43 protein-coding genes (1 of these 43 running past the window's edge) are annotated in these 57,671 nt (G+C 62.8%); 8 read left to right on the top strand and 35 right to left on the bottom strand.

Going from position 1 to position 57,671, the window contains the following annotated elements:
• The 10 genes from ACWF6P_RS26695 to ACWF6P_RS26650 all read right to left on the bottom strand — a co-directional run.
• Positions 1-860, bottom strand: the 5' portion of a protein-coding gene (locus tag ACWF6P_RS26695; protein ID WP_452623090.1) for a glutamate synthase subunit beta. It extends 643 nt beyond the left edge of the window; only the first 860 of its 1,503 coding nucleotides appear in the window; its start codon is at positions 858-860; its stop codon lies off the left edge, out of view.
• A complete protein-coding gene (gene gltB / locus ACWF6P_RS26690; RefSeq protein ID WP_452623089.1) occupies positions 853-5,337 on the bottom strand; it encodes a glutamate synthase large subunit in 4,485 nt (1,494 codons plus the stop codon). Before gltB ends, ACWF6P_RS26695 begins: the two co-directional genes overlap by 8 nt.
• Positions 5,338-5,469: 132 nt before the next feature.
• Positions 5,470-6,318 (bottom strand): NINE protein, encoded by an 849-nt coding sequence (locus tag ACWF6P_RS26685; RefSeq protein WP_452623121.1) that lies wholly within the window; start codon positions 6,316-6,318, stop codon positions 5,470-5,472.
• Positions 6,319-6,445: 127 nt separating this feature from the next.
• The gene (locus ACWF6P_RS26680; protein ID WP_378548060.1) at positions 6,446-6,871 is read right to left on the bottom strand and encodes a TM2 domain-containing protein; all 426 of its coding nucleotides are present in this window, start codon (positions 6,869-6,871) and stop codon (positions 6,446-6,448) included.
• Positions 6,868-7,950 (bottom strand): prolipoprotein diacylglyceryl transferase, encoded by a 1,083-nt coding sequence (lgt, locus tag ACWF6P_RS26675; protein WP_452623088.1) that lies wholly within the window; start codon positions 7,948-7,950, stop codon positions 6,868-6,870. The genes ACWF6P_RS26680 and lgt overlap by 4 nt, the downstream gene beginning before the upstream one ends.
• Positions 7,947-8,750, bottom strand: coding sequence for a tryptophan synthase subunit alpha (gene trpA, locus ACWF6P_RS26670; RefSeq protein ID WP_058227003.1), 804 nt, complete (start codon positions 8,748-8,750; stop codon positions 7,947-7,949). Before trpA ends, lgt begins: the two co-directional genes overlap by 4 nt.
• Positions 8,747-10,126 carry a tryptophan synthase subunit beta gene (gene trpB, locus ACWF6P_RS26665; RefSeq protein ID WP_452623087.1) on the bottom strand — a complete coding sequence of 460 codons (1,380 nt, stop codon included), beginning with the start codon at positions 10,124-10,126 and terminating at the stop codon, positions 8,747-8,749. Before trpB ends, trpA begins: the two co-directional genes overlap by 4 nt.
• Before the next feature lie 74 nt (positions 10,127-10,200).
• Positions 10,201-11,010, bottom strand: coding sequence for an indole-3-glycerol phosphate synthase TrpC (trpC, locus tag ACWF6P_RS26660; RefSeq protein WP_003944016.1), 810 nt, complete (start codon positions 11,008-11,010; stop codon positions 10,201-10,203).
• Positions 11,011-11,136: 126 nt separating this feature from the next.
• The gene (locus ACWF6P_RS26655) at positions 11,137-11,844 is read right to left on the bottom strand and encodes a TIGR02234 family membrane protein (RefSeq protein WP_452623086.1); all 708 of its coding nucleotides are present in this window, start codon (positions 11,842-11,844) and stop codon (positions 11,137-11,139) included.
• Positions 11,841-13,427: an anthranilate synthase component I gene (locus ACWF6P_RS26650; RefSeq protein WP_378449776.1), complete on the bottom strand. Its 1,587-nt coding sequence runs from the start codon at positions 13,425-13,427 to the stop codon at positions 11,841-11,843. The genes ACWF6P_RS26655 and ACWF6P_RS26650 overlap by 4 nt, the downstream gene beginning before the upstream one ends.
• A gap of 57 nt (positions 13,428-13,484) precedes the next feature.
• Here ACWF6P_RS26650 and ACWF6P_RS26645 point away from each other — a divergent pair, with 57 nt between their 5' ends.
• Positions 13,485-13,943: a peroxiredoxin gene (locus ACWF6P_RS26645; RefSeq protein ID WP_452623085.1), complete on the top strand. Its 459-nt coding sequence runs from the start codon at positions 13,485-13,487 to the stop codon at positions 13,941-13,943.
• A 39-nt stretch (positions 13,944-13,982) separates the two neighbouring features.
• Here the strand turns inward: ACWF6P_RS26645 and ACWF6P_RS26640 are convergent, their stop codons facing one another.
• Positions 13,983-14,765, bottom strand: a complete 783-nt coding sequence (locus ACWF6P_RS26640; protein WP_452623084.1) for a dioxygenase family protein — start codon at positions 14,763-14,765, stop codon at positions 13,983-13,985.
• Positions 14,766-14,940: 175 nt separating this feature from the next.
• Here ACWF6P_RS26640 and ACWF6P_RS26635 point away from each other — a divergent pair, with 175 nt between their 5' ends.
• Positions 14,941-15,450: a MarR family winged helix-turn-helix transcriptional regulator gene (locus tag ACWF6P_RS26635; protein WP_347872870.1), complete on the top strand. Its 510-nt coding sequence runs from the start codon at positions 14,941-14,943 to the stop codon at positions 15,448-15,450.
• Between the two features lie 30 nt (positions 15,451-15,480).
• Here ACWF6P_RS26635 and ACWF6P_RS26630 read toward each other — a convergent pair whose 3' ends face one another.
• A complete protein-coding gene (locus ACWF6P_RS26630) occupies positions 15,481-17,019 on the bottom strand; it encodes an FAD-binding protein (RefSeq protein WP_452623083.1) in 1,539 nt (512 codons plus the stop codon).
• 220 nt (positions 17,020-17,239) lie between these two features.
• Here ACWF6P_RS26630 and ACWF6P_RS26625 point away from each other — a divergent pair, with 220 nt between their 5' ends.
• Positions 17,240-17,830, top strand: a complete 591-nt coding sequence (locus ACWF6P_RS26625; protein WP_003943994.1) for a TetR/AcrR family transcriptional regulator — start codon at positions 17,240-17,242, stop codon at positions 17,828-17,830.
• Here the strand turns inward: ACWF6P_RS26625 and ACWF6P_RS26620 are convergent.
• The 20 genes from ACWF6P_RS26620 to ACWF6P_RS26525 all read right to left on the bottom strand — a co-directional run bounded on the left by ACWF6P_RS26620 (position 17,827) and on the right by ACWF6P_RS26525 (position 37,375).
• Positions 17,827-18,285 carry a hypothetical protein gene (locus ACWF6P_RS26620; RefSeq protein ID WP_378449807.1) on the bottom strand — a complete coding sequence of 153 codons (459 nt, stop codon included), beginning with the start codon at positions 18,283-18,285 and terminating at the stop codon, positions 17,827-17,829. The two genes, ACWF6P_RS26625 and ACWF6P_RS26620, sit on opposite strands and share 4 nt — an antisense overlap.
• Before the next feature lie 5 nt (positions 18,286-18,290).
• Positions 18,291-18,827 (bottom strand): hypothetical protein, encoded by a 537-nt coding sequence (locus tag ACWF6P_RS26615; RefSeq protein ID WP_256519359.1) that lies wholly within the window; start codon positions 18,825-18,827, stop codon positions 18,291-18,293.
• Complete coding sequence (locus ACWF6P_RS26610) at positions 18,794-20,113, bottom strand: MCE family protein (protein WP_452623082.1); 1,320 nt, start codon at positions 20,111-20,113, stop codon at positions 18,794-18,796. Before ACWF6P_RS26610 ends, ACWF6P_RS26615 begins: the two co-directional genes overlap by 34 nt.
• Positions 20,110-21,267, bottom strand: a complete 1,158-nt coding sequence (locus tag ACWF6P_RS26605) for an MCE family protein (RefSeq protein ID WP_452623081.1) — start codon at positions 21,265-21,267, stop codon at positions 20,110-20,112. The genes ACWF6P_RS26610 and ACWF6P_RS26605 overlap by 4 nt, the downstream gene beginning before the upstream one ends.
• Positions 21,264-22,526 carry an MCE family protein gene (locus ACWF6P_RS26600; protein ID WP_452623080.1) on the bottom strand — a complete coding sequence of 421 codons (1,263 nt, stop codon included), beginning with the start codon at positions 22,524-22,526 and terminating at the stop codon, positions 21,264-21,266. Before ACWF6P_RS26600 ends, ACWF6P_RS26605 begins: the two co-directional genes overlap by 4 nt.
• The gene (locus ACWF6P_RS26595) at positions 22,526-23,548 is read right to left on the bottom strand and encodes an MCE family protein (protein WP_452623079.1); all 1,023 of its coding nucleotides are present in this window, start codon (positions 23,546-23,548) and stop codon (positions 22,526-22,528) included. The genes ACWF6P_RS26600 and ACWF6P_RS26595 overlap by 1 nt, the downstream gene beginning before the upstream one ends.
• Positions 23,545-24,567 carry an MCE family protein gene (locus ACWF6P_RS26590; protein WP_452623078.1) on the bottom strand — a complete coding sequence of 341 codons (1,023 nt, stop codon included), beginning with the start codon at positions 24,565-24,567 and terminating at the stop codon, positions 23,545-23,547. Before ACWF6P_RS26590 ends, ACWF6P_RS26595 begins: the two co-directional genes overlap by 4 nt.
• On the bottom strand, positions 24,564-25,733 hold the full coding sequence (locus ACWF6P_RS26585; protein WP_452623077.1) for an MCE family protein: 1,170 nt from the start codon (positions 25,731-25,733) through the stop codon (positions 24,564-24,566). The genes ACWF6P_RS26590 and ACWF6P_RS26585 overlap by 4 nt, the downstream gene beginning before the upstream one ends.
• A 9-nt stretch (positions 25,734-25,742) precedes the next feature.
• Entirely contained in the window at positions 25,743-26,615 is an 873-nt protein-coding gene (locus ACWF6P_RS26580) for an MlaE family ABC transporter permease (RefSeq protein WP_452623076.1), read from the bottom strand.
• A complete protein-coding gene (locus tag ACWF6P_RS26575) occupies positions 26,612-27,385 on the bottom strand; it encodes an MlaE family ABC transporter permease (protein WP_283306798.1) in 774 nt (257 codons plus the stop codon). The genes ACWF6P_RS26580 and ACWF6P_RS26575 overlap by 4 nt, the downstream gene beginning before the upstream one ends.
• Before the next feature lies 1 nt (position 27,386).
• A complete protein-coding gene (locus ACWF6P_RS26570) occupies positions 27,387-28,640 on the bottom strand; it encodes a cytochrome P450 (RefSeq protein WP_452623075.1) in 1,254 nt (417 codons plus the stop codon).
• A gap of 54 nt (positions 28,641-28,694) precedes the next feature.
• On the bottom strand, positions 28,695-30,332 hold the full coding sequence (locus ACWF6P_RS26565) for an acyl-CoA synthetase (protein WP_452623074.1): 1,638 nt from the start codon (positions 30,330-30,332) through the stop codon (positions 28,695-28,697).
• Positions 30,333-30,358: 26 nt separating this feature from the next.
• On the bottom strand, positions 30,359-31,606 hold the full coding sequence (locus ACWF6P_RS26560) for a hypothetical protein (protein ID WP_452623073.1): 1,248 nt from the start codon (positions 31,604-31,606) through the stop codon (positions 30,359-30,361).
• A 5-nt stretch (positions 31,607-31,611) separates the two neighbouring features.
• The gene (locus ACWF6P_RS26555) at positions 31,612-32,163 is read right to left on the bottom strand and encodes a nuclear transport factor 2 family protein (protein WP_452623072.1); all 552 of its coding nucleotides are present in this window, start codon (positions 32,161-32,163) and stop codon (positions 31,612-31,614) included.
• Positions 32,164-32,221: 58 nt separating this feature from the next.
• Positions 32,222-32,413 carry a ferredoxin gene (locus tag ACWF6P_RS26550; RefSeq protein ID WP_020907945.1) on the bottom strand — a complete coding sequence of 64 codons (192 nt, stop codon included), beginning with the start codon at positions 32,411-32,413 and terminating at the stop codon, positions 32,222-32,224.
• A 2-nt stretch (positions 32,414-32,415) separates the two neighbouring features.
• Positions 32,416-33,810 (bottom strand): cytochrome P450, encoded by a 1,395-nt coding sequence (locus ACWF6P_RS26545; protein ID WP_452623071.1) that lies wholly within the window; start codon positions 33,808-33,810, stop codon positions 32,416-32,418.
• Positions 33,807-34,613: an SDR family oxidoreductase gene (locus tag ACWF6P_RS26540; protein ID WP_452623070.1), complete on the bottom strand. Its 807-nt coding sequence runs from the start codon at positions 34,611-34,613 to the stop codon at positions 33,807-33,809. The genes ACWF6P_RS26545 and ACWF6P_RS26540 overlap by 4 nt, the downstream gene beginning before the upstream one ends.
• Positions 34,613-35,818: a cytochrome P450 gene (locus tag ACWF6P_RS26535; RefSeq protein WP_452623069.1), complete on the bottom strand. Its 1,206-nt coding sequence runs from the start codon at positions 35,816-35,818 to the stop codon at positions 34,613-34,615. The genes ACWF6P_RS26540 and ACWF6P_RS26535 overlap by 1 nt, the downstream gene beginning before the upstream one ends.
• Positions 35,815-36,420: a TetR/AcrR family transcriptional regulator gene (locus ACWF6P_RS26530; RefSeq protein WP_283306808.1), complete on the bottom strand. Its 606-nt coding sequence runs from the start codon at positions 36,418-36,420 to the stop codon at positions 35,815-35,817. The genes ACWF6P_RS26535 and ACWF6P_RS26530 overlap by 4 nt, the downstream gene beginning before the upstream one ends.
• A 97-nt stretch (positions 36,421-36,517) precedes the next feature.
• Complete coding sequence (locus tag ACWF6P_RS26525; protein ID WP_452623068.1) at positions 36,518-37,375, bottom strand: mycofactocin-coupled SDR family oxidoreductase; 858 nt, start codon at positions 37,373-37,375, stop codon at positions 36,518-36,520.
• 199 nt (positions 37,376-37,574) lie between these two features.
• Between ACWF6P_RS26525 and ACWF6P_RS26520 the strand changes: the two genes are divergently transcribed.
• The 5 genes from ACWF6P_RS26520 to ACWF6P_RS26500 are packed head-to-tail and all read left to right on the top strand — an operon-like array spanning position 37,575 to position 42,752.
• Complete coding sequence (locus ACWF6P_RS26520) at positions 37,575-39,041, top strand: aldehyde dehydrogenase (RefSeq protein ID WP_452623067.1); 1,467 nt, start codon at positions 37,575-37,577, stop codon at positions 39,039-39,041.
• A 50-nt stretch (positions 39,042-39,091) separates the two neighbouring features.
• Positions 39,092-39,841 (top strand): SDR family oxidoreductase, encoded by a 750-nt coding sequence (locus ACWF6P_RS26515; RefSeq protein WP_378449797.1) that lies wholly within the window; start codon positions 39,092-39,094, stop codon positions 39,839-39,841.
• Entirely contained in the window at positions 39,838-40,773 is a 936-nt protein-coding gene (locus tag ACWF6P_RS26510; protein ID WP_452623066.1) for an NAD(P)-dependent oxidoreductase, read from the top strand. The genes ACWF6P_RS26515 and ACWF6P_RS26510 overlap by 4 nt, the downstream gene beginning before the upstream one ends.
• On the top strand, positions 40,770-41,231 hold the full coding sequence (locus ACWF6P_RS26505; protein ID WP_452623065.1) for a carboxymuconolactone decarboxylase family protein: 462 nt from the start codon (positions 40,770-40,772) through the stop codon (positions 41,229-41,231). Before ACWF6P_RS26510 ends, ACWF6P_RS26505 begins: the two co-directional genes overlap by 4 nt.
• 54 nt (positions 41,232-41,285) lie before the next feature.
• Entirely contained in the window at positions 41,286-42,752 is a 1,467-nt protein-coding gene (locus tag ACWF6P_RS26500; protein ID WP_452623064.1) for an FAD-dependent oxidoreductase, read from the top strand.
• 10 nt (positions 42,753-42,762) lie between these two features.
• Here the strand turns inward: ACWF6P_RS26500 and ACWF6P_RS26495 are convergent, their stop codons facing one another.
• From ACWF6P_RS26495 to ACWF6P_RS26485, 3 genes are all read right to left on the bottom strand, one after another.
• Entirely contained in the window at positions 42,763-43,590 is an 828-nt protein-coding gene (locus ACWF6P_RS26495) for a helix-turn-helix domain-containing GNAT family N-acetyltransferase (protein ID WP_452623063.1), read from the bottom strand.
• A gap of 102 nt (positions 43,591-43,692) precedes the next feature.
• On the bottom strand, positions 43,693-44,715 hold the full coding sequence (locus ACWF6P_RS26490) for an alpha/beta hydrolase (RefSeq protein ID WP_452623062.1): 1,023 nt from the start codon (positions 44,713-44,715) through the stop codon (positions 43,693-43,695).
• A gap of 94 nt (positions 44,716-44,809) precedes the next feature.
• On the bottom strand, positions 44,810-57,671 hold a 12,862-nt coding region (locus ACWF6P_RS26485; protein WP_452623061.1), incomplete at its 5' end, for an amino acid adenylation domain-containing protein.

Here is a 57,671-nt window from a genome sequence, read left to right as displayed (position 1 = left end):
ATGCTCGACGCGCCGTCACCCTCGCAGTCACGGTTGGCAGCACGCAGGTACTTCATCGCAAGATGGATTCCGCGAAGGCCACGACCCGGTACGTCGGTGTCTCGAGCACGATCGGCCCCGACCGCCAGGACTGTCGCCTCGAAATCCGTCATGAGGTCGTGTGCGCTCACGTCGACTCCGACGGCGCAGCCGGTGACGAATCGGGTTCCCTCGGCGGTCAACTGGGCCAAGCGCCGGTTGATCAAGGCTTTGGGCAACTTGAATTCCGGGATTCCGTAGCGAAGCAGTCCCCCGATTCGATCACTCCGCTCGAACACCGTGACACGATGTCCGGCACGTGTCAGTTGTTGAGCCGCAGCCAGTCCCGCCGGTCCCGAGCCCACGACCGCAACACGGTGGCCGCTGTGAACTACGGGCGCCCGTGGCCCCAACGAACCCGACTCCCAGGCGTTGTCGACGATCGTCTGTTCGATGCGCTTGATGGTGACACCTCCCGACGTGTGCTCGTCGTCGAGTGCGAGAACGCACGCCGTTTCGCACGGAGCGGGGCACAGATGTCCGGTGAACTCGGGAAAATTGTTGGTGGAATGCAGATTCTCGGAGGCTTCGGACCACCGTCCACGCCGAACCAGGTCGTTCCATTCCGGGATGAGATTGCCGAGCGGACACCCGACGCCGGCCGAATGGCAGTACGGCACAGCACAGTCCATGCATCGTGAGGCCTGTGCGGAAACGTCTCGATTGCGCACCACGGGATCCATCGACTCGTAAACCGATTCCCAGTCCCCGACACGCACATCGGTCGGCCTGGTCGGTGCGCCGGATCGTTTCACGCTGAGGAACCCACGTGGGTCAGGCATGAGCCGGCTCCACCAGTTGGTTCTCTTCAACGACCTTCTGATAGTCGACAGGCAGAACCTTGGTGAATCTAGGACTCTGGCCGACCCAATCGTCGAGAAGTTTTGCCGCGACCGACGAGCCGGTCGCGGCCAGATGATCACCGAGAATCTCGACCAGCCGACTACAGTCTTCCGCCGAAGGCCGCTCGAGAACCACCATGTCGCAGTTGACCTTCTCGGCGTTCAAGTCGAGTACGAAGGCAATTCCGCCGGACATTCCCGCAGCAAGGTTCCTACCAGTCGGGCCGAGTATGACGACGCGACCCCCGGTCATGTACTCACACGCGTGATCTCCGACGCCCTCCACCACAGCGACCGCGCCCGAGTTACGTACGGCGAATCGCTCCCCCACACGCCCCCGTGCATAGAGTGCGCCGCTCGTGGCGCCGTACAGCACGGTATTGCCCGCAATCACCTGTTCCTCGGCCTTGAAGGGCGCGTCTTCGCTCGGGCGAAGTACGATCCGTCCACCCGAGAGACCCTTTCCCACATAATCGTTTGCATCGCCGACTACGACCAACGAGATGCCCGGTGGCAGGAACGCACCGAGCGACTGGCCTGCCGTTCCGCTGAGCACGATGTCGATGGTGCCTTCAGGTAGCCCGACGGCGCCGTAGCGTCTGGTCACCTCAGCGCCCAGCCTCGTTCCCACCGCCCGATCCGTATTGTGTATCGGCAGTTCGATATTCACGGGTCGAGCGTCCTCGAGTGAGGCCGCGGCACACTCGATCAGGGTGCGTTCGAGTTCGCTCGAAACAGGTACACACGGCTGGTAGGGCGCGCCGGCCGGCGCCGGCGGAACGTCGAAAAGTGGTGAGAGTTCCAACGTCCGACTCTTCCAGTGCGCCACCTCCGGAGCCATTTCCAATACGTCCGCGTGTCCCAGAGCGTCATCGATACTTCGAAACCCCAGTTCTGCCAACAACCGTCGTACGTCGTCGGCGATGAAGCGGAAGAAGTTCTCGACGTACTCGGGCCGGCCGGTGAATCGCTCGCGCAGTTCGGGATTCTGCGTTGCTACTCCGACGGGGCAGGTGTCGAGGTGACATACCCGCATCATGACGCAACCGGCCGCGATGAGTGGCGCCGTGGAAAACCCGTACTCCTGGGCCCCCAGCAACGCGGCAATGACGACGTCCCGCGCCGTACGTAAACCCCCGTCACACTGGACAACGATACGATCGCGCAACCCGTTGAGTACCAACGTCTGCTGAGTTTCGGCCAGCCCGATCTCCCACGGGGTACCCGCGTGATGGATGGACGAGAGTGCCGCCGCGCCCGTCCCACCGTCGTGACCGGAGATCAGCACAACGTCGGCGTGCGCTTTGGCCACACCTGCCGCAACTGTCCCGACTCCGACCGCGCTGACCAGCTTGACGTGTATCCGCGCACGATCGTTTGCGGATCTGAGGTCGTAGATCAGTTGGGCGAGATCCTCGATCGAATAGATGTCATGGTGAGGGGGCGGAGATATGAGACCGACCCCTGGCGTCGAGTACCGGGTTTCCGCGATCCACGGGTACACCTTGGACCCCGGAAGCTGCCCTCCTTCACCCGGTTTGGCACCTTGGGCCATCTTGATCTGAATGTCGGTGGCGTTGACGAGGTAATCACTGGTCACCCCGAAGCGACCACTCGCGACCTGCTTGACGGCGCTTCGACGCTTTTTGTCACGTAACCGCTCCGGTGACTCTCCGCCCTCACCGGTGTTGGAACGTCCGCCGAGAGCGTTCATCGCAACCGCCATCGTCTCGTGCGCCTCGGCAGAGAGGGAGCCGTAGCTCATAGCACCGGTGTTGAATCGAGCGAGAATCATCTCGACGGGTTCGACATGACGGAGCGGAACCGGCGGACGGATCCCGCGTCGGAATCGAAACAATCCCCGCAGTGTTCCGCCCTGCGCACTCAGTCGATCGACTTCTTCGCTGTAGCAACGAAACATGTCACTACGTCCTGACCGTGTCGCATGTTGAAGAAAAAACACGGACTCTGGCGTGAACAGATGCAATTCACCACCGCGGCGATACCGGAACTCTCCACTGCTACTCAACTGACGATGCCGCACCGCTGACCCCGAGAACGCTGCCGCGTGACGCATCAGAACTTCTCGGGCGACTTCGGTGATACCGATACCGCCGATCCGGCTTCGTGTATCGCAGAAATACTCGTCGACCAACTCTCGGCCCACACCCACGGCCTCGAAAACCTGAGCGCCCGTGTAGGAGTGAACCGTAGCGATTCCCATCTTCGACATCACCTTGAGCACGCCGGAATTTGTTGCTCTCAGATAGTTGTCCGTTGCCGTCTTCGGATCTATCCCGGGAAGTTCGTCTCGCTCGCTGAGTGCCTCTACCGATTCGAGAGCAAGATACGGGTGGACAGCCGCCGCACCGTAGCCGATCAGCAAGGCGATGTGATGAACTTCGCGGGCGTCACCAGACTCGACAACGAGTGAGACCTTGGTTCGCAGGCCATGACGAACAAGATCGTGGTGCACGCTTGACACTGCGAGTAACGACGGAATGGGAGCCTGCTCGCAATCCGATCCACGGTCGGAGATCACAAGGATGTCGATACCGGCGGCAGCGGCTGTTCGGGCGGACTCACGAAGCCTCTCGACACCCTCGGCGAGACCGCCCCGCGCATCGAAGATTCCCTGCAGGACAGTGCTTGTCGGAGTTCGAGGGCCGCGGAGTTCGGCGATCTTCTGCATTTCCACGGGACCAATTACCGGTTTCTGCAGAACGATCCTCCGGCACGATCGGGCAGATGCTTCGAACAAGTTCTGCTCGGCACCGAGCGTGGTTGCGAGAGTCGTGACGATTTCCTCGCGAATCGCGTCCAACGGCGGGTTCGTCACCTGAGCAAAGAGCTGAACGAAGTAGTCGTACAAGAGCTTCGGTCGATCCGAAAGAACAGCGAGCGGCGTATCGACGCCCATCGATCCCAACGGCTCCGATCCCGAGCTTGCCATCGGGACAAGAATGTCCTGCAAGTCCTCGGCCTGGTATCCGTAGAGCAGCTGACGTTGCAACAGCGGAGCCGGATCGCCTCGGGCAGTCGCAGACTCGGGGATGTCCTCGAGATCGACCAATCCCCCGGCCAGCCAATCCCGGTAGGGAGCTGTGCTCGCAAGTTCCGACTTGATCTCCGCATCGGGAACGATGCGACGGCGAGCAGTGTCGACGAGGAACATGCGCCCCGGTTCGAGGCGCCCCTTTTCCAGCACCTCGGATGGGGGGGCGTCGAACACACCGCTCTCACTGGCCAACACGATACGGCCGTTCTTCATCCGCCACCATCGCCCTGGTCGAAGTCCGTTGCGATCCAACACCGCCCCCACAACGGTGCCGTCGCTGAATGTCACCGACGCCGGACCGTCCCACGGTTCCATCAGGCAACCGTGAAATTGACAGAAGGCCCTTTCCTCGTCGGGCATCGAAGGATCGTTCTCCCAGGCGCCGGGAACCATCATCGCGATGGCGTGTTGCACACTGCGGCCCCCGAGCGTCAAAAGCTCGAGCACTTCGTCGAACGAGGAAGAGTCGGATCCGCCCGGGGTGCAGATCGGAAACAGGCGATCGATGTCCCCGCCGAAAAGTGCGCTCCGCAACATCGGCTCGCGAGCACGCATCCAATTCCTGTTTCCCACAATCGTATTGATCTCGCCGTTATGGGCGATGCAGCGATACGGCTGGGCGAGAGGCCATGACGGAAAAGTGTTCGTGGAGTATCGACTGTGCACGACTGCCAAGGCAGTTCGCATTCTGCCATCGCGTAGGTCGGTGAAGTAACCGGGCAACTGCGCCGGGGTGAGCATGCCCTTGTACACGATGGTTCGCGCAGACAACGAGGGGAAATACACTGCAGTGCCGTCCGAGTGAATCCGCTCGACTTGCCTCCGGAGCGCAAATACTCGTCGGTCCAAGGCAATTCCGCCCACATGGCGATCTCTTGGCTCGGAGCACATCACAAAACATTGGCTGATGTACGGAGCGTACTGCGCGGCAACGGCTCCGACGCAGTCGTTGTCGACCGGTACCTCTCGCCACCCGATAACCCGCAGTCCTTCTGCCGCTGCGCACTGATCGATCCGAACAATCGCGCGGCGACGTGCTCCCTCGGCCACCGGAAGAAAGCAGTTTCCGGCCGCATAGGTGTTCTCACCCATCGAATTGGGCGGTGGAAGCTCGAACTCGGTCACCGCGTCGAAGAACTCCGTCGGCAGCTGAATCAGAATGCCCGCTCCGTCTCCGCTGTTGGGTTCGCGCCCGACTGCGCCGCGATGGGAGAGATTGCCCAAGACCGCGAGCGCCTCGTCGACAATGGAATGCATGTGCCGTCCAGAGGTGTCTGCCACCACGGCTACACCACATGAATCGGTTTCCTGATCGGGGTCGTACAGGCCTCGAGGATCAGGTATTCGAGAAAACGGCACTCGGCGACCTCCACACGGACATGCAGCCGACGAGCGCTAGTTTATCAGCCCATAACCGCAGGTCGCGAGAATAAAACTGTGACCCCCTGATACCGAGGCATCAGAGGGTCACAGTTCCGAACGTCGTCTCGATCAGCTACGCAAAGGACGGTTGTACTGATCGCGCACGCTGCCGGTCAACATCATGATTCCGTCAATGAGCGGCCAGATTGCGCCGATGCCACACGTCAACCAAGTGACCGCGATCTGCGCAACAGCCATGCCGGGCTGATTGAGATAGAACCGTCCCGCTCCGAATCCTCCGAGCAGAATACCCAGCAATCCGGCGGTCGTCTTCGACTTGTCCGAGTACGGTTCGCCGGTCATCGGGTCACGTCCGTACGGTGCGGACGGATCAACCAGGCCGTAACCAGCCTGAGGATAACCCTGCGCTTGTGGGTATCCCTGCGGCTGACCGTAACCCGGCTGTGAATATCCGGGTTGTGAATATCCGGGCTGAGGGTAGCCCTGCGGCTGACCGTAACTCTGGCTTCCCTGCGGCGGAGCCGCGTAGGGATTCGGAGTCTGATCTGCCGGCGAACCGTAGACCGGACCGTCCGTCGGGGATTGGGTCGGGCTCGAGTAGTCAGGCGCCGGATAGTTTTGAGCGGCGTAGCTTTCCTGCGACGTGTACGGCGCTGTGGGCTGATTCGGTGTGGAATCAGCAGTGGGAAACGCTGTGGTCGATTCGGTTCCGGTCGGCGGCGGGTAGATGGGGTGGTTTCCCCAACCCGGACCGTTTCCGACTCCCGAATACGTGTCCCAGCCTGGACCGGTGCCGGTGGTCTCCGTCGACGGCGTCTTTTCCGTGGGCGCCGATGTCTCCGTCAACGACGCATCCGCCGTCGCGTCGTAGTCGAAGGGCGACCCGAACTGCGGTGGAACTGGCGGCTGCGATCCAGACGAGTCCCCCGACTCGGAAGGTTCCGGATTCTTGTTCAAGTTAGGCAACGTACTTTCCTTCGATTCGACGACGGTACGTAATAGCTTTTGTTATCGGGCCGCGAGAAGGGTTCGACCTTCTCGAGGCCAGTCCCCCACACATCGATCCTCAGTTCGTGCTCGCGACTCATCCTCGCAATGGCCGGCGAGCACCGTCCCGCGCATTGCCCGAAAGTATCACGATGCCGTCGATGAACGCCCAGATCCAAATTCCGATGGCAAATGGAATTCCGATGAGGAACGCAGACATGAACAGCGCGAAGAACATGCCGAGCAGTTGGCACAGTCCGATGCCGACACTTCCGATATAGAGACGCCCGACTCCACAGATTCCGAAGAAGCCCAGCAAAATCTGCAACAGGCCGGCGGTGGCCTTCGACTTGTCGGAATACGGTTCCCCGGTTACCGGGTGCCGACCGTACGGCGCGTACGGATCACCGAACCCGTACATCGACGGAGCCGGCAGTGGCTGCTGATAGCCGTACGGATTGGGCGCGCCGTACACCGGGCCCTGATCCTCGGGGAATCCTCCCTGCGAATAGGGACCTGTCACGGCTTGTCTTTCTTCGACAGCTTCACCGCGTCCGACGACTCGTCCGACGCTGCCGTTGAGGCGCTTGCCTCACCGGAATCGAATTGAGGGGAATCAGATTCAGTGGCCTTTGCATCAGCCTGTGCATCGGCCTTCGCATCGGCCTTCGCTGAATCAGTCTCGGTAACGGGCGTCGCGACTCCTGCTTCACCGACAGATACCGCAGCAACGTGGTTCTTCGACTTCAAATCAGCCGGATCCTCACGCCCCTTCTTCGCCAGGAAGAAGTAGGCAAGCGCGGCGAAGAACACGATCCCCGAAGTGAAGGTATTGACTCGAATGCCGGCGATCTCGTAGGCAAAATCGTCGCGCATCAGCTCGACGACGAACCGGCCCAGGCAGTAGCCCGCGACGTACAGAGCAAAGAGGCGTCCGTGGCCGATCTTGAATCGGCGGTCGACGAGGACAAGCAGGATCACAATCAGGACGTTCCACACAGCCTCGTAGAGGAACGTCGGGTGAACGACCCGGATGACTTCTCCGTTGGAGACACCTGCGAGCTGATCGAGTTGGCCGGAAGAGTTCACACGCTCGAAGATCTCGAGGCCCCACGGCACGGTGGTCTCGCGACCGTACAACTCCTGGTTGAAGTAGTTGCCGATACGGCCGATGGCCTGCGCGAGCAGGATGCCGGGCGCAATCGCGTCACCGAGGGCAGATACGGGAATGCCGCGTCGCCGGCAGCCGATCCACGCACCGATACCGCCGAGGAAGACAGCTCCCCAGATTCCGAGGCCGCCCTGCCACACCTTGAGCGCGTCGAGAGGCGTACCGTTCTCACCGAAATAGGCAGGCCAGTCGGTCAATACGTGGTAGAGCCTGCCACCGATCAGACCGAAGGGAACAGCCCAGATCGCGATGTCGAGAACGGTCCCCTTCTCGCCACCGCGGGCGACCCAACGACGATCTCCCCACACGATCGCGACGATGATGCCGAGGATGATGAAGAGCGCGTAGGCGCGCAGCGCCACCGGTCCGACGTACCAGACGCCTTGGGGCGGGCTGGGGATATAGGCCAGCAGGTCCACAGTTGAGGTCACGACGCCACGGTAGCCGAGCGGACGCCCTCGGCGAGTTCTTCGGTGAGCGAGCGAACCGCACCCAACCCGTTCTCGACCGCGGAGACCAGGGCCGAACCCACGATGACGGCATCGGCGTATGCCGCGATTTCGGCAGCTTGCGCGCCGGAGCGAACTCCCAGTCCGACGCCGACAGGGATGTCGGAGTGCGCGCGGATTCGTGCGGTCAGTTCCGGAGCCATGGACGAGACGGCGTCTCGCGCGCCGGTGACACCCATTGTCGAGGCCGCGTAGATGAATCCGCTGCTCGCGTCGAGCGTCATGGCGAGCCGTTCCTCGGTCGAGGACGGAGCGACAAGGAATATCCGGTCGAGGTGGTGCTCCTCGGATGCTTCCATCCAGGCGCCTGCTTCTTCCGGAATGAGGTTGGGGGTGATCAGTCCGAGTCCACCGGCGGAGGCGAGGTCCCGTGCGAACTTCTCGACGCCGTACTGCAGCACCGGGTTCCAGTACGTCATCACGACGGCCTTGCCGCCGACCGAGCTGATCTGCTCGATCACGGTGAAGATGTCGCGCAGACGGACACCGTTCGAGAGTGCAGTTTCGGCTGCGCGCTGGATGGTCGGACCGTCCATGACCGGATCGGAGTACGCGACACCGACTTCGATGATGTCGCAGCCACCGTCGACCATCGCCTTGAACACGTCGATCGACTCGGGAACCGTCGGGTAACCGGCAGGAAGGTATCCGACGAGGGCGGCGCGCTTGTCAGCCTTGCACGCAGCAAAAGTGGGTGCGAGGCGTGATGGTCGTTCGCTCACTTGTCCGAGCCTTCCGTGTTGTCGTTCTGGTCTGCTGTGTTATCCGGAACTGCAGCGTCATCGGGAGCGGTCGCCTGATCCGAAGATCCGTCGAAAAGGCCGAACCAGCTTGCGGCGGTATCCATGTCCTTGTCACCGCGACCGGAGAGATTGACGACGATGATCGCGCCCTCGCCGAGTTCCTTGCCCAGTCGGAGCGCGCCGGCAACGGCGTGGGCGGATTCGATGGCCGGGATGATGCCTTCGCGGCGCGAGAGCAGCAGAAGAGCATCCATCGCTTCGCTGTCGGTGACGGGTTCGTAGGTGGCACGCCCGATATCGCTCAGGTAAGCGTGCTCGGGTCCGACGCCCGGGTAGTCCAGACCAGCAGAGATCGAGTGCGATTCGATGGTCTGACCATCTTCGTCCTGGAGCAGGTAGGAGTAGGCACCCTGGAAAGCGCCAGGGGTACCGCCGGCGAACGTTGCTGCATGCCTTCCGGTTTCGACACCGTCGCCGGCTGCTTCGTAGCCAACCAGCCGTACCGACAGATCGTCGATGAAGGGGTGGAAGATTCCGATTGCGTTGGAGCCACCTCCGACGCAGGCTGTGACTGCATCAGGCAGGCGGCCGGTCAGTGCCTGAACCTGGACACGAGTTTCGAGGCCGACCACTCGCTGGAAGTCGCGAACGATGGTGGGGAACGGGTGCGGACCTGCCGCGGTACCGAAGCAGTAATAGGTGTTGTCCGCGTGGGAAACCCAGTCCCGTAAGGCTTCGTTGATCGCATCCTTGAGCGTGCGCGAACCGGTCTCGACAGAGACGACCTCCGCGCCGAGTAGGCGCATGCGGGCGACGTTCAGTGCTTGACGTTCGGTGTCGACAGCACCCATGTAGATGACGCACTCGAGACCGAGCAGTGCACAGGCGGTGGCCGACGCCACACCGTGCTGGCCTGCTCCGGTCTCGGCGATGATGCGGGTCTTACCCATGCGCTTTGCCAGCAGAACCTGACCGAGAACGTTGTTGATCTTGTGAGAACCGGTGTGGTTCAGATCTTCACGCTTGAGAAGGATGCGCGCACCACCGGCGAACTCACTCATTCGCGTTGCCTCGAAAATTGGCGACGGTCGTCCGGTGTAATCGCGCTGCAAGCGATCGAGTTCGTTCAAGAACGTGTCGTCCGCACGAGCCTTTTCGTACTCCGCGGTGACCTCTTCGATGACCGCCATGAGAGCTTCCGGCACATGCCGTCCGCCGTAGACGCCGAAATGGCCCCCGGCATCGGGATCATGTGAGCGCTCGGTGAGTCCCGCGCTGGCGAGCGGCAGATTGCCGCCCTTGAATGCTGCACTTGATACTGCACCGGAGCCTGGTTCCTGAGTACGTGAAGTCACCCCACCAGTCTGCCCCAAGGGTGCCGCTGGTCACCGCCCGGGTGCGTCAAAGCACGCCGGGCCGGTGATGCGCTTTATCGAGACGGTTTCGGGCAGGACGGGTGTGCGCCGGCGTTGACCAGATCTGCGACGGCTTTGCGAGGGTCACCGCTGGTCACGAGGCCTTCACCGACGAGCACCGCGTCGGCACCCGCACCGGCGTACGCCAACAGATCAGCAGTTCCGCGAACACCCGACTCGGCGATCTTGATCGTCTCGGTCGGTAGACCGGGAGCAATCCGACCGAAGGTGTTCTTGTCCACCTCGAGAGTCTTGAGATTGCGGGCGTTCACACCGATCACCTTGGCGCCGGCTTCGAGCGCGCGGTTGGCTTCTTCTTCCGTGTGCACCTCGACGAGGGCCGTCATTCCGAGGGATTCGGTGCGATCGATCAGCGAGGCGAGCGCCTGCTGTTCGAGCGCGGCAACGATCAGCAAGATGACGTCGGCGCCATGAGCGCGAGCCTCGTGAATCTGGTACGGCCCCACGATGAAGTCCTTGCGCAGCACCGGAATGGTGACAGCTTTGCGAACCGCGTCGAGATCGGCGAGCGAGCCGTGAAAACGGCGCTCTTCGGTGAGAACACTGATGATGCGTGCGCCACCGGCTTGGTAGGCCGCGGCAAGCTCTGCGGGATCGGCGATGTCGGCCAACGCACCCTTTGACGGGCTCGCTCGCTTGACCTCGGCGATGACGCCGATGCTCGATTCCAGAAGTGCTGCTGCAGCATCGAGTGCAGGCGGTGCAGCGGCCGCAGCAGCCTTGACTGCAGCGAAGTCGAGTACGGCTTCGCGGGCGGCGACATCAGCGCGCACCCCGTCGAGAATCGAGTCGAGTACGGTCATCGTGGCCCGAAATCCTTTCTGGGCAAGAGCCCGATGTGAGATACGTCATCAGGGTGGTCTCAGCCTAGTGGGACGAAATTTTGCTACTCCGTCGGGGTACCCACGCAGGTGAGGGTTCAGTCTTACTCAGTGCGACGAACCCGGTTTCGCACCGTTGCCTCCCCCAGCTCCCTCGTCCCCGTCAGCCACTGTCGGGTCCTCTCCGGCATCGAGCGCGTCCCACAACATCCGTTGTGTCACAGGCTCGTCCGACGCGGGTGTGTCTCCCTGACCGAGCTTGGTTGCAGCTTCGCGGCGCGCGGCAGGGTTGTCGTACTTCGACGACAACCCGCCTCGCACTGGAGGTTTGCGCATCAGAAGTACTGCTGCGCCGAGCGCCGCCACCGCTCCGAGCAACGCAAGCAAGGCAGGCAGTACCGAAACAGTCGTCGAGAGATCTTCCGGGTGACCGGACAACTCGGCCAACTCCACCGCTCGATCCGCAGGAGCTCCGGAAACCAACAACTGCACCGCCGGAACCGCAACCGCGATAGCGACGAGTGCCACCAACAGTCCGACTACCCGCAGGGCCCAACCTCGCACCGCAAACGAAGCCGCGATAGCCGCTAGCAGCGCAAGCGCGAGTGGAGTCATCGCCGCCGCCCACGTGCTGCCGTCGAGGTCCGTCGACCGCTCCAGCGTCTTGCCGTCACTCGAGGTCAGATGAACCCACGTCATTCGTGAGCTGCCCCACAAAGCTGCCGCCGACAACGCCAGCAGAAGCGTTCTCGGCACAGCGGTGCCACGAGAAGCGCTTGTAGGCTGCTCCGCTGCAATCGACTCGTTCTCACTCACAGGTCGTCACCTCCGATGGTGCGCAGGGTGTGCGCCGACGCGATGGCGCTCAGTACTGCCATCGCCTTGTTGCGTGCCTCGGTGTCCTCGTAGACAGGATCCGAGTCGGCCACGACGCCGGCGCCCGCTTGGACGTATCCGACCCCGTCCTTGATCAATGCCGTTCGGATAGCGATCGCGGTGTCGGCGTCACCGGCGAAGTCGAGGTAGCCGACGATGCCGCCGTAGATACCCCGCCTGGTGGGCTCGAGTTCTTCGATCAACTGCATTGCCCGCACTTTGGGCGCGCCCGAGAGGGTTCCAGCGGGGAAGCATGCGGTCACCGCGTCGAGAGCGTGCTTTCCCTCGGCCAGATGACCGGTGACGGTCGAGACGAGATGCATGACATGGCTGTAACGCTCGATGTGCCGATAGTCGTGCACCTTCACCGTGCCCGGTCGGCAGACACGACCCAGATCATTGCGCCCGAGATCGACGAGCATGAGGTGCTCGGAGTTCTCCTTCTCGTCGGCGAGGAGATCCTTCTCCAGCAGGATGTCGTCCTCCTCGGTGGCACCGCGCCATCTGGTGCCCGCAATCGGGTGCGTTGTCGCGACACCCTCGGCGACCGTGACCAGTGCCTCCGGACTCGAACCGACGATCGAAAACGCGGTCTCACCATCACCGTTCGGCACGTTGAGCAGATACATGTACGGGCTGGGGTTCGACGCGCGCAGCATCCGGTACACGTCGATCGGCGCTGCAGTGCAATCGATCTCGAATCGCTGCGAGAGCACTACCTGGAATGCCTCGCCCGCTTCGATGTCGCCGATCAGCTTCTTGACGTCGACACCGAAACTTTCGGTGGTGCGCTGACGGCGGTAGTTCGGAGTCGCTTTCGAGAAGGTCGAGACGGTCGATTTCGCCGGCGCCGCGAGAGCGCGAGTCATCGCGTCCAACCTGGCGACCGCGTCGTCGTAGGCCGTGTCGACACGCTCGTCGGTACCGTCCCAGTTGACGGCATTGGCGATGAGGGTGATCGCCCCTTCGTGGTGATCGACGGCGGCGATGTCGGCAGCGAGCAGCATGACCATCTCGGGGATCTGCAGGTCGTCGACCGCCGAGTCACCCAATTTCTCGAGTCGCCGAACCGCGTCGTAGCCGAGGAATCCGACCATCCCACCCGTCAGAGGCGGCAGGTCGGGCAGCCGCTCCGAACGAAGTAGTTCAAGGGTGGCACCGAGCGCATCGATCGGGTCGCCGCCGGCCGGAGCGCCGGCGGGAACATTGCCGTACCACGCGGCTTCTCCGTCCACGACGGTCAGTGCGGCCGGGCTTCCGACGCCGATGAACGACCACCGCGACCACGAACGACCGTTCTCGGCCGACTCGAGCAGGAAGGTGCCGGGACGATTGCCGGCCAACTTCTCGTATGCCGAGAGCGGAGTTTCGGAGTCCGCCAACACTTTCCGAGTGACCGGTACGACCCGGTGCTCGGCTGCGAGAGCACGGAACTGCTCCCGAGTGGTGGTGGAATCGGACGCGTCACCGACGATCGCGGTGTCGGACGACCGTGCGGACATGGAGGTGGGCTCGCCGTGCATGGCTCCATCATCCCAGGCTCCCCCACGCGGTCGTCGTGCGCGGGTAACCTCGGCCGAATGAAACCAGGCCAACTCGCTCCCGAATTCTCGCTGCCCGACCAGGACGGAACTCCGCGCTCGCTGACGAGCCTGCTCGAGAACGGACCCCTGGTCCTCTTCTTCTACCCGGCAGCCTCGACGCCGGTGTGCACCGCCGAGGCGTGCCACTTCCGTGACCTCGGCGGCGAATTCGCAGCGGTGGGTGCTTCGCGGGCCGGCATCAGCACCGACACGATCGAAGCGCAGTCCACCTTTGCAACCGCACAGTCGTTCGACTACCCCTTGCTTGCCGACACCGACGGCGCGGTAGCCGAACAGTTCGGCGTCAAGCGCGGGCTTCTGGGCAAGCTGGCTCCGGTCAAACGCTCGACCTTCGTGATCGACACCGACCGCACCGTTCTCAAAGTCATCTCGAGCGAGCTGCGCGCCAACACACACGGCGACCAGGCACTCGAGTTCCTTCGCAATCGGAGCTGACTTCCCTGGGCAACCCGATTCTCCGGGCTACCCGAATCTCTAGGCGACCTGAATCGAGCGCTTCGCAAGTCCCATCCAGAATCCGTCGATCACCTGGGTGGGTATCTGTTCCGGATCGGACGACGCACCGAGCGTGACGAACAACGGGGCGAAGTGCTCGATGGTCGGATGCGCGTACGGCATCCCGGGAGCTTGGGCGCGGAAGTCGATCAACGAATCGACGTCACCGGCAGCGAACCTCTCCCCTGCCCACGCATCGAATTCCGCCGACCATCCCGGGGCCTGCGCTTCCGGCGACGGATCGCGCAGGAACGGTAGCCCGTGCGTGGTGAATCCAGATCCCACGATCAGCACACCTTGCTCGCGGAGGGGCCGTAGGCGCTCACCGAGATGGAGCAAACGCTCGGGGTCGAGAGTGGGCAGCGAAATCTGCAGGACCGGGATGTCCGCATCCGGGTACATCACCGTGAGCGGCACGTAGGCACCGTGATCGAGGCCCCGATTCGGCTGCTGAACCACCCGTTCGTTGTCCGGCATCAATGCGGCGACCTGTGCGGCGAGGTCCGGAGCGCCGGGAGAGTTGTACTTCGCGCGGTAGAACCTCGCGGGAAAACCGCCGAAGTCGTAGATGAGCGGGGTCCCCGTTGTCGTCGATCCGATCGTCAGCGGTGCTGATTCCCAGTGCGCCGAGACGACGAGAATTGCCGTCGGTCTCGGAAGATCGCCGGCCCACGCCCCCAACTGCTCGACCCACAACGCACTGTCCACCAGGGGTGGAGCACCGTGGCTGAGATACAGCGCAGGCATTGTCGTGGTGGACATACGGACTCCTCGGGATAGACATTCGTCGTTAAGTTGAAGGTTCAACCTAATATAGAACTCAACACTTGCGTCCCGCAACTATTCCCCGCAAGATTCTTCTGGACATGCGTCTGAGACGCTGTACACCAGCACGCTCTGTGCAAGAAGAATGCTCGACCCGAAGGAGAAGTCACCGATGAGTGAACCGACCGCGCAGACCGACGCGCAGTCTCAGACGAAGTGGCTCACAGCCGAGCAGCAGGAAGCCTGGCTGACACTGATCGCTCTGGTGACTCGGTTGCCGGCCGCACTCGACACTCAACTGCAACGAGATTCGGCACTCACTCACTTCGAGTACTTCGTGCTGGCCGCACTCTCGGACGCCCCCGACCACAAACTCCAGTTGTCGGTACTGGCGCAGCGCGCGAACGCGTCCCTGTCCCGTCTCTCTCACGTCATCACGAAGATGGAGAAGGCCGGTTGGGTGAAACGGGAAGTCATCCGCGGGAGCCGTGGATCCAACGCGGTACTCACCGACGAAGGCATGGCAAAAGTTGTCGCGGCCGCGCCACCGCACGTCGCGTCTGTCCAGGGCCTGCTCTTCGAGGGCCTCGACGATCGCCAGGTTGCCCAGCTTTCGTCCCTGGGTACGGCAATGCTCACCCAACTGGACAAGGGAATCGCCGCCGGACTCGGCAAGGCCTGACCAGCCAGTCCCGAAACGGGCGACTGCTGCCTACGACGGCGGCTTCGTCAGGTCCATCGCCGCCAGGTGGCTGAACAGCATGCTCGCACCGATCGGGTTTCCACCGCCCGGATACACCGTCCCGCTGGCCGCTGCCATCGTGTTTCCGGCCGCATACAACCCCGCGATAACCGTCCCGTAAGTCTTCAGCACGCGCCCGGTCGCGTCGGTACGTAGACCACCTTTCGTTCCGAGATCGGAGATACCGAAAGCAGCGGCGTGGAACGGTCCCCGATCTATCGGGACGAGCGGCGACGCGCCCTCCGAGAAGGCTCGGTCGTACGCGGTACCTCCTCGACCGAAGTCCGTGTCGACGCCGGTTGCCGCCGATGCGTTGAACCGCTTCACGGCTTCCACCAGATTCTCCGCGGGAACATTGATCTGGGAGGCAAGGTCTTCGAGTGTCTCGGCGCTCTTCCACAATCCGGCATCCACGTACTGCTCCGACGGAGCCAACGGGACGTTGGGTGCCTTCACCGGCGGCACTGAGCCTTCCCGGCTGTCGTAGATCATCCAATACGGCGTGGTTACTTTCCCAGCCCGCATGTGTTCGATGACGGCGCGGCCCAAGCGGTCGTACGGTGCAGATTCGTTGACGAACCGACAACCGTTGTCGTCCACGAAAATTCCGCCCGTGAACCACAGCGCAAACGCGGAGCGCCCATCTGGATGGGTGAGTCCCGGCGACCACCAGGCCTCGCCCATCAGGTCGGTGTCGGCACCCGCGGCGACCGCCGCCTGGTGCGCCTTCCCGAGGTTGCCGGGGCAGCCCATCGTGTCGAGAGCTGATCCCGGGACACCGAATTCGGCACGCATGGTCTCGTTCTGCTCGAATCCACCGGCGGCGAGGATCACTCCTCTGCGTGCCTGAATGGTTCGACGCCGACCATCTCGGTCGACGACGGCTCCGACCACCGCTCCGTCCTCGACAACCAGTTCCTCGAGAGTGGTCTTCAGGTGCATGGTGACGTTCGGGAGTTCGGCAAGAGCCAACAGAAATCGACCGATCAACGACTGGCCGCCGACGAGGTACTTCGGCAACTCCTCCCCCAGCCGTTCCGTCGCCAGCGGCGGACGAAGCGAATCACGAAGCGCACCCAGCTTGTTCGCGTTCATCGGCTTGGGAACAATGTGCCGTCCGCTCGCTCGCGCCTTGGGCTCTTCACCGAAGTAATCGGGCCACGGCAGTATCTGAAACTCGAAGTTCGAGTCCTCCTCGAGGTAGTCGATCAACCCGGCGCCACCTCGAACGTAGGCTTCCTGAATGTCGGCGGGCGTACGATCACCCACCACTGATCGGTAGTACTCCAGCGCATCCTCGATGGTGTCGTCGTCGCAACCGCGGCGGAGAACAGCGTTGCACGGGAACCACATTCCGCCGCCGCCCGAGTACGCCGTTGTTCCGCCGTACTTGTCGGTTGCTTCGATCGCAATGACGTCGAGGCCTTCGCGGGCTGCCGTGTACGCGCCGGCGAGTCCACCGCCTGATCCCACAGCGAGTACGTCGCACGTCTCGTCCCACTTCGTCATCGTCAGCCTCTCTGATTCTGGGCACAATTTCCGAACATGTTCTAGAAATCGTTCTAACACATGGACTTAGCGATCGCGGGGGTTCGAAATTCTCTCCCACCGAGCGGGAGCGAGACATGACACCGAGCGGGAGCGAGACATGACACCGAGCGGGAGCGAGAACAGGCGGAGATAGCGCACACTTTGCTCGCATGGGTCTGATCCCGTAGTGTCTGGACACATGTCTGGTAAGACCAAGTTCGAGTCCACTCGCCGCCGACTGACCCAGCAGCAAGCCGAAACCGTCGATCGATTGACCGCGGCAGCGATCACGGTCCTGCGCGACAAAGGGTTTGCCGATCTGACCGTGCGGATGGTGGCAGCAGAGGCCGGTGTCGCCGCGGCTACGGCATATACCTATTTCTCGTCCAAGAGTCACCTTGTGGCAGAACTGTTCTGGCGTCGCCTCGACGCGGTACCCCACGAGCCCTCCCCCGAGGCGGAACGGGAAGCGCAGGTCTGTTCGGTCCTACGCAGCGTCGCACTGCTCGTTTCCGACGAACCGGAGCTGGCGGCGGCAGTGACCACGGCGATGATGGGCAATGATCCCGACGTCGAACACCTCCGCGGACGTATCGGCAAGAACATCCGCGAGCGGCTCATCGAGGCCCTGGGTCCGTCGTACGATCCCGACGTGCTCGAAGCACTCGAAATCTCCTGGTCCGGAGCGCTTGTCCGAGCAGGCATGGGGTACGAGTCGTATTCGCAGATCGCAGATCGTCTCGAAGTCACCGCCAGGCTGATCATGGCCGGTCGCGACAACCTCCACTAGACCGGAGTCATGGCACTCACCAACCATGTTCCCTCGACTCGATCGAGCGTCACCTCGACTCGGCTCGACGTCGACGCAGGTGCCGGTTGCGCGGTACTCGTCGTGATCTGATCGACGAACACGAGCACTTCCGCGCGGTCCGCGGCAACGGAGAGCACACCGACATCGACGACTCGGGCTTTCGTGCTGATTCCCTGCTCCTTCGACTGTGGGGCAACTGTTTTCGATCCGAATTCGGTGAAACTGTCCTGAAACGATCCGCCGGCGCCCTCGGCCGCTCGTGCGAGATCGTCGTCGACGGTATCGCTGTTGTAGCTCAGGAGCTTCTCGACGAGCGTGGGCGCCACACCGATCACCTCGGCACGTGCGGTTTCAGCGTCCCCCGAACGGTGGTGACTCCAGATCGCAGTGCCGCCGATTCCCATCAAGACCAGCGCTGCAAGCGCCATGACCATGCGCTTCACGGCACGAACTCCACACTCGACATCAGGACCCGCCCGTCGACGTCCTCGACACCGACGCGCAGACGGTAGGTGCGCGCCGAAGACTCTCCCGCTGAATTGCCGACCTGGGCAGATGCCGCGATCAGCACCACTCCCGAGTTACCGGATTCCGATGCCAAGGCTGCGGTGTCGACACGCCCGTCGGATTCGACGGCAAAATCACGGATGGACGCGACGAACGCAGATTCGCCGGACTTCAGTTCGTCGGCAAAGGTTCCCGTACTCAGCGACTGCAGTGTCTCGAGATCCTCGTCGACTGTGGCGGAGTGAACGTCGATCAGAGCGAGGGCTCCTGCGACCGCACCGTCGACGTACTCTTGACGCTGGGTCTCTCGCGCCCGGTCGGATCGAACTGCCAGAGCACCGAAGACGACAACGACGCTCAGAGCCGCGAGTGCGATCCATGCCAGGGCAGTGAGAACACCGCGTTTCCCTCGGACCGGCTCGAGCACCTCGCCCCTCAGCGATTCGTCGGCGTCAGCAACTGTTGCCACGGCTCACCCTCCCCCGAATCGGAAGCAGCAGGAGCCAATTCCGTGTGTTGATAGTCGACTCCGTCTGGCCCCGTGTACAACTCGCCGGGAGCATTGGTTCCCGAGGGGACGTACGGATCTGGGCTCCGACAGATCTCCGGGCTCGGTGCTCGTTTGCCCGGCACCTCCATACAGGGAATGTTCCGGGATCCACGAACTGCGAAGACCGAGTTCTGCGGAACTTTGCAGTACAAGTCGGCCGGGGTGTCCGGGACACTCATCTGGGTCGGGTCTCGTCGCTGATCGGCCGGAAGATAGCCGGTCGAGCAGGCCGCAGGGTCCTGCGCCTGGAGGTGGAAGTTGACGTTCGCGGCGCCGTCCACCTGCCCGCGTTGGACAACGGTTTCCTGAGCGGCGACCAGTGGCGGCAGGATGACCAGTACCTGCTCCAACCCCGCGTTGTAGGTCAGGGCCACCTGAGCGGTGCTGGTGAAATTGGCAAGCAACACAGGCAAAGTGGGTTTCAGGCCTTGAAAGAGCAAGTCGGCCTCGGTCGCAAGGCCCGGTCCGGTTTCGAGGATGTTGCGCACGGAGCCGTCCGCGACCTCCAACTGCCCACTGAGCTGAGCGACACTGGACGCCCACTGGCGGATCTGGTCGCCCGTCACCACCTGGGTCTGAAGGAGCGGATCCAACTGCTGTACGAGCGTCGTGGCCGGGGTTGTGGCAGCAGACATCTGATCGACGAACGAGGTGGTCGAATCCAGCAGCCGAGCCAGGTCCTCTCCCCTGCCACCGAACGCTGCCGCGGACTCGTCGATCACCGATCGCAACTTGTCCTGCGGTACCGATGCGAGCATCGCCTGCGCCTGATCGAGGACCGGTCCGATCTCGGTCGGGATCGTGACAGCGTCGGGGCCGATCACGGCTCCGTCGGCCAGAAAGGGTCCGTCAGCGGTACTCGGTTGCATGTCGACGTATTGCTCGCCGATGGCCGACACACTTCGCACCGCTACCGTCAGCTCGCGGGCGGGAACGGGAATCGCACTCTCCAAGGATAATTCGGCGCGCACAACTCCTGGAAGGAGACGCACCGACCTGACCTGACCTATGGTGTCGCCGCGGTACGTCACGTTCGCGTTGCGATAGAGACCGCCGGCGTCGGGCAGTTCGACTGTCACCGTGTAGCGCCCGATTCCGAGCATCGTCGGAACTCTCAGATACGAGATCGCGGCCGCGCTCATGCCTATCACGGCGAGGATCGCGAAGATCGTCAATTGCCTTCGCACCAACTTCGTGAGAATCATCGTCCACCGCCCTGGGCGGGCTGCCCTGTGCCAAGTGGGGCGGGCTGCCCTGTGCCAAGTGGGCCGGGCTGCCCTGTGCCGAGTGGGGCGGTCAAGGGATCTACCAGGATTCCGTTCTCCACGGAGGTTTGCGGCGCCCCGAACGGAGTGCCGAAGCCGAGCCCCGACTGGAGACGATTACTCGTGAGGTCGATCAGCGCCCACAGATTGGTGTAATCGCCGCGCATTCCGTCGTCGATGGTCGTCTGAGGGAAGGGAAAGGTACTCAGGTTGCCCAAATTGTTGATCAGGTCCGGCCCCGTTTCGACCACCTTCTGCAGCGTCGATTCCAAGGAGGTCAAATTGGCTTTCAGATCGTCGCGGGTCCGATCGACCAGATCGGTCCCGACGTCCCCGAACCTACCGACCGCATCGAGCGCGGTGGTCAGGCTCACGCGCTGGGCGCTCAGTTCCGCCAAGGCGGGATCGAGCGTCTCCAATGCCTGACCGAGAACATCTCTCTGGGCCGTGATTTCACCGGCGAAGACGTCGAGATTCTCCATGGTCGTGACCATCGCATCACGTTGGCGGTCGAGTGTTTCGGTCACGGTATCCATCTGACTCAGCAGGTCGCGAGCCGCGTCGGTCCGTCCGCCGAGCGCCGTGTTCAGCTCCGTGGTGATGCTGTGAATCTGAGCGAGCCCGCCGCCGTTGAGGACCAATGACAGTGCCGTCAACGCTTCCTCGGTGGTGGGATAGACGCCGGCCGACGCGAGGGGGATCACCGATCCCTCCGACAACCGCCCTTCCGGCGCAACATCGGTAGGCGGCGCAAGCGCTACGTGTTTTGACCCGAGCAGGCTGGTTTGGCCGATCTTGGCCGTCGCATTGGCGGGCAGGGACACCGAACCGTCGAGTGCGACCGTCACCCTTGCGTGCCAGTTGTCGGTCTCGATCGCGCTGATACTTCCGACCGTCACGTCGTTGACCATGACCGGAGAGTTGGGACTTATCGACGTGACGTCCGGCATCTCGATCACGACTGCGAAACTCCCCTCACCGCGCCCAGCCGCGCCTGGCAGCGAAACCGAATTCAGCCCGCTCCATTGGCAACCCGCCAGAACCAGCACGGTGCTCGCCCCCAGACACACTGTCACCCACCTCCGGGTAGTCATCGGGGTTCCGTCGACGGCATGAGCAGTCCGCCCAGGTCAGGCGCCGGGGGCATGGTCGGAAAGCCCAACGCAGCAGTCGGTTTCAGATCAGGCTCGCTGTACATCAACTGATCCGGTAACGCGCCGAGTGCCCTGGTCGGATTGAGGCTCAGATCCGGGTAGTTCGCCTTGATCGTGTTGAGCAACGGGCCGAGGTATTCGATGCACAAATCCGCACCCTTCTTCGAGGTGTCGTTGGCCAGACCGGCGATTCCGCCGCAGATCAAGTCGATCGGATTACCCACGTTCTGAAATGCGGGCACACCCACCATTGCTCCCTGCGCCGGCCGGTACACGTTGTAATAGTTGGACAACGCCGTCGGAGCCAGATGCAGCACCTTTTCCAAGCCCGCGCGCTTGTCGACCAGCACCTGCGACACATCCGCCAACTTCGCGACCTGCTCCGTCAGTCCAACCCGGTTCTGTTCGACAAATCGCCGCACGTCGCCGACGGCGGCGTCCAGATCGGCAAGAGCAGGCGCCAATTGCGTCCGGCTCTCGGCGAGCACGCTCGTGACATTCGCCAGCCGACCTTGGAACTGGACGATCTGTTCATCGCTTGCCGCGAGTGCGGTGGTGAAAGTCTGCAGGCCGCGGATCGTGCCGAACAGGTCGGCGCCGCCTTCGTCGAGCGTGCTCATCGCCTCCGAGAGTTCGGTCACCGAGCGTCCCAGAGCTTCACCATTGCCCGCGAGTGCAGATCCGGCACCGTCCAGGAAGTTGGCGGCAGGCCCCCGATCGTCTCCGTTCGGGCCCAATGCATCCGCGGCCCGGCCCAACTGTTCCTTGATCTGGTCCCATTCCACCGGGACGGCCGTGCGGTCGAGCCCGATCTCCGCCCCGTCGGCCAGCGCGTCGCCGCCGTCCGTCACCGCCGGCGTCAACTGCACGAAGCGAGCCGAGACCAGAGACTGCGCGACGATCACCGCCTTTGCGTCTCTGGCCACCGGAACCTCGCGTGCCAGTGTCAGTTCGACGCGCATCCGGTCTCCTTGCGGGGTGATGCCGGTGACGTGACCGACGTCGACTCCCACGACACGAACGTCGTCGCCGACGTACAGTCCGGTCGTCGAGGTGAAGTATGCCGTCACGTTGTAGTAGCGCACGTGTTGCAGCACAACGTATCCCGATACGACGATGATCGCGGCGCCGATGATCCCTGCGCCGACGGCGGCGATTCGGCGCCACTTCGACGACAGACGAACGTGTGCTGCACCCATCACTTGACCTCCGGAATCGGTAGCGGCGCAGGCGGAAGCCCGAACATCGCGTTGATCAAGGGTTGGGTGTATTGAGCCGGCACCAGGTTCTGGACGTACGCGTAGTAGAAGGGCCCACTGGCCACGGTGTCACCGAGCGTGCCCACGTACGTGCCGAGACCGTCGATTCCTTGGGAGAGGTTGTCCTTGTTGTTCTGCAGAATGCCGACAACCGTGTCGAGTTTGACGAGGACCGGTTGCAATTGCGCCTCGTTGTCGTGAACGAGTCCGCTCAGCTCGGTCGACAATGCCGAGATGTTCGTGATCACTTCCCCCAGCGCCGCCTGTCGCCGATCCAGTTCACCCAACAGGGCGTTGCCGTCGACGAGTAGTGCATTGACCTGTGGTCCACGTTCGGCCAGCGTCCCGGCGACGTCGTTTGCATCGGACAACAAGCCGCGCAACATCTCGTCCCGTCGATTGACGCTGTCGGAGATCCGCGCGACACCGTCGAGTGCCGGCCGCAGATTCGGCGCACTGGCCCCCATCACCTGCCCCACCGCGTCGAGCGATTCGGAGAGCTGGTCGAGATCGATGTCCTCCACGGTCGTAGTGAGATCGCCGAGTACGTCGGGCAGCGAATACGCCGATCTCGTTCGCTCGACCGGGATCTCGCCGCCGACCGCGATCCTTCCCGCACCGTCCACATCGAGTGACACAGCCCGCTTGCCCAGGAGCGACATCGTGGTGATCGCCGCAGACGTGCTTTCCCCCAGACCGATCGACCCGTCCAGTGTGAAGTCCACGCGCGCGAGTCCGTTCTCGACCTCGATCCTGTCCACCGTCCCGATCTTCACGCCTGCGGCATTGACCTCGTCTCCCTGAGCCAGGCCGCCGGCGTCGGCGAACACCGCGCTGTATCCGACGCCTGATTTCAAGAACTGGAGGTTCTGATACTGCAACGACGCCAGTACGACGGCCGCCGTGACGACCAATCCCACGACGCCCACTCGTACTGCCTGGTTCTGTGCCATCTCTCTCATCGGGGCGCACACCTTCCGGTCGTCTGGTCCACCAAATCGACAGTGAGCGGTGTGCCGTCTGCCCCGTCGACTTTCAGCGCGATACCGCAGAGATAGAAATTGAAGAACGATCCGTACGAACCCACTCGGATCAACTGCCTGTAGTTCGACGGCATCGATGCGAGAATCCGATCGAGCTCACTCTGCTGGTCGATCAGCGGAGTCAGGCTTGCATCCAGTTTCGACAGGTTCCCAGCGATGTCCGGGCGAACTCCGGCAAGGAGATCGGCGAAGGTACCCGATGCGGTGTTCACGCTGTCGACGGCGCTCCCGATCATCTCCCGATCCGCCGCGAGCCCACTGACCAGCTGCTGTAGGTGATCGAGAGTGTCGCTGAACTGGCTACCGCGGCTGCGCAATTCACTGAGCACGCCGTCGAGGTTGTCGATGACACGGCCGATCAGTTGGTCACGATCGGCGAGTGTGTTGGTGATCGAGCCGGTGTGCGCCAGCACCGAAGCCACAGTTCCGGACTGTCCTTGGAACACGTCGAGCAAGGACATCGACAACGCGTTGACCTGCTCCGGGTCCAGCGCTTGGAACAGCGGTCTGAAGCCGCCGAGTAACGCATCGAGGTCCAGTGCCGGCGCGGTGCGATCGACGGGGATGCTCTCGCCCTCGGGTTGCGGTTCCGCGATTCCCGGGTCGTCGAGCAGTTCGAGGTACCGATTGCCCACCAGATCCTGATATCGAACAGCGGCCCTCGTCGACGTGGTCACGGTCTCACCCGCATCCACGCTGAAGCTCACGTGGGCACGATGATTCCCACCGAATTCAACCGAGCTGACGGAGCCGACCGGTACACCGGCGATGCGCACCTTGTCGCCCGCTCTGAGCCCGGAGGCGTTGACGAACTCCGCCGAGTACGACTTGGCGTCGCCGCCCCGCATCTGGCCGAATACGAGGATCAGCCCGGCGTTGACGAGGATCATCACCAGGACGAAGAGCCCGAACTTGACGGTGTACCCACGAACATTCATCGGATCTCCGTCCCGAACAGATAGCTCATCAGGTCCGGGACCGTGTTCATCGGCTGCCCACCATTCGGTTGACGCTCGGGCGCAAACGGATTCACCCCGGTGTCGGTCACCAGGTACGGCGCGTTGACGTTCGGATCACGCAAAGGGAGACCCATACACTGCGGACCGCCGGTAGCCGCCACCTTGGGCAGGTCGTCGGGATAGCGGTACGGTTCGGTTCCGGCAATCAGACCTATCGACATCTTGATGCCCGGTTGACCGTTGTAGGCGCCGTCGCCGATCCGCTTGCTCTCCTGCAGACCGTGGAACATACAGGGAATCACCGGGGAGTATTCCTCGAGCAGAGCGGTCGTCGGACGTAGCAGGGAAAGAACGGTGTCGACGCCGTCGGCGTTGGCTCCCAGTACGTCCTCGCCGGTGCGGGCCAGCCCGATCACATTGAGCAGGAGTAGGTCGAGATTCTCCTGCTCGTCGAGAACAGTGGTGCCCGTGGTCGTGAGCGAGCCGAGGGTGTCCAAGAGGTCAAGAACAGCGTCGCGGTAGGTCTGCGTGACGGTCGGCAGGTCGGTCAGCACGTGATCGAGCGCCTCACGTGCAGTGTTGAATTCGGTCAATGACGTATCAGCTTGTTCGAGTGCGACACCGAGGCGCTCGCCACGTCCTTGCAGGGCGGTCGAAAGTGCGCCCAATGTCGAATCGAGCTTGCCCGGATCCACCGTCCTGAGCACGGTGGTCAGTTTCTCGAACAAGGTGTTCAACTCGACGGTCACCCGGGAAGCATCGATCGTCGCCCCGGAGGCAAGGCGCGTGCTCGCGGGCCGCTCCGGGGAGGACAGACTGACGAACTTCGCGCCGAAGGCTGTATTCGACGTGATCGCCACCTCTACGTTGGCCGGAATCGACTCGAGCACTGCGGGATCGATCGACAACGACAGTCGTGCAGTGGCGTCGTCGCTCGGCGTGATGGACTCCACCGAGCCGACCGTCACCCCGGCCATCTTCACCCGTGCGCCGGGATCCATCACGAGTCCCGCGCGCTCCGCAATCACCGTGATCGGCACGCGCGGGACAAACGTCTGGTTGAAAGACGCGACCGCCAGGGCGATGACCCCGATGATCGCCGCGGCCAGGCCGAGCGCAGCCAACTTGTAGCCGTATCTGTGCACGCAGTCCCCCTAACCGGACAGATTGAAGTTGCCGGAACCGCCGTAGAGTGCGAGTGAGACGAGCAGGGTCACCGCAACGACGCAGATAAGCGAGAGCCGAACCCCGCGGCCCACTGCGGTTCCCACACCCGACGGCCCGCCGGACGCGTTGTATCCGTAGTACGTGTGGATCAACATCACCAGTAGTGCCATCACGAGCACCTGAACGAACGACCACGCGACGTCCACAGGATCGAGGAACGTCGTGAAGTAGTGGTCGTAGAGGCCGGACGACTGACCGAACAGGACGACCGTGGTGAACCTTCCGGCCAGAAAAGATCCTACGAGCGCCAGGGAGTACAACGGCAGAATCGCGAGCATCCCCGCAGTGACGCGTGTGCTGACGACGTACGGCACCGAACTGATCGCCATCGATTCGAGGGCGTCGATCTCCTCGCTGATGCGCATGGCACCGATCTGTGCGGTCGAACCTGCGCCGATCGTGGCGGACAAACCGATTCCCGCGATGACCGGCGCGGCGATACGCACGTTGATGAATGCCGAGAAGAAACCGGTCAGCGCTTCGACTCCGATGTTGCCCAACGAGCTGAAACCCTGAATCGCTATAGTGCCGCCCGAGGCGAGAGTCAAGAATCCCACGACTGCGACGGTGCCGCCGATCACCGCCAAAGCGCCTGTGCCCATGCTGATCTCGGCGACCAGTCGAAGTACTTCTTTCGGGTGCTTGCGAATGGCCCACGGGATGTGAGCGATGGCGCGCGCGAAGAAGACAGCTTGTCGCCCGACGTCGTCGATCGAGCGCGACGTCCGGGCCACCCGCGCGCGCGTGCGTCCGAACTTGCCGATCTGTGCGAGCGATTGCGACAAGGTCACCGGGGTCACCCCGCCGTCAATCGGATGCCGACCGCGGTGACGATGGTGTTGACCACGAACAACGCCATGAACGCGTACACCACCGTTTCGTTCACGGCCTCCCCCACACCTTTCGGCCCACCACGTACCGACAGTCCGCGATAACAGGCCACCAATCCCGCGAGCATCCCGAACAGTGCGGCTTTGACCATCGACAACGCCACCTCGGGCAGGCCGGTCAGCAACGTGATTCCCTCGACGAACGCGCCGGGGTTGACGCCCTGGAGAAACACCGAGAAGGCGTAGCCCCCGGCAATACCGATGACGCAGACAAGTCCGTTGAGCAGCAAAGCCACCACGGTCGACGCGACCACCCGCGGAATCACCAGACGATTGATCGGATCGATCCCGAGCACCTCCATGGCGTCGATCTCTTCGCGAATTGTTCTCGATCCCAGATCGGCGGCGATGGCTGTCGCGCCGGCACCTGCCACGATCAGCACGGTCACCACCGGACCGACCTGGGTCACGGCGCCGAGCGCCGCCCCGGCGCCGCTGAGGTCGGCGGCTCCGATCTCGCGGAGCAGGATGTTGAGCGTGAAACTCACCAGGACCGTGAACGGCACGGCCACCAACACCGTCGGCACGATCGACACCCTGGCGATCATCCAGCTCTGCTCGAGAAACTCCTGCACCTGAAAGCGGGTGCGGAACAAGCCCACTGCAACATCGGCGCCCATCCGGTAGAACTGGCCGAGTTCGCGCATCGGGCCGGCAAGTGAAACTTTTCCGCTGTACATGTCAATGCCCCGAAGGACACGACGTGGAGTTGCCGTAATCGACCTTGAATTCCTTGATTCCGTTGAGCCATCCGGACGACAGGCGGCTCGGATCGCCGAGTTTGCTGATGTCGGGCATATGATCGGCGATCTTGCCGAAGATCAGGTCGACCTCCATTCTGGCCAGGTTTGCGCCGACACAGTAGTGAGGTCCGGTTCCCCCGAATGCGAGGTGCGGGTTCGGATCTCGGGTGATGTCGAAGACGTCGGGGTTCTCGAACACGGTCTCGTCGAAGTTGGCCGAGCCGTAGAGCAGTACGACGCGCTGTCCCTTCGCAATTGCGGTGCCGGAGATCTGTGTGTCCACCACTGCTGTCCGCTGCATCGACGTGAGCGGCGAAGCCCAGCGGATGATCTCGTCCGCAGCGGTGCGCGGACGTTCACGCTTGTACAGCTCCCACTGATCCGGATGTTCGAGAAACGCCATCATGCCGAGCGTCGTGGCGTTGCGCGTAGTCTCGTTGCCGGCGACGGCCAACATGATGACGAAGAAACCGAACTGTTCCGGGGTGAGTTTCTGTCCGTCGATGTCGGCATGAACCAAGCGCGAGATGATGTCGTCGAGCGGTTCGTCACGTCTCGCCTCGGCCAGTTGATAGGCGTAGCCCAAGATCTGCGCCGACGCCATCCGGGACTCGCCGGCGAGTGACTCGTCGTCGTAGCCCGTCATCTGATTCGACCATTCGTAGAGCTGACGACGCCCGTCCTGCGGGACACCGATCAGCTCCGAGATCGCCTGCATGGGTAGCTCACTGGCGACCTGACTGACAAAATCACCACTACCTTCCGCTACTGCGGCCGACGTGATGGCCTCCGCGCGCGCTTGAAGGCCGGCTCGCATCGCTTCCACCGACCGCGGAGTGAACAAGCGCGCCACCAACTTGCGCAACTGCGTGTGCTCGGGGGCGTCCTTGTTGATCAGGACGTGTTTGGTTGCCTCCAACTCCTCAGCGGAGATGTTGTCCTCGTGGCGCGGAATACAACCGTTGACGTTGCTGGAGAACTCCTCGCTGCGCAACGAGACGTCGCGAACGTCTGCGTGACGAGAGACCACCCAACAACCACCGTCGTGGAATCCGCCGGTGCCCGGTTCCTGCGCGTTCCACCAGACCGGAGCGCACCGTCGTAGTTCGGCGAATTCGGCAAGCGGGACGCGCTCGCCGTACAGCTGGGGGTCGGTCACGTCGAACCCGTCGGGAAGGTCGATCTCACGCATTGCAGATGCTCCTTTACGGATGGGTAACGGGGTGCCGGGTGCGGCGTGCGAGCGCTAGTCGATCCGGTGGGCAGGGTCTCGGCTCTGCGAGAACTCCTTTGCCCACCGGTAGTCCGGTTTACCGCTCGGCGCTCGAACAACGTCGTCGGCGATCCAGAAGGAACGCGGAATCTTGTAGCCGGCGAGATGACTGCGGGCGTGCTTCTCGATGGATTCGAAATCCGGTTCCACACCGTCGCGGATGCGAAGCACAGCCGCCACCCGATTGCCCCACCGCTCGTCGGCAACACCGATCACCGTCGCGTCGTAGATGTCGGGATGGGCCTTCACCACGGCTTCGACTTCTTCCACGAAGACCTTCTCGCCGCCGGTGTTGACCACCATGTTTCCCCGTCCGAGGAGGGTGACCGAGCCGTCGTCCTCGATCCGTGCCCGGTCTCCGGTCACCACTGCCCGTGCACCGTTCACCTCGCGGAATATCTCGGCCGACTTCACCGGATCCTTGTAGTAGCCGAGTGGAACGTTACCGAGTTTCGCCAGCCATCCTTCGGCGCCCGAGCCCGGCTCCAACACTCGGTTGTCGTCGTCGACGACGACAGTGAATCTGTTGGCTCCCACCTTGGGGCCACCGCGCTGCTCGAGACCCTTGGTTGCGAATCCGATTCCGCCGAAGCCTGTTTCGGAGGAACCGACCGAATCGGAGATCATCAGATTCGGAAATACGTCGAAGAACGCGTCTTTGACCGAACCGGAGAAGAGTGCAGCGCCGGACGCGAGTACAGCCAGGCTCGACGCATCAGGTTGCAATTCGCGATGGGCTTCGACCAGTGGACGACCCATGGCGTCACCGGTGATGACCATGACCTGCGGCCGATATTCGGCGACGACCCGCCAGACGTGTGCGGCATCGAATTTGGGTTCGAAGATGACGGTGTTGCCCGAGAACAGCGCATTGAACGTCGGCATCAACGCGGACGTGTGGATAAGCGGTGGAAGCATGCACCACCGCATGGGTTCGGCTGCCGCGGCGCCACCACGCGACTGTTGGTACTCGTCGGCGATCGGCTCTCCCGAATAGAAGTCGTAGCCGCCGGCCAACACCCGCCAGATGTCTTCCTGACGCCAGACGACGCCTTTCGGTCGTCCGGTGGTTCCGCCCGTGTAGAGAACGTAGACGTCGTCGCCGGAACGCTCCGGAAATGCGTGTTCACCTGTACGAAGCGGGGATTGGTCACCTAGGGCATCGCCGTACGCCACTGCCCTCGGAACCGACGGTTCATTCCCGAGAGCGAGTTCGTCGGGCACCTCGACGACGTGCTTCACCCGCGCTGTGGACAGCAGGGCTTCGGCGACTCGTTCGGCGAAACCACGATGGAAAACCAACGCCTCGAGATCCGCGTTCTCGTACAGATAGACCAATTCGTCGCTCGTGTAGCGGTAGTTCACCGTAATGGGAACCCCGCGGATCTTAAAGGCCGCGAGGACTGCGACCATCGCCTCGATCGAGTTGTGCAGGTGAATGCCGATGTGCGAACCGGCACCCAACCCGACGGACTGGAAGTAGTGCGCCAATTGGTTGGCCCGCTCGTCGAGCTCACGGTAAGTCACCTCCTCACCGGACACGATCAGCGCGAGGCGATCGGGCATCGCGTCGACAGAATGCTCGAACAGGTCTGCGAACGTGTAGGCCATTGGATGAGTCCTTCGGGTTCGGTCACTCAGACGACGAAGAGAGGCAAGGGAATTCCGCGATCTTCGAATACGAAGGCCGCGCCGGTACTGACCTTCGTAATGGCTACTTCGACGCATTCCGGAGCCGGAGCTTCGGTGATGTCCACGGCCAGAAGGAGTCCCGCGGCATCTTCGGCCACCACCTTCACGGTGAAATGCGGATTCACTCCGCGAACCAATGCCTGGAGGGCATCGAGATGCCCGCTGTCCAACAAGGTCGGCCAACCACCGTCGCGGTCGACAAGACCTTCTCGCGAGATCCACAGCTCCAGAGCATCGCCGTGGGGTCGAATCTCGCTCTCCACGTACTGCTTCGGACTGAGCAAGGGGTGCAAGGACAGGACCAACGCCAGCGATTCCAGAGTCGAAGGAAGGCCGAGCGCATCTCGGATGCGCTGTGCAGCCACTCCTGCGATTCCCGTGAGTTGCTTCCGCGTGATCTCGCGCGCCTTGTCCTCACTGGCACGACGGCGTACCGCGGCCAGAAAACCCAACGCCAACAAGTGATGCTGCACGCAGATCTCCTCTGCGATACGAACCAAGGCCGAACGTGAGAAGTCGGAGAACCTCAGGTCCGACAACAACGGCCCCGAATAGTCCGAATTACCGTCCCCGCCGTGATCGATCGGGCTCAGCACGACCGTCACCGCTTCAGTGCGTCCGATCTGCTCGGTGTGTGCGGTCATCACCGGTGGAGTGTGTGACGGGTCGATGACAACGGTCCAGGCGCAGTGCGGATGTCGGTCCGCGGGTCTGCGCGGGGGTCGGTGAATCGGGCGGATCTGGGCGTGCGGGTTGGTCGCGATGGCAGTCGCATCGAAGGTCGGGTCCTCGATGTCGTGGCACATCGAAGTGACGAACTCGTCTCCCAACGGTTCGACGTCCATGAGCGCTCCGCAATGATCGAGCCAGAATTCACCGTGCAGCGGATCGTCGACCCGGTATCGAAAGTCCATGAACTGTGGCGGCGCGCCGATGTCGAGTTGTAGCCCTTTGAAAATCGTCACAACGTCGTCGCCCTCGTATCCGAGGGCCTTCTGCATGCGGCGGGTGTACCAGGGACTGGCCGATTCCCATTCCTCGACGGCCACCTGCGCCATTCCTTCGCGGCCGAACTCGACGATCAGATGTGCCATGCCCGAGCGGTCGATGAGTTGCCCGCACAGGAGCAACTCGGGCACCAGCACGGCAAGGTCGCGCTGCGAGAGTGCCTCGAAGGAATCGCGCACCGACATCGGACTCACCACAGCGGAACCGGCGCGGTTCCCACGCGATACCAACCCGGTAGCGGGTCGCCCGAAATCGATCGCTGGATCCGCCCCTGCATCCCCTTCGAGAGTGCGTTGTTGCCGATCATCTCCATGAACAGTGCCGACACGTTCCCGAAGTCGAAGAAGTCACGCTGCCAGGACCATTGGAAATCCCCGCCGTAGCGGAACCAACTTCCGCCGATACCGTAGACGGAGTAATTGCTCCCGTCCTCACGCTTGGCGTCGGAAATCTGCTTCCACAAACCGATCACGTTGCCGCTTCGATCGTCGATGACGAAGTCTTGATACGGGTACTCCCAGCCTTCGAGGACTTTCATCTCGAGACCGAGCGCGACTTCGCGAATTTCCTCGCGCCCCACCGCCATGAAATCCTGCTTGGGGCCGTAGTTCCAACCGTACGTGGCGTCCTCGGTGTACATGTCCGCCAACGGCTTCCAATCGCCGGCGGCTTCGGCCTTCTTGTTCGCCTCGATCCAGCGTTGGACCATCTCGTCGAGCTCTGCGCGGTCGAAACCGGTCATCTGAACTTCCTCCCTCGAGTACGTGAATTCGCTGCAATCAGTCGACAATCCGCTGCAATCAGTCGACAATTCTCAGTGCGCCGGTCGGGCAATACCTGACTGCCATCTCGGCTTCACCGCGGAGCGACTCAGGTGGGTCGGAGTCCAGAAGACTGACCTTCCCTCGCTTCGGAACGACGAATATCTCCGGTGCTTCCAGTTCGCATGCCGCATGGCCTTGACACAGGTCGAGGTCGACTTCGACGTGCATGATCACCCCTCGCTCCCGGGACTCGTTCGGCGCCGGTACCTCACCGCGCACGGCTGCTGCAGCTGGACGACCATCTTGCTGTGATCGTTTCGGTAGGGCTGCGACGGTTGCGCCATCTCGAACTCGTAGTCCCGCAGCAAGATCGAGAAGATCGCCTTGAGCTGCATCTGAGCGAACGCGGCGCCGACGCAGCGATGCCGGCCGGCTCCGAACGGAATCCACGTCCAGCGGTTGACGATGTCCTCTTGATTCGGGTCGATGTACCTGCCGGGATCGAAGGTGTCCGGACGCGGGAAGTCCTCGGCAATTCGATTGGAGATCGCGGGTGTCGCGGCGACAAGGTGGCCTTCCCTGATCTCGAAGCCGCCCACTTCGAAATCTCCACGCGCCACTCGTAACAGGATGATCAACGGCGGATGCAGTCGAAGGGTTTCCTTGACCACTGCCTCGAGAACCGGAATCTGTCGCAAAGCATGGAAACTGATGTCAGCGCCGTCGGAGTACAGATTGTCGAGTTCCTCGACCACGTCCGTCATGGTGTCCGGATGCCGCAACATCTCGATCAGCGACCACGCTGCCGTGCCGGAAGTCGTGTGGTGGCCTGCAAACATCATCGAGATGAAGATTCCGGTGATCTCGTCGGCACTGAACCGGAGGTCGCCGTTCTCGTCCTTGACCGAAACCAACACGTCCAACATGTCACGGTCCTCCTTGCCCTGTGGAGGATTCGCGATCCGGCCGTTCATGATCTCCTGCACCAGAGCGACCAACGCCAACCGGGCCTCATCGCGTCGGCGGAAGCTCTCGATCGGCGCGTACGGATCCACGAAAGCCAAAGCATCCGTGCCTTGTTCGAGCTCGTGATACAGCTTGGCGAAGCTATCGTCGAGTTCGTCGCGGAACTTCTTGCCGATCAGGCACGCCGACGAGGTGTAGATGGTCAGCTCGGCGAAGAAGTCCAGCAGATCGATCTCACCTTCGTCTCCCCACTGCGCGACCATCGCCTCGACCTCGCGGCCGATCGTGGCGGCGTGCCCACGCATCTGTTCACCGCGCAGTGCCGAGTTGTGCAGCATCTCCTTACGCCGCTCCGGGCTGGCATCGAAGACCACGCCCTCACCGAAGATCGGCTTCATGAACGGGTACGCAGCTTGCTGGTCGAGATCTTCGTCAGTGGAACGGAAGAAGAACTCGTTTGCCTCCGCTCCCGACAACAAGATCACGGTGCGGTCGGCAAGTTGAAAGGCACCGACGTCACCGCACTCTTCGCGCACCCTGCGCATCAGCGCAATCGGGTCGGTTCTCAGTTCCTCGAGGTGCCCGTGCGGGAGGTCCCCACCGGACACCCGCGGTGGCTCGGGCAGTGTTCGCGACGTCTCCTGCACTCCGTGCGTCATGTCGTCTCCTGTGAGTTCGCAGTGGGAAGTTTGTCCAGTGGTGCCTCGGGCTGAACTTCGAGGAGCACGATGTGAGCCCCGCGCGGCGCCGACACGACGGCGACGATGGCATTGGCGATGTCCGAGGCACGCAGAAAGTAGCCGTGGCGGGCAAACCCCCATTTACTCCACGATTCCCCGACCGGCCCGATGATCTCCGGCGTCGTGTCCATCCCCATGCCGGTCAGTGTCGGCCCTGGCCGCACGATCGACGCGCGAATACCTGTTCCCTCCAGTTCCATTCGCATCTGCCGTCCCATGGCTTCGAGTCCGGCTTTGGCTGCGTCGTACGCACCCATGAGCGGCCGCTGGCGTTCAGCGCAGTCGGAGCCGATCAGGACGAAGTCACCACGCTGACGTTGACGCATACCGGGGAGAACGCGGTGCGCCAATCGCTGCGCACCAACGAGGTGGACTTGGATCTGCCGGAGAAACGCCTCCGGATCCATCTCGTCCGCGGCACCGAATTCGAGGTCACCGGCACCGGAGACGACAATCTCGGTGGGACCGTGCACCGCCTCCGCTGCCGCGACGAATCCGTCGACCGAATCACCGTCGGTGACGTCGAGGAAGTGTGCGTAGGCCTCGCCGCCGTTACTGCGGATCTTCTCGGCAATGGCCTCGCACTCTGCAAGTCGACGCGCACCGAGGGCAACGGGGTGGCCGAGTTCGGCCAGGGCATACGCGGTAGCGGTACCGATTCCCGACGACGCACCACTGATCAGTGCGGGCCGGCGAGCCGGGTTGGGTTCGAAACGAGGCATCAGCGCACCTGCACTTTCACGGGTAGGGCCGCAAAGCCCCGGACATTGGTCGAATGAACACGTTCGATTCCGGACTCGTCGACCTCGTAGCTGCTGACCCGACGGCCGAATTCTGCGAGGGCGATCTTGGCTTCGAGCTTTGCGAGGTGGGCGCCGAGGCAAAAGTGAACGCCGCCACCGAAACTGGCAAGCTTGCCGGATGAGCTTCGACCGATCTGGAAGCTGTCCGCGTCTTCGAACACGTCCGCATCACGATTGGCCGAACCGATCAGGAGCAATACCTTCTCTCCCGCGGGAATTGTGCGCCCGTGATATTCGAGGTCGACAACACTCGTTCTCGCCACGATCTGGCTCGACGTGTCGTAGCGGAGGGTCTCTTCCACCCACTCCGAGGCTCGTTCGGGATCGTCGAGCACGGGTGTGATCTGTGCGCGGTGGTGCGAGCCCCAGTACAGCGCGTTTCCGAGAAGCTTGGTCGTGGTTTCGTTTCCCGCCACCACCATCAAGAACATGAACCCGAGGATCTCCTGATCCGAGAGCTTGTCTCCGTCGATCTCGGCGTCGAGCAACGCCGAGGTCAGATCTTCCGTCCGCGCGCGCCGACGCTGCGCGATCATGTCCTTGTAGTAGCCCATCAGGCTGATCGAGGCTTCCACCGCTGGTTGCGGGACGTCGAGGACACCCGCCTCCCGATGTACCACCAGGTCCGCCTTACGCCGCAGTTCGGCTCGATCGGGTTCGGGGACTCCCATGAGTTCGGAGATGACGTCCATCGGCAGCTTTCCCGCCACCTCCGTGATCCAGTCGAACTCCCCTGCGCCCAGCGCAGGTATCAGGTGTTGCTTCGTCAGTTCGAGTATCCGTCCGTCGAGTTCCGCAACCCGCCGCGGTGTGAATCCGCGAGAGACCAACTGGCGCAACCGCATATGGCGAGGGTCGTCCATCGCGAGAAACGACATCACATAGTGTGCGTGTGGCCCGTATGCCGCGGGATCGAGAGACACTCCGTTTGCGCTCGACAGGCGCTTGTTGTCCTTGAACCCCTCGACCACGTCCGTGTACCGCGACAACGCCCAGAAGCCCACGTCCGGATTGTGATAGAGCGGGGATTCCTCGCGCAGACGCTTGTACGTCGGATACGGGTCGTCGTGGAAGTGGTAGTCGTACGGATTGAAGACCACCGGATCGATCAAAGCTTCTGTCATGATTTCTCCAGGATCAGTAGTGCGGATGCCTCGAGGCGTCCGGCAATTTGCGCGTAGGTTCCGTACCCGATACCTGCGCGCAGAAGCGCTCCCGCATAGAGCATTTCGAGCGCTTCCAGCACTTCGGGCTCGCCATTCGGATCCAGTGCCGAGGCGAGTCTGCGGTGGATCTCGAACCCGATCCGGCCGCGGAGATGCTCCACTTCCGGATCGGTGCCGAGCAGGGCGTTGGTCACGGCTGCAGACACCTCCGGTTCGTCCGCGAGAAGCAGTGCGATGTTGCGAAGCACAGACAGCACGTGCGCGGTGCGATCCAGTCCGGCACCATCGGGCGCCGACGACCCCTGAAGTCTTCTCCAGAAGACCTCGGCGACCAGATGCTCCTTGGACGCGAAGTACGTGTAGGCGGTGGCAGTTCCCACGCCGGCCTCGGCCGCAACCGAACGGATACTCAGACCGGAAAACTCTTGTTCGCGTAACACTTTCACGGTCGCCTCGGCCAGTCTGGCTACCGTCTCCGCCTGTTTGCCCGTGAGGCGCCGACGGGTGGATTCGTAGACAACCGATCCCCCGCCACTTCGCTCGCCCCGTTTGCTGGACACGTGTCTGGACGTTACTACAGCGTCGTGTCCAGGGCAACGAAACGGCGAAACTCCGAAAATTCACCGCCGACAGGCAGCAGCAAGGCGAAAAGTTTTACTACAGACCGATCTTCATCCCGGCACCGGCGTCGACGCGCAGTTGCTGACCAGTCACGAAACGCGACTCGTCGGAGGACAGGTACACGACTGCATGCGAGATGTCCGCGGGCTCGACCCACGGAGTCGGCATCGCCTGCATGAACGGGAACGTCACTGCTGCATCCTCGGCGGTCGGATTCTCGAGATCAGGACGGAACGTCCGGTACATCGGCATGCTCTGCAACATGTCGGTGTTCACGTTGGTCGGGTGAATCGCGTTGACTCGAATGGAGCTCGGCCCGAGGGTCAGCGCCAACGAACTGGTGTAGGCCTGAATCAGCTTCTTGGCCAGGCCGTATCCATCTCCTCCCGGACCCTGGAGCGCCTGCTGACCGTTGAATCCGGTCTGCGGCACCAGGCCGGCGACAGATCCGATCGCGATGATCGAACCCCCTGCGCCGAGATACTCCATCGACGCGTGCACTGTGTTGACGACACCGAGAAAGTTCACGTCGAACGCGTCGACAAAACCTGCGGTGGACACATGCTTGCCGAGCGGACAGATACCGGCATTCGCCACGACGACATGCAGTCCGCCCAATTGGCTCACCGCCTCCGCCAGGGCCGTTTCGAGTCCGGCGCGATCGCGGACGTCGACCCGGGCCGCCACCACCTGCTGCCCTGTCTCTTTCACCAGTCGAGCCGTCTCCTCGAGATCGGCAGGACTGGCGAGTGGATACTCGTTGCTGGCGATGTCGGCACACAGGTCGAAGGCGATGACATGCGCGCCCTCGCGTGCCAGGTGAACGGCATGACTGCGCCCCTGACCTCGCGCAGCGCCGGTCACCAGCACCACTTTTCCGTCAACTCTGTTCATTCGATTACTCCTCTGCGGGTATGGACGGTGTGGTGAACCGTAGCGGCGCCTCACCGGACGTGAGGCGCTTTTCGTCGAGGCCGATCCACCGACTTTCGAACAACTTGGCTCGAAATCTCTTATGCCCCAAAACCCATTGCCTCAATCCGAAGTGTGAACTAGAGTCCAGACACATGTCCAGAAAGAGAGGGCTCGCGCTATGACGCTTCGACCCGCAGACAGTTCTGCACTTCTCGTCGACGGAAAGCTGATTCCCGGATCCGGCGGAACCTTCGAAGTTTTCAATCCGGCAACAGAGGAACTGATCGGCCGCGCTGCCGAAGGCACCGCCGCGGACATGGATGCGGCCATCGCCGCCGCACGCCGTGCCTTCGACGGCACCGAGTGGGCACGCGATCACGAATTTCGCGCTCGCTGCCTGCGCCAGCTGTGTGAGGCACTCCAGTCCCACATCGAAGAACTACGTGAGATCACCGTTGCCGAGGTGGGCGCGCCCGTCATGCTGACGAGCGGCCCACAACTCGAGGGCCCGATCGAAGATCTTCGCTACTGGGCCGACCTGATCGAATCCTATGCGTGGGAACAAGATCTCGGCCACGCGTCACCCATAGGCATACCCACCCATCGCCGATTACTCAAGGAAGCAGTTGGCGTCGTAGGTGCGATCACACCGTGGAACTTCCCGCACCAGATCAATTTCGCCAAGCTCGGTCCCGCCCTCGCAGCCGGCAACACCATCGTTCTCAAACCCGCACCGGATACACCCTGGTGCGCTGCGTTGGTCGCCAAGGTGATCGCCGAAGAAACCGAGATCCCCGCGGGAGTCGTCAACGTAGTGACGTCCACGGATCATTCACTCGGCGCACAATTGTGCAGCGACCCGCGGGTCGATCTGGTGTCCTTCACCGGTTCCACCGCCACCGGACGCGCGGTCATGGCCTCTGCCGCCCAGACACTCAAGAAAGTCTTCCTCGAACTCGGGGGCAAGTCGGCATTCATCGTCCTCGACGATGCGGACATCAAGGGTGCATGCTCGGTTGCAGCGTTCTCCGTCTGTGTTCACGCCGGTCAGGGCTGCGCGCTCAGTACCAGGCTTCTCGTGCCGCGCAGTCGGTACGACGATGCTCTGGCTGCGGCGTCCACAGCGATGGCCGGTATTCGGGCAGGTGACCCCAGCGCCCGCGGAACGGTATGCGGTCCGGTCATCTCGGCGCGCCAGCGCGAGAGGGTGGAGAGCTACCTCGCGCTCGCGGTCGACGAGGGCGGCACGATCGTGACGGGTGGAGGCCGTCCCGACGATCGCGAGAGGGGCTTCTTCGTCGAGCCCACTCTCATTGCGGGGCTGGACAACTCGTCTCGCGTAGCGCAGGAGGAGATTTTCGGGCCCGTTCTCGTGATCCTTCCGTACGACAGCGACGACGACGCCATCCGGATCGCCAACGATTCGCCCTACGGACTGTCCGGGTCGGTGTGGGGCACCGATCCCGATCGCATCGCGCACGTCGTGGCGGGTGTCAGAACCGGAACGCTGAGCGTCAACGGCGGCGTCTGGTACTCGGCCGATGCGCCGTTCGGGGGCTACAAACAATCCGGGATCGGCCGGGAAATGGGTCTCGCAGGTTTCGAGGAATACCTCGAAACCAAGCTCGTCGCCTCACCTTCCTGACATTCACACCCCACCATCACCGCACATCATCACCACGAAAGTAGGTCGACATGGGACGTTTCGACGGTCGCACTGCGATAGTCACCGGCGCGGCGCAGGGCATCGGGGAGGCGTACGCACGTGCGTTGGCCACCGAGGGCGCCAACGTGGTCATCGCCGACCTCAATCGCGAACTCGGCGAAGCTGTCGCAAAACAGATCACCGCGGACGGAGGGCGCGCGGTGTTCAAGGACGTCGACGTCGCCGACGGGGAATCGACTGCAGCACTTGCCGAGTTCACTATCGAGCAGTTCGGAAGCATCGAGCATCTGGTGAACAACGCTGCCATCTACGGCGGAATGAAGATCGATTCCCTCTTGACCGTCGACTGGGACTACTACCGAAAGTTCATGAGCGTCAACATGGACGGCGCATTGCAGGTGTGCCGCGCCGTCGTACCTCACATGCGGGAGAAGGGTGGCTCGATCGTCAACCAGTCCTCCACGGCAGCCTGGTTGTACTCGAACTACTACGGACTCGCGAAAGCCGGGGTCAACAGCCTGACGCAACAACTCGCGACCGAACTCGGCTGGTCGAACATCCGCATCAACGCCATAGCTCCCGGTCCCATCGACACCGAGGCGACTCGAACCGTCACCCCCGGCAACATCGTCAAGGACATGGTCAAGCGAATACCGTTGCAGCGCATGGGAACACCGGATGATCTCGTCGGCATGTGCCTGTTCCTCCTCTCGGACGACGCAGGCTGGGTGACCGGGCAGATCTTCAACGTCGACGGCGGGCAGGTGTACCGGTCGTGACGGAATCCGCTTCTGAGCCCAGCTCTTCGAAACCCCGTCTGGGGTACATCGGTCTGGGCAACATGGGTGCGCCCATGGCGACGCGCCTCCTGGACTGGCCGGGAGGGCTCGTGGTGTGTGATGCCCGCCCCGAAGCGCTCGAGCCGTTCACCACCGCGGGTGCAGGCGCAGCATCGACGCCCGCCGAGGTGGCTGCGCGCGCGAGCATCATCTCCGTCACGGTCCTCGACGACGCGCAGGTCCGCGACGTCGTCGACGGGCCGCACGGGATCCTGACGACTGCGCACCCGGGAACCGTCGTCGCGATTCACTCGACCATCTCGGACACCACGGCGGTGGAACTCGCACGTATCTGCGAGGTTCGTGGTGTTCTGCTGATCGACGCGCCGATCAGCGGCGGTGCGGGCGGTGCCGCCCAGGGCAGGTTGGCGGTGATGATCGGTGGATCGGAGGAGGCGTTCGAGGCCGTCCGTGAGCCATTCGGATGCTGGGCCGAACTGGTGGTTCGTGCCGGTGATGTCGGCGCAGGAACTCGAATGAAGCTCGCACGCAACCTTCTTCATTTCGTCTCGTTCACCGCCACGACCGAGGCTGCGCGACTCGCCGAGGCTGCAGGACTGAATCTCCGCACGCTCGGAAAGGTCGTCAGGCATACCGATGCTATCACCGGTGGCGCCGGCGCGATCATGCTTCGCGACACCACCGCACCGGTCTCGGAGGATGATCCGTGGTTCTCGATACTGCAGCACGTTCGCAATCTCGGGGAGAAGGACTTGGCCTTGGCCATCGACCTCGGTGACCGGCTGAATCTCGAACTGCCGCTCGCGCACCTTGCACTCTCCGGACTCGGCGTCGGACTCGGCGTCGATCACGGGGATGGAAACGGGGACGGCGAACCTTCACCGGCATCTACGACACGGGAGCACGCATGACCGACACCACCCACATGACCGACACCAGCGGAGCCGACGGAAACCGCATCTCCGAGACCCGTGCTCGCGGCGTCGCGAAGATGAACGAGGTGTACGGCTGGGAACTCCCCGCTGATGTTCCCGGCGATTTCTTCGCGGTGACCGCCGACCATCTCTTCGCCGACATCTGGACACGACCGGGGCTGTCGGTGCGTGATCGCCGACTGCTGCTGATCGGCGCCATCACCGCCCAGGGGCAGAGCGACGTCGCAAAGATCCAGATCAACGCTGCTCTCCACAACGAAGAGTTGACCGAGCAGCAGTTCGACGAGGCCGCGATCTTTTTGTGCCACTACGTCGGCTGGCCGCTGGCCACCGGCCTCAACAACGCGCTGATCGCCGTGAAGGCCGACCGACGCAAAGCCGCACGCGCCAAGGAGAAGGCTGCCGCGGATTCCGCGAAAACAGACACCGACTGAACCGTCGATCGAGATACTGCAATCAACTTACCGAAGAACGAAGGACCCGAATCCATGGCCGAGGCCAGTTCAATCCGTCCGCAGTCCGCATCAAGCATCGAGAAGTGGCACTTCGAGGCCGACGTTGTCGTCGCCGGCTACGGCATCGCCGGCGTCAGCGCGTCGATCGAGGCGGCCCGCGCGGGCGCCGAAGTGCTGGTGCTCGAACGCACGAGTGGATGGGGCGGCGCCGCCGCGTTGGCCGGCGGATTCATCTATCTGGGCGGCGGAACCCCGTTGCAGCAGGCGCTCGGGTTCGAAGACTCCCCCGCGAACATGAAATCGTTCATGATGGCCGCGCTCGGTCCCGGTGCGGATGAGGAGAAGATCACCGACTACTGCGAAGGCAGCGTCGAACACTACAACTGGCTCGTCGCCAACGGTGTTCCGTTCAAGGAAAGTTTCTACGGCCAACCGGGTTGGGAAACGCCCTTCGACGACGGTCTCATGTATTCCGGCGGCGAGAACTCGGCACCGTTCAACACGGTCGCAACACCGGCCCCGCGCGGTCACGTTCCGCAGATGAGCGGCAAACGCACCGGCGAGAAGGGCGGCGGCTTCATGTTGATGAAGCCGTTGATCGAGACAGCCGAAAGCCTGGGAGTACGAGCCGAATACGACATGCGGGTACAACGCTTGGTCGTCGACGGCGATCGAGTCGTCGGCATCATCGCCAAGCAGTACGGCAAAGAAGTGGCGGTCCGAGCACGCACGGGCGTCGTGCTGGCGACGGGAAGCTTCGCCTACAACGAATCGATGATTCAGTCGTACGCACCGAGACTCATCGGTCGACCCGGCGCAGCCATCGAGGAGCACGACGGCAAGGCGATCCAGATGGCGCAGGCCCTGGGCGCCGACCTCGCGCACATGGACGCAACCGAGGTCGCATTCTTCGGCGATCCCCAGTTGATGATCCGCGGCATACTGGTCAACGGACGCGGCCAGCGCTACGTCAACGAGGACACGTACCCGGGCAGGATCGGGCAGGAAACGTTGCTACGCAACGAGAATCAGGCCTACTTGATCATCGACGAAGCTTCCTACGAAGAGGGTTGCGCCGCAGACAGTTCCACACCGTTCTTCAGGTTCCAGCCCAAGTGGGTAGCCGAAACCGTCGAGGAACTCGAATCCGACATGGGGCTGCCTGCGGGCACGCTGCAGTCGACCGTGGAGGTCTACAACCGCCACGCTGCCCGTGGTGAAGACCCGGTACTCGGTAAGAAGAAGGAGTGGGTCAAGCCGATCGGCTCGCCCGTCGCGGCGCTCGATCTTCGCAACTTCACCGCCGGATTCACACTCGGCGGTCTTCGCACATCGATCAACTCCGAGGTCCTGCACGTCTCGGGCGAGCCGATACCCGGGCTTTTTGCCGCCGGCCGCTGCACCGCCGGCGTCTGCGCCGGCGGTTATGCCTCAGGCACGTCCCTCGGTGACGGCAGCTTCTACGGTCGACGCGCCGGAGTCAGCGCTGCCAAGGGCTGAGCGTCTGTTCTCAAATGTCAGCGACAGCATCCTCGCTGCGACGTTCGAGGAACAACGTGTCACGCCACCGCCCACCCAGTTGAGCGATACGCGAGCGAGTCCCGACGATTCGGAACCCGACGGCCTGGTGCAGCGCGACACTCGCGCGGTTCTCGGGGAAGATCGACGACTGCACAGTCCAGATCTCGCTGGCGTCGGCGGCCTGCACCTGCTGGCGAAGCAGCAGCTTGCCGACCCCGCGACCGCGAGCACCACTGCCGACGTAAATGGAGTTCTCGGCGACCCCGCGGTAGCAGTCACGCGAGGACACCGGGCTCAGGCTCGCCCAGCCTTCGACGCGTCCGTCGATCTCTGCGACCCATCGATGATCAGGCAACCATTGAGCGTCGAGCTTCTCGGCGGATGGCACCGACGTGGTGAAGGTCGCGGTTCCGGTGTCGATTCCCTCGCGGTAGATCGACCGCACGGCGTCCCAGTCACTCGAGTCCATGCGGCGCAGAACCACATCGGAGGGAAGCAGCCCCAAGGTGTCTCTGACCGGACCGCGCGCAGCTGCGACGGCGGCCGCTGCCATCAGATCCGAGTACGCGGTTCCGGCAACACTGACAACCGAGCTACCTTCGTGCATGGTCACCTCGACGAAGCCGACCTCGCTCAACGCCTCGAGGTGAACACCCAGGGCGGACGGTTCGAGTGATGCAGCACGTGCGATCTCCTCGACCTCTACCGGGCCGGCAGCTGCAAGTCGAAGCACTCGCAACCGCGTGGGATCACCCAGGCACGCAAACCTGCGCGCGAGTACATCGGTGTCGAGGGGCGCGAGTGTATCTGAACTCATCTGGCGACTATAACGCCGCTGACCTGCAGTTCGGGCGGTCAGGTTCGGAGACTGGGTCCCGAAGTGAGAAACAACTCAGCCGCCAACCCCTCGGGTCGCCGGCTAACTCGCACCGATCGACTCGGCAATCACCGGCCACGAGTTGTGAAGATCGTCCTGCCAATATCCCCAGGAGTGCGTGCCCGTTGCCCGGAAATCGTAGGTGGCGGGGATCCCCAGGGAGTCGAGCCGCTCGGCCAGACGATGGGTGCACTGGTTGGTCCCGGCCTCGATGACTCCGCCCACGATCACCTGGTTGGCCAGAACGCCCGGATCACCGTTGACCATCGGTCCACCCAGATTCTCGTGTGGACCCGGAAGCCCCGTTCCGTTGCTGATGTAGAGATCGATGCCTCGCAATCTCTCGGCGTTGACCACCGGATCGTTGGCCACCCACCCCGGACCACCGACGGGACCCCACATGTTGTCGACGTTGCCGCCGCGGAATCCGACCACGAATCTCACGTAGTCCTGACCTGGCTGAGTACTCGTCTCGGCGCAACCGCTGAAGGCGCCGACGGCACGGTAAACCGTCGGCGCGGCCTCGGCCAGGCTCAGAACCGACGTACCGGCCATCGACAATCCGGCGACGGCGTTCGCACCCGTCGTACTGAGTGTGGCGTCGACGATCGGCGGCAACTCCTGAGTGAGGAACGTGGTCCACTTGTTCAGTCCCAGAACAGGATCAGGCTTCTCCCAGTCGGTGTAATAGCTGTATGCACCGCCGATGGGATTCACGACGTTGACGTTCTTGTCGCCGAAGAAGTCGACGACGTCCGTCCGTGTCTGCCACGTAGCCGTGTCCTCGCCGCCGCCGGCGCCGTTGAGCAGATAGAGAGTCGGCCTCGGCGCACTGGTGTCCGCCGGCCGAATCACCTCGAGTGGGATCACCTTGTCCATTGCAGCCGAGTAGACGTACATCGTCAGTTGACGGGCGTTGATCTGCTCGACGTGATCGAGAGCTGATCCACCTGCAGGCAATGTCCGCGCCTGATCTGCCGAGGCCAGCGCTGCTTCACCGAACAATCCTGTCCATGCGACGAGGGCGACGGCAAGTACCGCCCGAGTGCGTCCGATCCTTCTCATTGCCGCTCCTCGTGCTCGATTGCGGTGCCCGGCAACAGCTTGGTGGCGCTCGCTTCGCGGGCTTGCGGCTTGGTGGCTTGGTGGCTTGAAGTTGTCATGCCCGTTCGGAGTGGCCCGAAAACATCGTGAGGAGCCGAGCCATCTCCGGTCCGATGACCGCCATGGCCGCAGGCTCGATCATCTCGTTGTGTCCGCAGCCCACCGGTATCTCCAGGATCCGGCCGGTCACGAGCGGACCCCATTCCTGGGTCGACCTTTTGCGCGCAATCGTGGCGTTTCCTCCGGTTGCCGGGAAAATCACCAGGTCTCCTTCGTAGACCTGTGGAACGAACTGGTGCTTGATTCGCTGCGAGGTTTCGTACGCACGGGCAATCCGCTCGAGGTCCCGGCCGTCGACTCCGGTCTCGGTCCCGACTGACTGGGTCAACACGGCCGCCGCCTCGTCGAAGGTCAGATCTTCGTCGGTCTCGACCTCGAGGCCGAGTCCTCTCAGCAGGTCCCGGACGTCGAGGTCGGCTGACGGTGCCGGATCGCCGTTGTCGGGGTAACTGTCCATCATCGTCAGTGTTGCGACTTCACTACCGGACGATTGCAATTCGACGGCCATAGCGTGCGCGATGACGCCACCGAGCGACCACCCGAGCAAGTCGTAGGGCCCGTCCGGGAACACGGCCTCCATCTCTTCGACATAGCGATGCGCCAACTGTTCGATCGATTGATAGTCGCCGTCGTCGCTGATTGCGGGTAGCTGAAGTCCGTATACCGGTCGGTCCTCGGGCAGGTACCGCACCAGGCCGGCATACCCCCAGGACAGACCCATACCTGGGTGCACACAGAACAGCGGTCGCCCATTTCCTTCTGCGCGCAGCGGAACAACCACGGCGAGAAACTCTTCCATGTCAGTGCTCACTGTCGGCAGGTCGAGGCGTCGAGCAATTCCGGCGGGTGTCGGGTCGAGGAACATCCATTGAAGTGGAATCCTGCGTTGGAATCGGGAGTGCAGTGCGCTGACGATTCGGGTGGCAACGAGAGACGAGCCGCCCAGATCGAAGAAGCTGTCCGCGGTGCTCACCCGATCAACGCCCAGAACCTCGACAAATGCGTCGACCACTGCGTGTTCGGTCTCGGTGACCGGTTCGCGGAACTCTGCTGCGGCAGAACTGAATTCGGGTGCCGGTAGAGCCTTCCGGTCGAGCTTACCCACCGGCGTCATCGGTATTCGCTCGAGAAGTACCACCGCCGACGGAACCATGTGCGCGGGCAGTCGGTCGGCCGCGTACACGCGTATCTCGTCGCTGTACGGGGTTTCGCTGTCCCTGGTTTCGCTGTCCCTGGCTTCGGCATCCGACGCGCGCACATACGACACCAGGACAGTTTCACCCGACGGTCCGACTTGGCCGATGGTGGCAGCGAAGTCCACGGACGGGTGACGCGTGAGAACTGCATCGATTTCGCCGAGTTCGATCCGGAATCCACGGATCTTGACCTGGAAGTCGCTGCGCCCGATGTACTCCAGCGTGTGATGTGACGCAGTACTTGCACTGCCGTCATCACGTGCACTGCCGTCATCACGTGCACTGTCACCGGCGGACTCACGCCAGCGCACGACATCCCCGGTGCGGTACATCCGGCGCCCCGGGGCCCCGTACAAGCAGGCCACAAATCGCTCCGACGTCAATGCCGCCCGATTATGGTACCCACGTGCCATACCAGGGCCGATGATGTACAACTCCCCCGGCACACCCACCGGGACGGGTTGCAAACGCTCGTCCAGCACCAGGAAACCGAATCCCACTGCGGGCGAGCCGATGTTCACTCCTGCCCCGGGTTTCATCGAATCACTGACGCTTGCCTGCACCATGGTTTCCGTCGGGCCGTATCCGTTGTGGAGCCTCCGCCCCGGCGCCCACTGCGTGACCACCTCCGGCGGACAGGCCTCGCCCACCAGATCGAGGACACGAAGCGCCTCGAATCCGTTGTCACCGAGCGCCGCCAGCGCAGTCGGCGTGATGGTGGCATGAGTGACCTGCTCGCGGCGGAAGACATCAGCCAATTCGGCGCCACCGTACACCGCCGGTGGAACGATCACGACCCGTGCGGACGCGCTGAACGCCATGGTCAACTCGAAGATGGACGCGTCGAAACTCGGCGAGGCCAACTGCGAGACATGCGCATCGTGAGTGACCTCGAACCTCTCTCGAGTCTCTGCCGTGAAGTTGGCCAGACCGCGATGAGTGATGTTCACTCCCTTGGGTTTTCCGGTAGACCCCGAGGTATAGATCAAATAGGCAGGATGGTCGAGGCGCAATTCACTGGTTCGGTCGTCGTCGGTGATCGGTTCGGGCGACAAGGTCGCCACCCGCTGATCGAAGTCAGGATCGTCGATTTCGAGCCAAGGAACTACGTCGGGTAGCTGGGCTCGGCTTCCGCGAACCGTCAATCCCAGTGAGGCTCGGCAATCGGCGAGCATGTATTCGACGCGCCCACGCGGGTAGTCGGGATCGACGGGCACAAAAGCAGCTCCGGCTTTGGCCACCGACCAGATTGCCACCACCGACTCGATCGATCGGGGCATTCCCAACGCCACGAAGGTCTCCGGGCCCACACCCCGACCGCACAGTTCCCGGGCCACACGGTTCGACCAATCGTCCAGTTCGCGGTAGCTGATCTGCCGGTTCTCGAGTGACAGAGCCACCGAGTCCGGGTTGACCGCAGCAGCGGTCGCCAACAAGTCGGGCCATAGTTTCGGTGGTACTCCCGTCTGTCCACGCGCCGGCACCAACTCGCGAGTTTCGAGATCACCGAACAGCGCAATGTCACCGATGGCCGCTTCGGGATGCACAGTCACGGATTCGAGAACACGTACGAACATGTCGGCAAAGCTGCTGACCGTACCTGGATCGAAGAGATCAGTGGCGAAGTCGACCGCGCCGCTCAACCCTCGGGGCGCTCCACTTTCGTCGAATTCCTCGGCCAGGAGGAATTCCAGGTCCACCTTCACGACGTCGAGTTGGGGGTCGATGCCGCGGACTTCCAACTCCGGCAGTCGCAGATTCGGCCGTTCGTTGTTCTGGAATTCCAACGACACCGAAGCAATGGGAGCGTAGGCCGTCGACCGCTTCGGCCCGACCGCATCGACAACCCGCTCGAACGGAACCTCGGAATGCGCAAACGCTTCCAGGTCGACCTCGCGACAATGCGCCGCGAAGTCCCGGAACGACTGAGCCGAGTCCACCTGTGTACGCAGGGCAAGTGTTCCGACGAACATGCCGATCAGGTCGTCGAGGGCGCGATCCCCTCGACCGGCGATCGGTGTCCCGATCACGACGTCGTCAGTGCTGCCCAGACGTGCCAGCAGTACCGCGAGCGCGGCGTGCACTGTCATGAATGCAGTGGACTGATGCCGCCTCGACAGCTCCTGGATACGACGATGGAGGTCACTGCCGATCGAGAAGTGGATGCGCGAGCCGTGAAAGGTCTGCTGTGCGGGCCGGTCCCGATCGAGCGGAAGTTCCAGGAGGTCGGGTGCGCCCGAGAGTGTGCGTCGCCAGTAGTCCAGCTGTTCGGAGATCACCGATGCCGGGTTTTCATCGGAACCCAGAAGCTCTCGCTGCCAGAGGGTGAAGTCGGCGTACTGGATCGCCAGAGGCGCCCATTCTGGTTCTTTGCCGTGCACGCGGGCCTCGTAGGCCGTCATCACATCCTGCACCAACGGGGACATCGAGAAACCGTCGGCCGAGATGTGGTGCACCACAACCGCAAGTACGTGTCCGCGCTCGCCCAATGTGAACAACGCTGCCCGCAATGGGATTCGCGCTGCTACGTCAAAACCTGCCGAGACCATTCTGGCAAGCTCGTCGCGGAGGTGATGTTCGTCGGCAACAGGTGGTTCGATCAATTTCGGCAGCGCCGTGCTGTCGCTGGGCACTATGTGCTGGACGGGTTCGTCGCCGCAAACGGGGAACATCGTTCGTAGCGATTCGTGGCGGGCGATGACGTCGGACACCGCTGCTCGCAATGCCGGCTTGTCGAGTTCACCGGTCAGTCGCACCACGAGCGGGATGTTGTACGCGGGCGAACTGGTGTCCAGCTGATTGACGAACCACATTCGCTGCTGAGCAAACGACAACGGGATGTTCTCGGGTCGAGGGCGCGGCTCCGACACCGGGCGCCCCGCCTGTCCAACAACCGCCTGTCCAACAACCGACTGTCCGGCAACCGACTGTTCGATCACCGCAGCCAAGGCGCCAACCGTCGGCGCCTCGAACAGATCCCGCACGCCGACGGCGGCTTCCAGCACTGCCCGCAGCCTGGCCGCGACCGATGTAGCGCTGAGAGAATTTCCGCCGAGGTCGAAGAAATTTCCGTCGGCACCGACGCACTCGAGGCCGAGCACCTCTGCAAACACGTTCGACACCGCCTGCTCGATCGGGCCGACAGGTGAACGAAAACCCCTTGCCGTAGTGCGGATCTCGGGTCTGGGCAACGCCGAGCGGTCGAGTTTGCCGACGGCTGTCAGCGGAATGCTCTCCAGCACGACAATTGCGGCGGGCACCATGTGCGAAGGCAATCGCTCGGCCAGGGCATTAATCAGGAACCTGGTGTCCAATCGGCCCTCTGCCGGCACGACGTACGACACGAGCCGGGAGTCTCCCGCGGAGCCGCGGTGAGCAATGGTGACGGCAAACCCGACGTTCGTCTCCGCCATGAGCGCGCTGTCGATCTCACCCAGTTCGACACGGAAGCCCCGAATCTTGACTTGGAAGTCGGTGCGGCCGATGTATTCGATACGCGATTCGGCCGTCCATCGCACGATGTCTCCGGTGCGGTACATCCGCGTTCCCGGGTCACTCGGGTTGGCGACAAAGCGTTCTGCCGTCAATCCCGGCCTACAGTGGTATCCCCGCGCCACTCCAGGCCCGGCAAGGTACAGCTCGCCAGGCGCCCCGACGGGAACGGCTTGCAGCCGCGAATCGAGCACCAATTCGCTTACACCCCTGATGGGTCCACCGATCGTGATGCGTTCACCAGCCGCCATCGGCGGGCTGACGTTGGACATGATCGTCGCCTCGGTCGGTCCGTAGGCGTTGTACAGCCTGCGGCCGGCCGCCCAGCGAGCGACAAGGTCGGGCGGGCAGGCTTCACCACCGAACACGACATCCGAAAGTTGCTCGAGCCCAGCTGGATCCACCGAAGCCAGTGCGGCGGTGGTGATAAACGCGTGGGTGACGGCGTGCTCGGCCAGAAGCTCCGCAAGCTCCTCGCCCCCGTACACCCCGGGCGAAGCGATCACCATGGCCGCGCCGGCACCGAAAGCCTGCAGATACTCGAAGAGCGACCCGTCGAAACTCGGAGTGGAGAAGTGCAGTGTGCGCGATTGTGGTGTTGCACCGTAGCGTTCGACCTGGTCCCGCGCGAAATTGTCGAGGCCGCGATGAGTGACCACCACTCCCTTGGGCACGCCGGTCGACCCCGAGGTGTAAACGACGTAGGCCGCGGAATCCAACCCGATCGGACGGAGTCGGTCGCTGTCGGTCAGAGGGCGGCCCGAGAATCCTTCGCACTTCTCGGTGAAGTCCGGATCGTCGAGAATCAGCCACTCTGCGATATCGGGCAGCCGATCACGACATGCGGTAGTGGTCAATCCGACGCCGACGTTGGAATCGCTCAACATGTGGGTGATCCGCTCGTCAGGGTAGTTCGGATCGATCGGCACGTATGCAGCGCCTGTTTTGGCCACGGCGAGTATCGACAATACCGAGGTGAGAGAACGCGGAACACCGACTGCGACGTAGTCCTCGGTCCCCAGTCCTCGCGAGACGAGTACGCGAGCAATACGATTCGACAGGAAATCCAGCTCGCCATAGGTCATGCTGCCGCTCGCCGATACAACAGCGAGTGCATCCGGATCCTGCTGAACTGCCGCGTCGAAGATCTCTGGAAAAATGCGGGTCGACCCACCAACCGCACCACGGACGGGCACCAGTTGGTCGCGTTCGATCTCCGTCAGCACCGACACCGCGGCCGAGGATTGATCCGGATGGACACACGCTTCGAGCACGCGCCGCAGTCGGCCGGCGATGGACTCGATATCGCCCGAGTCGAAAACCTCGGGTAGATACTCGAACTTCAGCCGAAGCCTGGTATCGACCGACGCCACCAAACTGAGCGGATAGTGGGCAGCATCCTTCGCCTCGACGCCGGCGATGCGGATCCCCGCGTTGTCCGTATCGGTCGACAGTCCTTGACGGTCAACGGGGTACGACTCGAAGACTGTCAACGTGTCGAAGCCGATCTCCGGCCCGGAGGCGTCTTGGATCTCGGAAAGTCCGAGATAGAGGTGATCCGACAACTCCGCCTGCTCAGACTGAATCCGCTGTAGGAGAGCGCCGACACTCTCACCATGGCGCACCGTGATTCGGACCGGAATTGTGTTGATGAACAGCCCGATCATGGTCTCGATCCCGGTCAGCTCGGGAGGTCGACCCGATACAGTCGCTCCGAACACGACATCGTCTCGCCCGGTCAGCGCCGAGAGGACGATCCCCCACGACGCCTGGACTATCGAATTGAACGTCAGCCCTCGGCTCCTCGCTACGCCGCGAAGTGTCGTCGTGAAATCCTCGTCCAGATCGAACACCCACTCGGCCGCCATGGTGGAGAGTCGACGCGACCGATCCTGCGGGGCCAGCAGCGTCGGTCCGTCTATTCCCTGCAGTGCCCTCGCCCACACCCCGCGGGAGGCTTCCCGGTCGCGACGGTTCATCCAGGTCAGGTAGTCGAGGTAGGGGCGTGCACGCGGCAACTCCGACGCCTCGCCGTCCGCAACGTACAGGGTCGCCAACTCCCTGATCAGAAGTGGCATCGACCAGCCGTCCAGAAGGATGTGGTGGTTGGTCAGCACAAGCTTGAACGTTTCCGGGGCAATCGCGATGAGCGTGAACCTGATCAGCGGCGCACGCGAGATGTCGAACGGGAGCGCTCGGTCCTGCGCCAGTACTTGCTCGAGATCCCGAGTTGACTTGGCAGCGAGGTCGACTGCCTGCCATGGCGCAGCCACTTTGCTTCGGACCACCTGGACGGCCCGGCCGTCCGCGTCGTGAAGGAAGGCGCTGCGCAAGTTGTCATGCCTGTCGAGCAGCGTATCGGCCGCGCGGCGAAGGCGTTCCGCATCGAGGTCGCCGACGAGGTCGAGGGTCACCTGCACGAGGTAGGCGTCGACGGACTCTTCGGCCAGTTCGGCATGGAACAGCAGACCTGCTTGCAGTGGTGAGAGTGGCCAGACGTCGCGAAGGTCGTCGCACCGAATCTCGAGGTCGTCGATCGCATCCTGTCGAAGCTCGACCAGATCGAAATCCGAGGGTGTGAATCCGCCACCGTCCGCTGCGTACTCGCAGAGCCCGGCGAGTGCGTCGACCCACAACTGCGCAAGGTGGCGGACCTCGTCCTCGCGCAGAATGTCCGGCGAATAGGTCCAGGCGGCAACGAGCTCCGGGCGATCTGCAGTGTCGCTGCCCTCGATGATCATGATGTTGACCTCGAGGACAGCCGCCAGCGGCAGCTCGGTGACCGCAACTGCCCGCAGACCCTCGTCACGGATCGGTATCCATTCCGTTGAAGCATCGGCATCGGATCCACCGACGCGCCCGAGGTAGTTGAAACTGATCTGTGGCGCAGCGAATTGCGAAAGAGACTGTGCTGTCGCATCGTTCAAGTATCGAAGTAGGCCGTATCCGATGCCGCGTTCCGGTACCTCCCGGAGTTGTTCCTTGACAGTCTTGACAGCCAAGCCTGAAGCCGGACCGCCGGCGTAGGCATCACTCGGATCCACTCCGCTCAAATCGAGGCGCACCGGGAAAATCGACGTGAACCATCCGACGGTACGAGCAAGGTCAGCCCCCGGGACCACCGGTTCCTCGCGTCCGTGACCCTCGAGACTGATCAACGCCTCCGGAGCGTCGATCCCCCGCTCGCTCCGCCAGCGAACCAAAGCCATAGCCAACGCCGTCAACAATCCGTCCTCGACGCTCCCGTGAATCGCCTGCGGCACATCGGTCAACGCGGTTTCGGTCAAGGCCGGGGGTACCCGCATTTCGACGTCTGCTGCACTCAAGCCGGTATCCGTCGTCGCCAAGGAGCGCCCGCCGAGCATCGGGTCCGGACCTCGCAGTGTGTCCCGCCAGTAGTCGAGTTCGGCCACCCGATCCGGCTCGTGCGCGGCGTCGACGAGGCCGCGCGCCCATCGACGCATCGACGTCCCGACCGGAGCCAGTGAAGGGTCGATGCCCGACTGCACCTGCGCACACGCGAGCGCAAGATCGGGGATCAGAATTCGCCAGGAGACCCCGTCCGTCACAAGGTGGTGGGCCACGAGAAGCAACCGCTTGCGCCCAGATCCGTCAGGTTCGAACAACACTGCTTGCACCATCACGCCGGTCCCCGGATCGAGCCGATCCAGAGCGGCGCCAAGTGCCGTCGAGACCGTCTCGGCCACAGCGCCGTCGAGGTGCACGCGGTGCACGACTGTCGGCGACCTCACCGCGCCCGCAGGCTCGACGTCCATCCGCCCAACTGATTCGGGGTGGAGTGCGACCCGAAGGCCTGCTCGGAGGATGTCGTGATGGTCCAACACGGCCTGCATGGCCTGTGTCAACGTGTCCTCGTCGAGCGTGGCAGGAACCGAGAGCAAAACGGATTGGGAGTACCGGCGAAAATCTCCACCACGGTCAAGCATCCATTTGACGATCGGCGTCAATTCGATCTCACCGACGCCGCCGCCAGGTAATTCGTCGAGGACGACACGGTTGCCAGCCGTTCCGGCCGTCTCGGCCAGCGCTGCCACGGTTTTGCGCTCGAACACCTCGCGCGGTGTGATGAGAACTCCGGCAGACTTGGCGCGGCTCACCAACTGGATGGACATGATCGAATCGCCACCGAGGGTGAAGAACGAGTCGTCCACCCCTACCTCGTCAAGACCCAGAACCTCGGCGAAAAGGCTCGCAAGGATACTTTCCGTGTCCGAGACGGGAGAACGGCTCTCGGTTATCTGTTGCCCGAAGTCAGGTTCAGGCAACGCTTTCCGGTCGAGTTTCCCGTTCACCGTCAGTGGCAGGGCATCGAGAACCGTCACGACAGCGGGGACCATGTGTGCTGCCAACGTCGCCGAGAGGTCCTCGAGTAACGCCTTCGGAAAGATGGTCGCACCGGACTCCGGCACCACGTAGCCCACCAACCGGTCTCCGCGAACCTCCACCGCCGACTGCGCCACTCCCACTCCGCAGAGCAGAGCAGACTCCACCTCGCCGAGTTCGATCCGATAGCCCTTCACCTGCACCTGCATGTCATTGCGACCGAGGTACTCCAGTTGCCCGTCGTCATTCACGCGCCCCACGTCACCGGACCGGTACATGCGCGCACCGATGACTGTGAGGTCGGGAACGAAACGTGTGGCGGTGAGACCGAACCGGCCGAGGTATCCGCGTGAGACCTGGTCGCCGGAGACATACAGTTCACCCACGACGCCGGGCGGCACGGGGTGCAACCGCTGATCCAGCACGTACACACGCAACCCCGGCAGTGCCCGCCCGATCACCGAAGCAGATCCTTCACGCGCCAGTTCACGATCCAGCGGTAGGTGGCTGACGTGCACGGTTGTCTCCGTGATGCCGTACATGTTGACCAGATCCGGTGGCGAGGTCCCGCGTCGGGCGTACCAGCGCGTCAGCTGTCCGAAGTCGAGCGCCTCACCGCCGAAGATCACGTAACGCAATGACAGGTCCGCGCCCCCGGCACGCCGGTCGGCTTCCGCCAATTGATAGAAAGCGGTAGGCGTTTGATTGAGCACCGTGACACGATCGTCCCGCAGCAATTCGAGGAATGCCTCGGGTGACCGTGCCGTGAAATAGTCGACCAGTACCAGTCGGCCTCCGTGTGCGAGTGCACCCCACATTTCCCACACCGAGAAGTCGAATGCCGCCGAATGAAACATCGTCCACACATCGCCGCGGTCGAATCCGAAGAGCGCTCGGGTGTTTGCCAGCAACGTCACGACGCTGCGATGAGGTACCTGCACCCCCTTCGGTCTCCCGGTGGATCCCGAGGTGTAAATCACGTAGGCCACCGAATCGGGCCGCAACGGTAGCGGCCTGTCTTCGTCGGTCACCGGCAGCGGTGAAAACCTCTGCAGCGCATCGCGAATGTCGGTACTGTCCACGACGATCGCGGGCACCCCGTTGCGGCCGACTTCATCACTGCCGGCGGTGGTCGTCAGTACGCACACCGGCCCAGCGTCACGCAGCACGAAGCTCACCCGTTCGGGCGGAGACGTCAGGTCCACCGGTAGGTATCCACCGCCCGATTTCACCACCGCCAGCAGAGCCACAAGAAGTTCGAACGACGGGGTCATCGCCACTGCCACGAGTGTCTCTGGCACGACCCCCTGCGCCACCAGCAGTCGTGCGAGGCGGTTGGCTCGCTCGTCCAGTTCGCGGTAGGTCACCGACTGGCCGTCACAACGCACCGCCACGGCATCGCCCGAAGTGAGCACCGCTCGATCGAAGAGATCCGAGAGCGAATCATCATTCCTGTCGATAGCCGAGGGAGGCGGCGCAACCAGCACCTCGCTACGTTCGCCGGTCAGAAGAATGTCGATGTCACCGACGATCGCAGACGGATCGTCGATCACGGCGTCGATCACCCTCCCGAAGCGCTGTGCAATTCGCTCCACTGATCCTTGATCGAAAACATCCGTGGCATAACGGAAGCCGGCGCTGATCCCATCCGGAACGCCGCGCTCGTCGACCTGCTCCATCACACTCAGTTGCAGATCGAATTTTGCCACCTCGAGATCGAAGTCGAGCGAACGGATCGTCAACTCCGGTAGTTCGAGGCGCAGGCTCGTGGCGGTCTGGAATTCGAGCAATACCTGAAATAAGGGTGAATGCGCAGTGGAACGATCGGGCGCAAGAAAGTCCACCAGCTTTTCGAAGGGAATGTCCGCGTGGTCCAGTGCGCCGAGATCTGTCGACCGCACTGCCGCAAGGGCGTCGGCGAAGGTTGCTCCGGATTCGACCGGTGTACGAAGAACCAGAGTATTGACAAACATCCCTACCACGTCGTCCAACACCGCTTCGCCGCGTCCCGCGACCGGCGTCCCGATCACAACGTCGCCTGACCCCGAGAGCCGTGCCAGCAGCACCGCGAGCACCGCGTGCAGAACCATGAAAAGTGTCGAATCATGCTGGTGTGCAAGGCCGGTCAAAGCTCGATGTACTTCAGGTGAGATGCTCACCGAGACGACGGCACCTTCGGAAGAGCGCTTCGGCCTTCGTGGTCGATCAAGAGCGAGCGGTGAGACTTCAGGAATTCCCGACAGCGCCTCGGTCCAGTAGGTGAATTGTTCCGCGATCGACGTACCTCGACCATCTTCTGCGTCGATGATCCCCCTCTGCCACACGCTGTAATCAGCGTAGTGGATGGGCAATGGCGCCCACCTCGGATTCTGATCCTGCGCACGGGATGTATAGGCGCGCATCAGGTCACGGGCCAGTGGCGTCATCGAGAAGCCGTCGGCCGCGATGTGGTGGACAACGATCGCAAGCACATGCTGCTGCGGTCCGATTCGGAGCAACCTCACGTGCAGCGGGAACTCCTCGGCCACATCGAATCCCACGTCGAAGAACCCATGCAACGCCGTAAATAGGTGCTCGCCGGGAATCGGTACGGGGTGGATTCGAGGAGCAGCGAGCGCTGGTTCGACAATCACCTGGTGTGGCCCGTCCGCGGAAGTCGGGAAGATCGTCCGAAGGGATTCATGCCGTTCCACTACATCACCGAGCGCAGCTTCGAGCGCTTCGAGATCCAGAAATCCGTCGAGTTGCAGGGCAACGGGAATGTTGTATAGCGAAGACGAAGTGTCGAACTGGTTGAGGAACCACATACGCGACTGTGACAGGGACAGTGGAATGTGTTCTGGCCGTGCCTTACCCGTAAGTTTCTCCAGACCCGAACCTACAAGCCCCGTTTCACCAAGTTCAGGTTCGAGCGGATCGATCGAGGCCGCCAGATCAGCTACCACCGGAGTGTCGAACAGCGCTTTGACCCCGAGTTTCATCTTCGACGCGGTGTTGATGCGCGCTATGACGCGGGTGGCGCTGAGAGAGTCCCCGCCGAGCTCGAAGAAATTGTCATCGGCCCCCACCTGGTCGAGATCGAGTACGTCCGAGATCGCACGAGCGACCACACCTTCGGTCTGCGTGTTCGGCGCGCGATATTCTGCCGCGTTGAAAGTTGTGTCCGGTAGGGCTTTTCGGTCCAACTTCCCATGCACCGTCACCGGCAACCCATCCAACACCACCACCACCGACGGCACCATGAACCCCGGAAGAGACCTCCGCACCCCCTCCAACACCACCACCTCATCCACCACCACCCCCACCTCACCCACCACAAACCCCACCAAAAAATCCCCACCCACACCCGACCGCAACACCACCACCGCACCAGCCACCCCCACCTGAGCAACCAACACCGCCTCCACCTCACCCAACTCCACCCGCTGCCCCCGCACCTTCACCTGAAAATCGCTACGCCCCACAAACTCCAACTCACCACCACACCCCCACCGCACCACATCACCCGTCCGATACAACCGACCACCCGACACCCCGGACACCGGATCCGCCACAAACCGACCCACCGTCAAATCCACACGACCCTCATACCCCCGCGCCACCTGCACCCCACCCACATACAACTCCCCCACAACCCCCACCGGAACCGGCCGCAACCGCGAATCCAACACCAACACCCGCGTATTCCACACCGCCCGACCAATCGGAACACCCACCCCCTCACCACCACCCACCACATGAAACGTCACATCCACCGACGCCTCCGTCGGCCCGTACAAATTCACCAACTCCGCACCACACACCCCCGCAAACCGCCCCGCCAAC

The sequence above is a fragment of the Rhodococcus sp. NPDC055024 genome, assembly GCF_053608585.1.
Note: the sequence above shows the minus strand (reverse complement) of the source record. Positions and strands in the feature narration are given on the sequence as shown.

Excerpts from the sequence above, each read along its gene's own strand:
- trpC (WP_003944016.1), bottom strand. The coding sequence starts at position 11,010 with ATGACCGTACTCGACTCGATTCTCGACGGGGTGCGCGCTGATGTCGCC.
- ACWF6P_RS26650 (WP_378449776.1), bottom strand. The coding sequence starts at position 13,427 with ATGCACGGCGAGCCCACCTCCATGTCCGCACGGTCGTCCGACACCGCG.
- ACWF6P_RS26645 (WP_452623085.1), top strand. The coding sequence starts at position 13,485 with ATGAAACCAGGCCAACTCGCTCCCGAATTCTCGCTGCCCGACCAGGAC.
- ACWF6P_RS26640 (WP_452623084.1), bottom strand. The coding sequence starts at position 14,765 with ATGTCCACCACGACAATGCCTGCGCTGTATCTCAGCCACGGTGCTCCA.
- ACWF6P_RS26635 (WP_347872870.1), top strand. The coding sequence starts at position 14,941 with ATGAGTGAACCGACCGCGCAGACCGACGCGCAGTCTCAGACGAAGTGG.
- ACWF6P_RS26630 (WP_452623083.1), bottom strand. The coding sequence starts at position 17,019 with ATGACGAAGTGGGACGAGACGTGCGACGTACTCGCTGTGGGATCAGGC.
- ACWF6P_RS26625 (WP_003943994.1), top strand. The coding sequence starts at position 17,240 with ATGTCTGGTAAGACCAAGTTCGAGTCCACTCGCCGCCGACTGACCCAG.
- ACWF6P_RS26620 (WP_378449807.1), bottom strand. The coding sequence starts at position 18,285 with ATGGTCATGGCGCTTGCAGCGCTGGTCTTGATGGGAATCGGCGGCACT.
- ACWF6P_RS26610 (WP_452623082.1), bottom strand. The coding sequence starts at position 20,113 with ATGATTCTCACGAAGTTGGTGCGAAGGCAATTGACGATCTTCGCGATC.
- ACWF6P_RS26605 (WP_452623081.1), bottom strand. The coding sequence starts at position 21,267 with ATGACTACCCGGAGGTGGGTGACAGTGTGTCTGGGGGCGAGCACCGTG.
- ACWF6P_RS26600 (WP_452623080.1), bottom strand. The coding sequence starts at position 22,526 with ATGGGTGCAGCACACGTTCGTCTGTCGTCGAAGTGGCGCCGAATCGCC.
- ACWF6P_RS26595 (WP_452623079.1), bottom strand. The coding sequence starts at position 23,548 with ATGAGAGAGATGGCACAGAACCAGGCAGTACGAGTGGGCGTCGTGGGA.
- ACWF6P_RS26590 (WP_452623078.1), bottom strand. The coding sequence starts at position 24,567 with ATGAATGTTCGTGGGTACACCGTCAAGTTCGGGCTCTTCGTCCTGGTG.
- ACWF6P_RS26575 (WP_283306798.1), bottom strand. The coding sequence starts at position 27,385 with ATGTACAGCGGAAAAGTTTCACTTGCCGGCCCGATGCGCGAACTCGGC.
- ACWF6P_RS26570 (WP_452623075.1), bottom strand. The coding sequence starts at position 28,640 with ATGCGTGAGATCGACCTTCCCGACGGGTTCGACGTGACCGACCCCCAG.
- ACWF6P_RS26565 (WP_452623074.1), bottom strand. The coding sequence starts at position 30,332 with ATGGCCTACACGTTCGCAGACCTGTTCGAGCATTCTGTCGACGCGATG.
- ACWF6P_RS26560 (WP_452623073.1), bottom strand. The coding sequence starts at position 31,606 with ATGTCGGTGCGCGATTCCTTCGAGGCACTCTCGCAGCGCGACCTTGCC.
- ACWF6P_RS26555 (WP_452623072.1), bottom strand. The coding sequence starts at position 32,163 with ATGACCGGTTTCGACCGCGCAGAGCTCGACGAGATGGTCCAACGCTGG.
- ACWF6P_RS26550 (WP_020907945.1), bottom strand. The coding sequence starts at position 32,413 with ATGCACGTCGAAGTCGACCTCGACCTGTGTCAAGGCCATGCGGCATGC.
- ACWF6P_RS26545 (WP_452623071.1), bottom strand. The coding sequence starts at position 33,810 with ATGACGCACGGAGTGCAGGAGACGTCGCGAACACTGCCCGAGCCACCG.
- ACWF6P_RS26540 (WP_452623070.1), bottom strand. The coding sequence starts at position 34,613 with ATGCCTCGTTTCGAACCCAACCCGGCTCGCCGGCCCGCACTGATCAGT.
- ACWF6P_RS26535 (WP_452623069.1), bottom strand. The coding sequence starts at position 35,818 with ATGACAGAAGCTTTGATCGATCCGGTGGTCTTCAATCCGTACGACTAC.
- ACWF6P_RS26525 (WP_452623068.1), bottom strand. The coding sequence starts at position 37,375 with ATGAACAGAGTTGACGGAAAAGTGGTGCTGGTGACCGGCGCTGCGCGA.
- ACWF6P_RS26520 (WP_452623067.1), top strand. The coding sequence starts at position 37,575 with ATGACGCTTCGACCCGCAGACAGTTCTGCACTTCTCGTCGACGGAAAG.
- ACWF6P_RS26515 (WP_378449797.1), top strand. The coding sequence starts at position 39,092 with ATGGGACGTTTCGACGGTCGCACTGCGATAGTCACCGGCGCGGCGCAG.
- ACWF6P_RS26505 (WP_452623065.1), top strand. The coding sequence starts at position 40,770 with ATGACCGACACCACCCACATGACCGACACCAGCGGAGCCGACGGAAAC.
- ACWF6P_RS26500 (WP_452623064.1), top strand. The coding sequence starts at position 41,286 with ATGGCCGAGGCCAGTTCAATCCGTCCGCAGTCCGCATCAAGCATCGAG.
- ACWF6P_RS26495 (WP_452623063.1), bottom strand. The coding sequence starts at position 43,590 with ATGAGTTCAGATACACTCGCGCCCCTCGACACCGATGTACTCGCGCGC.
- ACWF6P_RS26490 (WP_452623062.1), bottom strand. The coding sequence starts at position 44,715 with ATGAGAAGGATCGGACGCACTCGGGCGGTACTTGCCGTCGCCCTCGTC.